The sequence below is a fragment of the Halomonas sp. TG39a genome, assembly GCF_000744395.1.
Classification (GTDB): domain Bacteria; phylum Pseudomonadota; class Gammaproteobacteria; order Pseudomonadales; family Halomonadaceae; genus Vreelandella; species Vreelandella ventosae_B.
In genome coordinates this window covers 1,038,089-1,095,759 of sequence record NZ_JQLV01000001.1, presented here as the reverse complement: position 1 = coordinate 1,095,759, position 57,671 = coordinate 1,038,089, and the positions used below count along the sequence as shown (strand labels likewise).

Genomic DNA, 57,671 nt, shown 5'->3' with positions numbered 1-57,671 from the left:
TACTCAGAGGCGGAGTAAACCGAAGCGCCCGCCTCAGAGACCATCACTTTGCTTAAGCGGTGTTTGGGGGCCAGTGCTTTGAGCAGTTCACCCGCCAGCTTATCGGTTTCCCTACTGGCGGTGCCGTTGCCCACCGCAATCAGCTCGACGCCATGCTGTTTGGCCAGCTTGGCTAGCACGGCCAGTGACTCATCCCAGCGATTTTGCGGCGCGTGCGGGTAAATCGTGGTGTGATCGACAAACTGCCCAGTGGCATCGATGACCGCGACTTTACAGCCGGTACGCTGGCCGGGGTCGATGGCCAGAGTGACTTTCTGACCCGCCGGTGCCGCCAGCAGCAGGTCTTTCAAGTTGGCGGCAAACACTTCAATCGCGGTTAATTCGGCCTGCTCGCGTAGACGCCCCAGCAGCTCGGTTTCCAGGGCGGTGTAGAGCTTTACCCGCCATGTCCAGCGCACCACTTCGGCCAACCATTTATCCGCCGGGCGGCCCTGATCACTGATACCAAACTGCTTGGCAATCGTGACTTGAGCGGGATGAACGGGAGCCTCCTCTTCGCCGGGCAGCCGGATTGACAGGCTTAACACCCCTTCATTGCGCGCACGGAACATGGCCAGGGCACGGTGTGACGGCGCTTTGGCGAGTTTTTCATCGTGCTCAAAGTAGTCGGAGAACTTGGCGCCCTCCTGCTGCTTGCCTTCCAGCACCCGGGCGCTTAGTTCGCCCTCTTGCCATAGTCGTTCACGCAGTTGGCCAATGAGCTCGGGATCTTCGGCGAAGCGCTCCATCAAAATCTGCTTTGCGCCATCCAGGGCGGCCTTGGCATCTTCAATGGCGGGAATATCGCCCTCTGCTGGGCGTAAATAGCTCGCCGCTTCGCTGTCAGGATCAAGGGATGGATCGGCCAGCAGCGCATCCGCCAACGGCTCAAGCCCTGCTTCGCGGGCGATTTGTGCTTTGGTGCGGCGCTTTTTCTTAAACGGCAGGTATAGATCTTCCAGCCGCTGCTTGGTCTCGGCGGCGTCAATACTCGCTTTAAGCGGGCCGTCTAGCTTGCCTTGCTCGTCGATGGCGGCCAGTACGGCGGCTCGGCGCTCTTCCAACTCACGCAGGTAGCGCAGGCGCTCATCGAGCTGGCGCAGCTGGATATCGTCCAACGCGCCGGTGACTTCTTTACGGTAGCGGGCAATGAACGGCACGGTGGCGCCACCATCCAGCAGCTCCACCGTAGCCGATACTTGCTCGGGACGTACGCCAAGCTCAGTGGCTAGGCGGGAAATAATACGCTGATTGACATCCATAAATTGCAACTAACTCATGCAGCATTTTTAAGTGTCCACAAGGTATCACAAACCCGCCACGGCTGGCATAGCTTGAGGCATTAGCGGCGCCACCCGTGGTCGTCCCAAAACGGCCGACGTGATTCACGCTGAACCGCTTCGCGACTAATGCCAATATCTTTAAGCATATCGTCGCTTAAATGACGCAAGGTCTCACGCTCACGACGCAGTTGCTGCCAGCGATAGAGCCTTTCTCGCCAGGTGACTCTCGGTTGCCGTTTCTCAATCGACTGGCACTGTTGGTTTTGCAAGCAGTGTAACGAGCGCTCCATTTCAACCTCCCTTCGCCGCTAGATACGGCGGCATGAATAAGTGTTGAAGGAAGTATTGAACAGCGCCTACAATCAATCCAACGAATACTCTTTATAAACAACATCAGAAATATTGATACCCATGGCCACACTACCCACCATCGATCACGAGCTGCTGCGTACCTTTGTTGCCATAGTTGACCAAGGCGGCTTCACCCGCGCCGCTCAGACGGTGAACCGCACCCAATCGGCCGTGAGTATGCAGATCAAGCGGCTTGAAGAGGACGTTATTCAGCGTCCGCTGTTTGTGCGCCAGAGCAAGCCGCTGCAACTGACCAGCGAAGGCCACACGCTGCTTGGCTATGCGCGTAAAATTTTATCGCTGCAGGGAGAGGCGCTAACGCTTCTGCGCCAACCCGATATGGTGGGCCGCGTACGCTTGGGCGTACCAGATGACTATGTAATGCGCTTTCTGCCCGGCATTCTGAAAACCTTTTCCCAGGCCTGGCCGTTGGTGGATGTGGATGTCCACTGCGCCCCCTCGTCAGTGCTTTCCCAGCAGCCGCAAGGAAGCCTGGATCTGATTATTATGACGCGGGAGATAGGCGATGAGATTGGCACCATCTTAAGGCGTGAGGCGACCGTGTGGGTATCGGCGGAGAGTCACTGCACCCATTTACAGACACCGGTACCGCTTGCCCTGTTTGAAGCCCCCTGCTTTTGTCGCCGCCATGCCTGCAACGCGCTTGACCGCGCAGACCGGGCTTATCGAATTGCTTACAGCAGCCCCAGCCTGGCAACGCTGCAAGCCGTTGTTGGGGCGGGGCTGGCTGTGTCTGCCTGGATGCGCAGTCTAGTTACCCCCGATATGCAGATATTGGGGGTAAAAGAGGGGTTTCCCGAATTACCCGAATCATCCATCGTGCTACTGCGCACCGCCTCCACCCAGTCACCGATCATCGATAGCTTGGCAGAGCATATTGTTGAAGGGTTTAGGCTTTAATTGGCTGAGATGAGTCGCTTGCCGCCTGCTGGTATAGGCAGGTACGATCAAGCTGTGAAAGGCTGGTCAGCCCTAGCAGGGCCATATTGCGTTCAATTTCACGCTGCAAAAGATCGGCGACATGCTCTACTCCGGCCTGCCCCGCGCAGGCGGCTGCGTAGTTGAAGGGCCGCCCGACAAAGACAAAGTCAGCCCCCAGCGCTAGCGCCTTGATAACATCGCTGCCACGTCGGAAGCCGCTGTCGATCATAATTGGAATATCACTGACCCGGCGCTTAATTTCTGGCAAGACTTCGAGCGGCGAGATGGTGCAATCCAACTGGCGGGCGCCGTGATTGGAAAGGATAATGCCATCGACACCCGCTTGATGTGCACGAACGGCATCTTCCGGGTTGAGTATTCCTTTGACGATCAAGGTATCGGGCCAAAGGCGCCGCACCAGATCGAGATAGCCCCAGTCAAAATGACGCCGCCCCGAAAAATCCCGCGCGGCTTGGCGAGATATGACGGGGGCACCCCGTTCGGCATAATTGTTCTCAAAGTGTGGCATGCCATGCTTACGCAGGGTGCGCAGGAAGGTATTAATCAGCCAGTCTGGGCGCATCAATCCATCAAACGCTAAACGCAGGCTTGGTTCCAGCGGGGAGGCAAACCCCGAGCGGCGAAAATTATCAGGATTGGGCGGTACCGGGTAATCAAGCGTTACTACCAGCTTCTTGAAGCCAGCCCGCTGAATACGTGCCAGCAGCGCTTCGATACCTTCCGGGGTTCCCGGCAAATACGCCTGGAACCAGTCGGCGCCCTCCACTTTGGCCACCTCTTCCATGGGTATCAGCGACGAACCGCTCATAATCATCGGTAGGTTACGCTCAGCCGCTGCCCGCGCCAGCACTAAGTCACCCCGGTAAGCCGAGAGCGCACTGATGCCCATAGGGGCGATGCCGAAAGGTACCGCGTAGCGTTTGCCATAAAGCTCGGTGTGCAGATCAATTTGCGCAACGTTAACAAACGCTTTGGGCAAAAATCGGTACTCATCAAAGGCGCTCAGATTAGCGCGCTGGGTTCGCCCATCCTCGGCGACATGGTCGATATAGCCAAAAATCGGCCTGGGCAGTTTGCGCCGCGCCAGTCTCTCAACATCGTGCAGGTTATGGATGCTGGCGAGTTTTTTTTGAGTACTCAGTCGTTGAAACCATCCTTTCACACAGCGCTCCTAATCATTGTTTTATATCGCTCCAGTTAACAGGCTCACCCATTCAAGCCGGCATGAAGCGCAGGGCCACTCCGTTATTACACCAGCGCAGGCCGGTGGGGTCAGGGCCATCTTCAAATACATGGCCTTGATGACCGCCGCAGCGGGCGCAGTGGTATTCGATGCGAGGCCAAACCAATTTGAAATCCAGCTCTGTCAGCATATGTCCTTCTACATGCTCAAAAAAGCTTGGCCAACCAGTGCCAGAATCATATTTCATTTCACTGGTGAAAAGTAATAGGTCACAACCAGCGCAATGGTATTCGCCCTCTCCCCACTCTTTATCCAAGGGGCTAGAGAAGGCAGGTTCAGTCCCGTGCTTACGGAGCACATTAAAGGCCTCATCAGAGAGCCGTTCGCGCCACTCAGCTTCACTCAGATCCAGTGTTTCCAATCCAGGGGCAGCCTCAAGGTCTAAGCGTGGAAAGCCAAACGAAAAACCGGGAATTGCCCCTACTACGCTGGTGAGTCCTGCTAGGCCTAAAAATTGACGTCTTTTCATGGTGTTGCTCCCGTCGTAATTGGCAAGGAAAATAGCCAATAAAAAAATGGGACAGCGCCTGAGCACTGTCCCATTCTGACTTCCATCGCTTCTAACGCCTTTGTCGCCCCTGCATTCGATTCCTTACATCAGCGTGCATCTTTATATCCGCTAACGTTTAGCCTAGCTGAGGGCCCGCCTTGATGATTGCTTCGTTGACGCCTTCAAACTTCTTGAAGTTATCGACGAATTTGGTCGCCAGCTCTTTTAGATGGCGGTCATAGGCATCACGGTCTTGCCAGGTCTCGCGCGGGTCGAGCAGGCTAGAGTCGACGCCCGGCACAGCGAGCGGTACTTGCAGGTTTAGGCCGTCGATATGCTTGGTGTCGATGTCGCGCAGAACACCGGATTGAATCGCACTGATGATGGCACGGGTGGTGGGGATGGAGAAGCGTGCACCACCTTCGCCGTAGGCACCGCCGGTCCAGCCGGTATTGACCAGATAGACCTGGGCATCTTTCTTCTCAACGCGCTTAATCAGCAGGTCAGCGTACTCACGGGCAGGACGCGGGAAGAACGGTGCGCCGAAGCAGGTGGAGAACGTGGCCGCCAGGCCTTCAGAGGAGCCCATTTCGGTAGAGCCCACTTTGGCGGTGTAGCCAGACAGGAAGTGGTATGCCGCGGCTTCTTTGGAAAGAATCGACACCGGGGGCAGTACGCCGGACATATCGCAGGTCAGGAACACGATGGCATTCGGCTCGCTGGCCAGGTTTTCCGCTACGCGTTTTTCAACGTGCTCTAGCGGGTAAGCGGCGCGGGAGTTCTGGGTCAGGCTGTCGTCGGCGTAGTCAGGCTCGCGGCGGTCATCCAACACCACGTTTTCCAGCACGGTACCAAACTTGATGGCGTTCCAGATAACCGGCTCGTTTTTCTCGGAGAGGTCGATGCACTTGGCATAGCAGCCTCCTTCCATATTGAAGACGATGCCGTCACCCCACGCGTGCTCGTCGTCACCGATCAAGAAGCGCGCCTGATCCGCCGAGAGTGTCGTTTTACCAGTACCGGAGAGGCCGAAGAACAGGCAGGTTTCGCCATCTTCACCGACGTTAGCCGAGCAGTGCATGGGGAGTACGTCTGCGGCCGGTAGCAGGAAGTTCTGCACCGAGAACATAGCTTTTTTCATTTCACCGGCGTAGCGCATACCCGCGATCAGCACTTTTTTGTCGGCGAAGTTGATAATCACGCAGCCGTCAGAGTTAGTGCCATCGCGCGATGGGTCACACTCAAAGCCTGGGGCGTTAACAATCGTCCACTCGTCTTTAACCGCTGTGTTGTAAGCCTGGGGGCGAACAAACATGGTACGGCCAAACTGATTTTGCCAAGCGGTTTCGGTGGTAACACGTACCGGCAGGTAGTGAGCGGAATCGCTGCCAACGTGCAGCTCAGCAACAAAATGCTCTTGGCTGGCCAGGTACTCATTGACCCGATCCCACAAGGCGTTGAACTTACCTGCGTCGAAGGGCTGGTTCACATTGCCCCAGTCGATTTGGCTGCTGGTGGAGGGCTCGTCGACGATATAACGATCTTTCGGTGAACGGCCGGTACGTACGCCGGTCTTGACTACCAAGGCACCGTTGGCTGAGAGGCGGCCTTCGCCACGTGCCACCGCACGCTCGATTAGTTCGGCGCTGCTGAGATTAACGTGGGTTTGGGGAGCGGCTTGAGTCGTGGTCATGTCGATTCCTGGGCTTCTCTCGAGTTACCGGGCGTCACCGACGCCTTAAAGTCATCCCAGCCACTACAAAACCGGCTGGGCGCGCTGAAGTTCGGCGCATTATGGCAAAAAGAAAGCCCCCAGGAAACGGGGGCGAAGATCAAATATCTTGTAGTTAAACTACTACAAAGGCACTACATTTTGTGTTGCGGCGCAGTAATAATTCAAACAGCCGTTTGCAAGAAATTGCAAATTCATTGAATCCACTGGCCCTCCTAGCACTGCTGGGAACTGCCCTACCCCGCGACCTCGACTACATACTTAGTGAATCGTGGGCGATGGCGCTTCGGGGTCGTCCAACAAAGTTTCAATATCCGCTGCTGTGTAGTGATATTTCGTGTGGCAAAAGTGGCATTGGGTATCGATAGCACCCTGTTCGTGGAGAATATCGCGCAGTTCATCCTTGCCTAGAGAGTGCAGCGCGTAGCTCATACGTTCCCGAGAGCAGGTGCAGCCAAAGCGCAGGGCTTTGGGCTCAAAAACACGCACGGTCTCTTCGTGGTAGAGGCGATGCAGTACTTCGCGTTGCTCAAGACCCAGCAACTCTTCTGTTTTGATCGTATCGGCTAGCTGTACGCTGCGATCCCAGGCATCGACATCCTGGTTTTGTGACTCTTCTGGCAGCCGCTGTAGCAGTAACCCACCCGCGCGCTTCTCATCGGCCGCTAACCACAGGCGGGTTGGCAACTGCTCGGATTGGCTGAAATAGGCTTCCAGGCAGCCACCCAGTGACGCTTGGTCCAGCGCCACGATGCCTTGATAGCGATTACCTTCGCGGGGATCAAGGGTAATCACGATCTGGCCTTCGCCCACCAGCTCGCGGAAGCTGGCACGCTCACTAGGCAGCGCGGCGTCTTCTGCTATGCGGGCAATCGCGCGCAGTTCGCCACCGGGATTGGATTCGGCCATCAGCAATGAAAGAACGCCGCGCCCGCGCACTTCGATACTCAGCGTGCCATCTAACTTAACCGTGTCGGTGAGCAGCGCCACGGCGGCTAACAGCTCGCCCAGCAGCTCATTGACCGCCGGAGGGTAGGCGTGGCGATCCAACACTTCGTGATAGGCGGCAGCCAGGGTGACGATCTCGCCGCGGACATTGGTGTGATCGAACATAAAACGTTGAATTTGATCGGACATAATTTGGCAACCTAAGGTTTAACTAGTTTATTAGTGGCTAAGGGCTACTTGGCTCAGGGTTATCGCAGTTGACAATCCGCGCTCCTCAGTGCCGAGGGCAGGTTTACGCGAGGGCGCTGTGAACCCATCCATGGGCGCTACTTTTGACATCCTTGTCAAAAGACCCTCGCTTCAACCTGCTCTCGGATCCCGTTATGGGGGAGTAATTAAAGGGAGTCACTCACCTACGATAGTCTCGTTACTCACCCTGATGGCGCTGGAAGCGCTGGATATCGCGGCGCTGCTTTTTGTCGGGGCGCTTGAGCGGGTGCTGCATCGCTTCGTTAGTGAGGCGTCTTGCTTCGGCCTCTTTAGCACGACGCTGCGCGCTCTCTGCGGTTTCCGCATAGAGCGTGCGCGCTTCTGGTGCCCCGCGGCGTTGATCCGAAAGCGATAAGACCTCTACCTCCAATATCTCCCAGCCCTGGGGCACGCGAATAAGTGCACCGATTTCCACCTGCTTGCTGGTTTTAGCGCGGCCACCGTCGTAATTCACTTTCCCGCCCTCAATGGCTTTTTTAGCCAGTGCGCGGGTCTTAAAAAATCGTGCGGCCCACAGCCATTTATCCAAGCGTACGCTGTCGCTCATGAACGCTCTCCTTGCGTTGCTGAAAACTGATGTGGCAGTTGCTCGGGAAACAGATGCGCAAAGCGGTCTAGGGCAATAAATTCCTGTAACTCTTTTTCAGGCCGCTGGCTGTCTGGCTGTTTAATGCCCAGTAGATGCTTAATCCCAAACTCACGAGCGCTCTCTAACACGCGGGCGTTATCATCGATAAACAGCGTACGCGCGGGATCAAAGGCCTCAATTTCCTGCAGGGCAAACCAGAATGCTTGTTCCTCTTTGGCAGCCCCCACGTCCTCGGAAGAGACGATAGCGTCCAGGTAGCCTTCTAGGCCGGTGAGGGGTAGCTTCAGGGCAAGACTGGCGCGATCGGCGTTAGTGGCGAGCACTACCCGCGGGTGGGCCTGTTTTAGCCATTTGAGAAAATCCAGCGCGTCGCTGCGCAGGCCTATCAAGTGTTGGACTTCGCGCTTCAGAGCGACGATATCCACACCCAGCTCGCGGCTCCAGTACGCCAGGCTGTACCAGTTCAAGGTGCCCTGCTCGCCGATAATACGTGCACGCAGGGCTTCTTGAGAGGCTTCATCCAGTTGGTGCAACTCACGGTAGCGCCGCGGCAGATGCTCCAGCCAAAAGTGGCTGTCGAAGTGTAAATCCAGCAGCGTGCCGTCCATGTCTAAGAGGACGGTGTCTATCTCGCGCCAATCAATCATTGCCGCTCCAGTCACGTTAGGAGTAAGCGTGCTATTGTAGCGTAACCGCCTTTTACCAGCCATGGAGGCCCACTGTTATGTCGACGTTCCCGCCAACGCACAACCCCTTCAATCACCCCGACGATGCCAACATTAACCGCTCCGGGTACCAGCAAAAGCCACAGATTTTGGCGCGCAAGCGCGTTGCCGAAAGTCGCTTATTCCAGATTGAGTCATTGGATTTGCGCTTTTCTAATGGCGAGGAGCGCCAATTTGAGCGCTTAACCGGCGCTGATCGCGGTGCGGTGATGATGGTGGCGATGCCCGATCCCGACCATGTGCTGCTGATCCGGGAATATGCCGCAGGGTTTGAAGATTATGTGCTGACCCTTCCAAAGGGATTGGTCGACCCCGGTGAAGATATTATCACCGCAGCCAACCGCGAACTGATGGAAGAGTGTGGCGTTGGCGCTCACCGCATTGAACCGCTGGTCGAGCTTTCGCTGGCGCCCAACTATATGCGCCACCGTATGCAGGTACTCCTCGCCACCGACCTGTACCCCAAGCGCCTGCCAGGGGATGAGCCAGAGCCGTTGATTGTGGAAACCCACGCCATTGAGGAGCTCCCCGCCCTACTACTGCGCGAAGATTTTCACGAAGCCCGCGCTATCGCCGCGCTCTATATCGCCCGGGATAGGTTGCGGGAAGAGAAACGCAATAGCGCGACGGATTTGCTTTGATTGGGTGGTGAAGCGTGAGAAGAAAGGAGTGAATAGTGCGCGGAGTAGCAAGCCGCCCAGAGGCCTTGCCACCCCAACCCCGGCACCGCTTCGCGCTGCTTCCGCGGGTGCGCTGACGCTTACGCCGCGCTACGAAAACCCACTCACGATTCACCCCTCACCCCTCACCCCTCACCCCTCCCCCCTCACATCAATGGTTCTTCAATGCGATCCAGCGCCGTTGACGGTGGCTGTCTAAGCCTGCTTCCAGCAAGACCATTGAGCGCAGGGCGTCGTCGACGCTGACCGGTAGCGGTGCTTTATCGCGGATAGCAGCGGTGATGCCTTGATAATACGCCAGATAATCGCCCGGCAGGGTAGGAAGCTCACGGCGCGTTAGCGGCGCGTTTTCGCCCTCTCCTTCGCGCAGTGTCAGGGTGCCATTTTGGGTATCTTCGCCCCATTGGGATGTCGGCACTTCGCCTGCTTTTAAGCGATCCTCTTGAGGGTCTAAGCCGTATTTTATGAAGCTGCCTTGGGTGCCATTAATCCGAAAGCGTGGCGTCGGTTCCGCCACCAGCGTGCCCGCCGCCAAGGTAACGCGAAAGCTTTCGTAGTCGAGCAGCGCGAGGAAGTCATCGTCGGCCTTGGCGCCATCCCGCAGTGCGCCAAGCTCCAGCAGGATTGCGTGGGGCATGCCAAACAGTTCGCAGGCTTGATCCAGAAGGTGTGGGCCCAGGTCGTACCAGATACCACCACCGGGGGTGGCTTTCTCGCGCCAGCGGTCGCGAACTTCCGGGCGAAAGCGGTCAAAATGGGATTCAAAATTCACCAGCCGACCTAATGTTCCCGCCGCCAGCAGATCTTTAACGGTCAAGAAATCGCTATCCCAGCGGCGATTATGGAACACCGACAGCAGACACTCTTTGTCATCTGCTAACTTTTTGAGCAGTTTGCCTTCTGAAAGCGTGACCGTAAACGGCTTATCAACCACGACGTGCTTGCCCGCCGTTAGGGCCGCTTTAGCGAGCGAAAAATGAGTATCGTTGGGCGTGGGAATTACGATCAGATCAATATCGCTACGCTTACAGAGGTCCAGCGCTTGGCTCTCAACCTCAACATTGGGAAGAGACGCCTCTACCTTGGCCGCATTGCTTGACGACACTGCCACCAAATCCAGGCCTTCCGTGGCCTGGATCAGCGGTGCGTGGAAGGTTTGGCTAGCGAAACCGTAGCCCACTAACCCAACGTTAATAATCGCCTTCATTTGATTCCTTACTCGGATTGTTGCGAATGTCGATTGCGTGTATCAGCTGTGAGTATCAATCGAGCTTGCTTAGATCCCGAACCGCCCCTTTGTCGGCGGAGGTCGCCAATAGGGCATAGGCTTTAAGCGCTGGAGTAATCTTGCGGGGGCGCTGTTCAACTGGCTTCCAGGCTGTGACACCTTTGGCGTCCATCGCTTCGCGGCGAGCCGCTAGCTCAGCGTCGGTCAGTTTGACGTTGATCGCCCGGTTGGGGATATCGATACGGATCAGGTCGCCCTGCTCAATCAAACCAATCGCGCCACCCGCCGCGGCCTCCGGGGAGACATGGCCAATGGAGAGCCCTGAGGTGCCCCCCGAGAAGCGTCCATCGGTCAGCAGCGCGCAGGCCTTGCCTAGCCCTTTGGATTTTAGGTAAGAGGTCGGGTAGAGCATTTCCTGCATACCGGGGCCGCCTTTGGGGCCTTCGTAGCGAATCACTACCACATCGCCCTCTTTGACTTTATCCGCCAGCACATCGGCAACGGCCTGATCCTGGGACTCCACCACATGGGCGGGGCCTTCAAACACCAGGATTGAGTCATCGACACCGGCGGTTTTGACCACACAGCCATCCAGCGCGATATTGCCGTAGAGCACCGCCAAGCCGCCCTGCTGTGAGAAAGCGTGTTCAAGGTCACGAATACAGCCGGTAGCGCGGTCGCCATCCAGACTCGGCCAGCGAGCACTTTGGGAAAACGCCGTTTGGGTGGGAATGCCACCCGGCCCGGCTTTAAAGAACTCAACCACTTCAGCGCTTGGCGAGCGCATGATATCCCACTCATCCAGCGCGGCTTTGAGGCTATCGCCGTACACGGTGGGTACCGACGTATCCAGCACCCCGGCACGATCCAGCTCGCCTAGAATGGCCATGATACCACCGGCCCGGTGAACGTCTTCGATGTGATACTTCTGGGTATTGGGCGCCACTTTACATAGCTGAGGCACTTCACGGGAGAGGCGGTCTATATCCGACATGGTAAAGTCCACCTCGGCTTCCTGGGCCGCCGCCAGGAAGTGCAGGATGGTATTGGTCGAGCCGCCCATGGCGATATCCAGGGTCATGGCATTTTTAAACGCTGCCTTGGAGGCAATGGCACGGGGCAGCAGGTGCGCCTCGTCGCCTTCGTAGTAGCGCTTGGCCAGCTCGACAATGCGATGCCCCGCGGTTTCAAACAAGCGGCGGCGATCCGAGTGAGTGGCCAGCACCGTGCCGTTGCCCGGCAGCGCCAAGCCCAGCGCTTCAGTCAGGCAGTTCATTGAGTTGGCGGTAAACATACCCGAACAGCTGCCGCAGGTGGGGCAGGCGCTGCGCTCTACTTCCGCCAAAGTCTCATCGTCTACGCTGTCGTCAGCGGCCATGACCATGGCATCGACGAGATCCAGCCCATGGTTAAGCAGCTTGGTTTTACCCGCTTCCATGGGGCCGCCGGAAACAAAGACAACCGGAATATTGAGGCGCAGAGCCGCCATCAGCATCCCAGGAGTGATTTTGTCGCAGTTGGAAATACAAACCAGCGCATCGGCGCAGTGGGCGTTGCACATATACTCGACACTGTCAGCGATCAGATCACGGCTGGGCAGTGAGTAGAGCATGCCGTCGTGGCCCATGGCGATGCCGTCGTCCACCGCGATGGTATTAAACTCTTTGGCAACACCACCGGCTTTCTCAATCTCTCGCGCCACCAGCTGGCCCATATCTTTTAAGTGAACATGGCCCGGCACAAACTGGGTAAAGGAGTTGGCGACCGCAATAATCGGTTTTTGAAAGTCGCCGTCCTGCATACCCGTGGCACGCCACAGGGCGCGGGCACCGGCCATATTGCGGCCAGCGGTGGTGGTACGTGAGCGATACTCTGGCATGGCGTCCTCTACTGTCTACTTTTTACTGTCTATTATTTATCAGACCACAGCATAAAAGGGCGTGGGCTGGTGTTAATCCAACGGCCTTAGATTGTGGCATGGGTGCTGCGTAGAGACTAGATGCAGAGGCGAGATGCAGAGAGTAGGGCAAAGACGAGATTTAGCGCCCTCCATGGCGCCGAAGAGTTAAAACGTTTCCCACGCCTCTTCCGTTGGTTGTGCCTGGGCAGTGCGTTGCGGAGAGCTGTGCTGAGGTGCGGCTAGTGCTTGGGGAGCTGGTGCTGATAATGGAGTAGGTGTAAGTTTAAGCAAGCGCTCGCGGGCGGTCTCGCTGCTCTCATCTGCTGCGCCCTCTAAGCGGAAGGCGGCAATCACATTAGCCAGTTCCAGGGCTTCCTGGGTGAGGTTCTGGGCGGCGCTGGAAATCGACTGTACCTTGGAGGCGTTCTGTTGGGTAACGTGATCCATTTCCGAGACGGCGGTATTTATTTGCGCGATACCGCTGCTCTGTTCATCGGACGCGGTGCTGATCTCTTCCATAATATCACTGACTTTCATCACCTGAGTAACGACCTGCTCAATCGCGGCTTCGGCCTCTCTCACAGCCTGGGCGCCGCCGTTAATCTCCTCGGAGGAGGCGTCGATTAAGCGGCGAATTTCGCCTGCGGCATCGGCACTTCGCCCGGCTAAGTTACGCACTTCGTTAGCCACTACCGCAAAGCCACGCCCCTGCTCGCCGGCCCTTGCGGCTTCCACCGAGGCATTCAGCGCCAAAATATTGGTTTGAAAAGCGATGCCGTCAATCACACTAATGATATCGGTCATTTTATTGGCGCTAGCAGCAATGCGCTCCATACGCTCAACCAGCGCCTGCATGCGCTCGCCAGTTTCCCGGCTGGTCGTCGCATTTTGCATGGCCAACTGATTGGCCTGGCGGGCGTTTTCAGTGTTTTGCTGCACGGTTGCGGTCATTTGATCCATGCTCGAAGCGGTTTGCTGCAGCGAGGACGCCTGCTGCTCGGTGCGCGACGCCAGGTCTTCATTCTGCTGTTTGATGTGTTCGGACGCAGGTGTCACCACATCGACTTTGTTGCCCACCTCGGTAATCAGCCCCGACAAGCTGGCACGCATGGTTTCCAGCGAACTCAGCAACTCGCCTAACTCGTCATTACGCTTTAAAGTCACTCGGTTGGCGAGGTTACCCGCAGCGATTTGGAACGTTACCCGGCGCGCCTCGTTGAGCGATTTAATCAGCGATTTAAGGACTGCCATGCTGAGGCCGACCATTAATATGATACCTAGCAGGAGAACACCTAACTGGCCGTATAAGAGCCCTTGCTGTTGCTGCTCGGCGTTTTCCATCAAGGTTTGAGCGGCCGCTCGCTCCTGGTCCACCAATACATTGATAGTGGCACTAATACTCTCAGAGGTAGGTTGCACGGTGTCATTAAAGGCTTCAAAAGCGGCAAAGCCGTTGCCATCACGGATAGCGGTTAGGGTGGTATCGGCACTTTCGTTAAAGGTGGTGAGGTGCGCTGTTAGCCCTTCCTGCACACTGCTTGTTTCGCGTTGCGCGCTATAGCCTTGCCATGACGCTTCAATAGCGGTGCTCATGGTGGCTAGTTGTGTATCCAGCACATCGAGATCTGCACGCCGCGGGTTACGCACCGCAGGCTCTAACACCTGGATCACTTGGCTAACGCGCTGACCAATCTGCTGAAGATCGGTGATGCCTTCAAGACCGGTTTGATTGAGCGTTCGCAGCCGTTCAGCGGAACTGGTTAAGCCATAAACCCCTGCTGCCCCCGCCATTACCAATAAGATAATAGACGCCAACACCATGCCGATTAGCTTGGCCTGGATACTGCTGAAACTAAAACGTTGCGCCCAACCCCGCAGCCCCGTGCGGCGTAACGCACCATAATGAAGCTTAAAGCCACGTATTTTGCCCTGTTGCATTGCAGTGTACACGCGCTCAGCCCGGGCAACGGCCTTAGCCGAGGCTTTGCGCCGGATAGAGGTATAGCCCACAACACGCTCACCATCGAGCAGCGGTGCAATGGTGGTATGTATCCAATACGCCTCTCCACTTTTACGGCGATTTTTGATCAGTCCTTGCCAGCTTTTACCGGCTTCAATGGTTGACCATAGATTTTGAAAAACGCCTGTTGGCATTGTCGGGTGGCGGAACAAGCTATGGGCTTCGCCCATTATCTCTTCCAGCGAATAACCGCTCACCTCCACAAAGGTCTGGTTGACGTAGGTGATTCTGCCCTGAAGATCCGAGCGTGAGATCAACACTTCGTCATCGGCTAGCTCATAAACAGCGGATGCTGCTTGTTCGGCATTTTGCATTTAGAACCCCTACTTTTTATTGAAGGCTTGCGCCATCTTTAGGCTTAGCGGTTCCCTAACACTAAGCCTTTTCAATTAGAGGTGATGCATGAAATATGCCACCGCAAAGGGTGGCATATGATTAAAACGAATAAAGGCAAATCAATCACCTAACCGCGTTGCCTGGGGTACTAGAATTCTTCCCATTGGTCGGCGCGTGGTTGCGTTGCGGGTGGCTTAGCGCCACGCTGCTCGGCAGGCCCGGGCAAACTTTGGGCTGCTTTGCTGAGGGCTTGGTTGGCGCGCTGTAACTTCGCTCGCGCCTCTTTGATGCTCTCATCTTGGGCACCTTCCAAACGGAACGCATCAACCACGTTGGCGAGTTCATAGGCTTCAAGGGAGAGGTTGTCGGCTGACGCCGCAATCGACTGCACTTTAGAGGCATTCTGCTGGGTGACAAGATCCATTTCGGCAATCGCCGAGTTAATTTGCCCTATCCCGCTGCTCTGCTCACTGGAAGCCGTGCTAATCGATTCCATCAGCTCACTGACCCGGCTGACCTGCTTAGAGACCTCTTCAATTGCCCGCTCCGCCTGCTCCACCGCACTGCGGCCACCGCTGACTTCCTGGGTGGTGCTATCAATCATCTTACGGATTTCCTGGGCGGCATCCGCGCTACGACCAGCTAGATTGCGCACTTCACTGGCGACAACCGCAAAGCCGCGGCCGTGTTCGCCCGCGCGCGCAGCTTCAACCGACGCATTCAGCGCCAGGATATTGGTTTGGAAGGCAATACCGTCGATCACGCTGATCATCTCGGTCATCTTTTCAGCACTCTGGGCGATACGCTGCATGCGCTCCACCAGCTTTTGCATTTGCTGACCGGTCTCCCGAGTACTTGCCGCATTTTGCACCGCCAGGTCGGTAGCCTGACGGGCATTCTCAGTATTCTGCTGAACCGTCGAGGTCATCTCCTCCATACTCGAGGCGGTCTGCTGAAGCGACGATGCCTGCTGCTCGGTACGCGAAGAGAGCTCTTCGTTTTCAGCAGCTATCTGCTGAATTGCCGGAGTGACCACAGAGACACGATTCTCTACATCACCCACGATGCTGGAAAGGCTAAAACGCATGGTGTCCAAGGAGTAAAGCAGCTCGCCCAGTTCATCGTTGGTTTGACGCCGCTCACGGGCGGCCAGGTTACCCGCGGCAATTTGGAAAGTGATATAGCGCGCGCCGGACAAACTGCGAAACACCGACTTCAGAATCATCACGCTTAGGCCGATCATGACTAAAAAGCCCACTGCCAGTAGCACCAATTGCGCTATTAGCAGCTGTTGACGCCCGCCTTGCGCGTTGGCGACCAACGCTTCGGCATCGGCGCGCACCTTTTCGACCAGCGTGCTGTTCATCTCACGTAGTGATTCAGTCGTCGGCACCACTGTGTCATTAAAGGCTTCAAAGGCCGCAAACCCATTGCCCACTTGAATCGCTTCAAGGGTTGTTTGCACCCCGTTTATCCAGGTAGCCAACGTACTGTCAAAGACCTGGGCGGACTCATCCGTCACCGCATCACCCGCGTAGTAATCCGCCCACAGCGTTTGCATGGCTTCGGTGTATTGGCCTATGTCTGCGTTGACGGCATCCAGGTCAGCGCGGCGGGGGCTGCGCACTGCAGGCTCAAGCGTCTCAAGCGTTTGGCCAATATGGCGTTCGATATGCTGCAACGAGGCGACATCACCCAATCCGGAGCGATTAATGGTTTCTAGCCGTTCACCGGAGATCATCACCGCGTATACGCCTAATCCACCCGAAAGGCAGAGCAGCAGCAGCGATGCCACGACCATGCTGGTGAGCTTGGCTTTCAAGCTAGAGAACTGAAAGCGCGACAGCATACCTGTCAAGCCTTTACGCCGCAGTGTGCCTTGAGCCAGCTTATAATGGCGGGACTTGCCCTTTTCGCGAATGTCGGCGTAGACTTTTTCTGCCCGGGCAACGGCTTTACCGGCAGCTTTGCGGCGCACAGAAGTGTAGCCAACGATACGCTCACCGTCCCGCAGTGGCGCGACCGTAGCATGCACCCAGTAGTGATCGCCGTTTTTACGTCGGTTTTTGACTACGCCTTGCCACGTTGTCCCCGCTTGAATCGTTTTCCAGAAGTCTGCATACGCGGCTTCAGGCATATCTGGATGACGAAGAAGGTTGTGAGGAGAGCCGATTAGCTCTTCACGGCTATAGCCACTGACCTCAACGAAGGTGGGATTGGCATAAGTGACATTGCCTTTTAGATCCGAGCGGGAGATCAATACCGCCTCTTCGCTCAGGACATACTCGCGTTGCGTCACAGGCTGGTTATTGCGCATCAGTTCTCCAAGAATTAGATATTCTTAATTTTTATTCAATCATACGCTATTATCGCTAGGGTTCTTGTCAGCAAACCAGTGAACAAATGTAAAAAAAGCGCCTTACTTTGGTAAGACGCTTAATAAAAGGGCAAATAGCCTCTGCAAGGAATTAAATAAACGTTCTATCAGCGGCCAAACACCACATTGGCCACATCACGGTAGCGTTTCGCAAAGTGCACCGTCATGCCCTCTTTTAGGTAGTCGGGCAGCTCTTGATAATCGCGTTTATTGGCATCGGGCAGAATTAATTCAAAAATATCGCTGCGCCTTGCGGCAATCACTTTCTCGCGGATCCCCCCCACGGGTAGCACCTGGCCGGTTAGGGTTAACTCGCCGGTCATTGCCAGTGGCCGATCGATCGCATGGTGCTTGGCCAGCGAGAGCAGTGCGGTGGTCATGGTGACACCAGCCGAGGGGCCATCTTTGGGCGTGGCGCCTTCGGGCACATGCAAATGCACAAACGCCGAGTCAAAGAAGTCTGCATCGGCGCCATACTCCTGTAGATGACCTAAAGTATAGCTGTAAGCGATGTTAGCGGACTCCTGCATCACTTCGCCGAGCTTGCCGGTGAGCTTAAAGCCACGATCCAGCGAGTGTACTTTGCCCGCTTCGATGGGCAGCGTCGCCCCTCCCATGGAGGTCCACGCCAGACCGGTCACCACCCCTTCGCCGGTAAGCACCTTTTCCTTACGGAAAATCGGCGCACCTAAGAACTCCTCAAGATTTTTAACCGATATCTTGACCGTCTCGCCCTCTTCTTCGAGCAGTTTAACGGCCGATTTACGCACAATGCGGTGCAGCTGTTTCTCCAACTGGCGTACGCCGGCTTCCCGGGCGTAGCCTTCAATTACCTGCTTTAAGGCCGCATCGGACAAGCTGATGCGTTTTTTCGTCAGATTGTCGCGCTTGAGCAGTTTCGGCCATAGGTGGTTCTTAGCTATCGCCAGTTTTTCTTCGGCGATATAGCCGGAAAGACGTATCTGCTCCATGCGATCCAGCAGTGGCCCAGGAATCGAGTCCAGGGTGTTGGCGGTGCATATGAACAGCACCTTGGAGAGATCCATGCGCACGTCGAGGTAGTGATCAAGAAAGTCGACGTTTTGCTCAGGGTCGAGCACCTCCAGCAGTGCCGAGGCGGGGTCGCCCTGGAAGGACTGCCCTAGCTTGTCGATCTCATCCAACATGATAACGGGGTTTTCGACCTCGACCTCTTTAAAGGCCTGCACCAATTTGCCGGGCATAGCGCCCACATAGGTACGCCGATGGCCTTTGATTTCCGCTTCATCGCGCATGCCGCCCACCGAGAAGCGGTAGAACTGGCGCCCCAGGGCTTCGGCGATCGAACGCCCGATGGAGGTTTTACCTACCCCCGGCGGGCCGACCAACAGCACAATCGAGCCGCCTACGTCGCCTTTAAAAGTGCCCTCGGCCAGAAATTCGATGATGCGCTCTTTAACGTCTTTCAAGCCGTCGTGGTCACGATCCAGCACTTGGCGGGCGTGGGGTAGGTCCAACTGATCTTGGCTGGTCACCCCCCAGGGCAGTGAGGTGAGCCAATCCAGGTAGTTGCGCGTGGTGCCGTACTCCGGCGAACCGGTCTCCAGCACGCTGAGTTTGTTGAGCTCATCGTCAATGCGCGATTGCACGCGCTCGGGCACGACCAGCGATTCAAGACGCGCTCTAAAGGTATCCACATCGTTTTCGCGATCATCTTTGGAGATACCCAGTTCACGCTGGATGACCTTGAGCTGCTCACGCAGGAAAAACTCGCGCTGGCGATCCTGCATTTGCGCGTTGACCTGCTCGCTGATCTCGCCCTGCAGCAGCGCCACATCGATCTCTTTGCGCAGCAGCGGCAGCACTTTCTGCATCCGCTCTTCCACCGACAGGGTGGCCAGCACATCCTGCAGTTCGGGGCCTTTGGCGGAGGTGATCGCGGCGGCAAAATCGGTCAACGGCCCCGGCTGATGGGGGCTGAAGCGGTTGAGGTAGTGTTTGAGCTCTTCCCCATACAGCGGATTAATCGGCAGCAGTTCCTTAATGCCGTTGATAATCGCCATGGCGTAGGCGCGGGTCTCTTCATTCTCCGCGTCAACCGGCTCTTTCGGATAAGTGACTTCGACGAGATAAGGCGGCTCTTTAGACAACCAACGGGTAATCTTAAAGCGCTGAAGACCTTGGGCGATAAACTGAATTTGATCATCTTCGCCCTTGAGTTTATGCACTTTGACCGCGGTACCGATTTCGGGGAAACCTTCGTGGTCAAGAGAGGTAACGCCCTGTTCACCCACAAAGGCAACGCCTAGGGTGTGGTGCGGCGTGTTGCCCACGCGGCGCATGGTCTCTTCCCAGCGCTCACGATTGACCACCAGGGGTTGCACCTGGGCAGGGAAGAAAGGTCGATTATGGATAGGCAAGAGATAAATACGTTCAGGCAGCATTTCGCTGGCGGGCACGAGGGAGTTTACTCGTTCGCCGTCAGAGCGAAAATCTTCACTGCCCTTCTCATCAGCCGTCGTTGAGGATGACTGTTCATCATCAGTTTGCCAGTCAAGGTGTTCATTATCACGTTCGTAATCCTGGTCGCTCATGCATCCTCCAATGAACCGGTACTGGCGGTGAGAACCGCCTAGCGTTGTCCATGGAATGCGGGCAGTGCAGCTAAACTTCAACCCTTGGGGAGTAGAACAGCCTGCTTAACAGCGCTACCTGCGAGCGTAGGTAAGCGTTGCTTTTAAATTATTGAGGCCAAAGCTCGGGCATTGGGCGACCATTGATTCGCCATACGCCGCGTACCACATCAAATTGCAGCTCACGGGTGCCGAGCGGCAGCCCTAACCATAGCGCAGCGACGGTAGGCGCATCGTGCCAGGTGAAATCGCCATCAATACGCTCCAACCACTTCGCCTGCTCTTTCTTATTATCCAGATTAACCACACTCAGCTCATCCAACTGGCGGGCATCAAAAAACAGTGCGCCATCCGCATCCAGGCGAATACCTAGCAGCGGACTGTCGATGGCAACGGTCATCACATCTAAACGCGGCGAGTCGCTAAGCACTTTGCGCAAATCCGGCTCAAGGCGTGCCAGCAAGCCTTCGGCCATGGGTAGGCTAGCGTCTCCCCAAGCGGCTTCCTGCCGCAAACGGCGAATCACGTGGCGTACCGCATCGGCATTCAGGCGGGAGAGTTCCATCTCTATGCGGCCATTAAGTAGCGGCATGTCCGGCGCTTCAGAAGGCACCATCACATCACCTACCTCTAAGTCACCTTTGATACGCAGCTCGCTCTCATCCAGCACCATATGACTATTCAGGTCGAGGGGCGAAAGTTGGATATCGTAGGAGGGGTAGCTCAGCGTCATTGTTTCAATATGCAGGTGATCGCGCTGAGCAAAGTGGTAGGCACCGTCGGTATAGGTGTAGCGGCTTTCCAACGCCGTGGGGCCTAGCGCTAGCTGGGCCATGCCATCGGTGAGGGTGAGTTGGTCAAACAGCGCGCGTAGCCGCCAATCGCCAAACACGCCTTCCAGGCGTAGCCGACCGCCGCGAACGGCTAAGTCGCGGCCATTTTGTTGAATAACGAAGGGAGCAAGCGCCAGGCGCAGCTCGCTATGACCGCTCAGGGTGTGGTAACGCCCTTGCCAGCGCGGCACAGAGGGGGCAGTGACTTCGCCCAAGGCTTGCTGCAACACAGTATCCAGGCGCGGTAACACAGTGCCTTCGACATCTGTGGTTAAGATACCGTGACGCGCATTATAGGTCAGCTCAAGACGCCAGGGGCGACCCAATAGCGGTGAAAGAATCAGCCTACCTTGGGAGCTTAGCCAGCCCTGATGACTCTCAGTACGATTGACGCGCCACTCTCCCCGCGCCTCCAAATCTTCGAGCGCTTGGCGCAGGCTGCGCTCAAAAAGCACGCTGGAGAGGAGCTGCGCTGCCATCCACACCACCGCGATAATTGCCAGTGTGGGGACAATCAGACGTTCCTTGCGCATGCTACCTCCTTGAAGCCAACGCCTTGCAGTCAATGCACTCGAAAAAAGTTATCAACCGCTCCTGATCTCTATTTACCACTTACCACTTACCAAGTTTAGTGAAGCCAGAACCACAGGTGCATAGTACTCCAGGCGTAGGCCCCGGCCATCACATCATCGATCATAATACCAAAACCGCCCGCTACGCGGCGGTCTGCCCAGCGTATCGGCCAGGGTTTAAAGACATCGAAGATGCGAAATACCACAAACCCCCATAGCGCAGCTTCCCACGAAAAAGGCACCGCCGCCATGGTCAGCCAGTAACCCACAAACTCGTCCCAAACGATGCCAGAGTGATCGTGGACACCTAGATCGTGAGATGTTTTATCGCACAGCCAAACGCCAATAACAAAGGTGACAAAACAAATACTCAGGTACCACCCCAGGGGCAGTTCCGCCATCATCCAGTAGAACGGAATGGCTGCCAGGGTGCCAAAGGTACCGGGTGCCCAAGGCACAGCGCCGCTGCCTAAGCCAAAGGCAAAAAAATGTGTTGGACGGCGCCAGACACTTTTAGGTGCACGATTCATGGCGCTTCCCCACTAAAATGCTGCCAGCCGGCGTAGCTGCTTAGGTCACTCTGGTCAGAGGCCCTCACGCCGAGCGATTCGCAACAGTGACCAATGACGGTCAGCGTCAAGCCTAATGGCGCAAGGCGCTGCTGCGCCGTGGCTACATCGTTAGCACGCAATGTCACTAGCAGCTCATAATCATCGCCGCCGGAAAGCGCCGCCTGTAAAGCAGCCTCCCGACCTAGCGTGCTTTCCAGCTCATCAGCTAATGGCAGCGCGTCTAACGCGATGACGGCCCCTACTTGCGAAGCCTCGCGAAGATGGGCTAGATCCGCCAGCAGGCCGTCGGAAATATCCAGCGCCGCGGTGGCTAGGCCACGTAGCGCCAAGCCCGCGGCTAAGCGCGGCTGCGGCAACAGATAGCGACTTAGCAGCGGATGCGCTACATCACGCTCGCCCCGCTGCCAAAGCACCAGCCCGCCTGCCCCGCCGCCCAATGCGCCGGTGACGGCGATCAGGTCACCCGCCCGGGCACCGCCACGGGTCAAGGCTTCACCCACTGGGACTTCGCCCATCACGGTGACGCCGATGGAGAGCGCACCAGAAGTGACATCCCCCCCCACCAGCGTTGTGTCGTGCTGCTGGTTGAGGGAATGAAAGCCACGCGCATAGTCTGCCAGCCAAGCATGGACAGCTTCATCATCGGCAAATTGACGCTGATCCAGGGTCAACGCCATTAAGCACCAGCGTGAAGTCGCCCCCATGGCGGCCAAATCGCTCAGCGCAACGGCCAAGGCACGGTGGCCCACCGCAAATGCCGGGGCTTCGCGGGGAAAGTGTACATTCACCACCGAGGTATCAACGCTTACGGCCAGCTGTTGACCTGCTGGCGGTACCAGTAGCGTGGCATCGTCTCCACATCCTAGTGTGACGCCATTTGACGCGGTCGACGCCTCCTGCGACGACATAAAGTAGCGTCGAATCAAATCAAATTCGGCAAGCACAAAGGCCCCTTAAACGCATTGTCATACCGCTCGCGTTCAGAGACGACGAGCGGTGACCTCGGCACTACGCAAGCGAATAGCCAGCTTGTCGAGAATACCGTTCACGTATTTATGGCCGTCGGTGGCGCCAAATGACTTAGCCAGCTCAACGCCTTCGTTAATCACTACACGATAGGGTACTTCCATGCGCCGGGAAAGCTCGTAAGCGCCCAATCGCAGAATTGCCAACTCGACCGCATCAAGATCTTCCAGGCGGCGGTCTAACAGGGGAGAGATTTCACGGTCCAGTTCCACCTTAAAACGTACGGTATTATGGAGCAGCTCGTGAAACAGTGCCTTGTCGGCAATCTCCATCACCTTGACCCAGTTTTCATGATCTTCCAGATCATCATCAGCCACCTGGCTACGAAACTCGGCTTCAATAGTGGTGATGGATTTACCCGTCATGTGCCACTGATAAAGCCCCTGCACGGTTAACTCACGCGCTGCGTGGCGGCCCTGCTGAGCGGCAGAAGGTTTACGCTCGCTCATTGGTTATCTCCTAACGGCAGCGCGCGCAGCAGAGAGACCATTTCCATGGCCGCCATGGCCGCTTCGGTGCCTTTGTTACCGGCTTTGGTGCCCGCACGCTCAATCGCCTGTTCGATGTTTTCAACGGTTAATACGCCGTTAGCCACCGGGGTATCAAACTCAAGCTGCAAGTGATTGATCGCCGTATTGCAGCCGCCCGCCACATACTCAAAGTGAGGCGTTCCACCGCGAATGACTGCGCCCAGGGCAATTACTGCATCGGGTTTCATCACCTTTAGCACGCGCTTCACCGCCAACGGCAGTTCCCAGGCACCTGGCACGTGAACAATATGAATGTGCTCGGCGTCTACGCCGTGGCGGGTCAAGCTGTCGACGGCGCCTTCCACCAGGCTATCCACCACGTGATGGTTAAAACGGCCGACCACAATGACATAGTGGCCATCGACGTCAACAAAGGTACCTTCAACTTGAGTGAGGGAGTGCATCAATTTATTCCTGCTAAATTAGTCTTGCTGAGAAGTTGGCTCGTACGCCGTGTCGTTAGGACCCAGTCGCTCGACGACTTCAAGGTCAAAGCCGGACAGCGCGGAGAACTTCCACGGTGAACTAAGTAAGCGCATTTTACCCACGCCTAAATAGCGCAGAATCTGCGAACCGGTGCCGATGGTTAAGTAGTTACCGGCGCCGTCGGAATCGCTAGTACGCGGCTGACGCACACGATCCAAAAAGATATCCAACTGATCTTTTAAATCCTGATGAGGGCGGCCGTCATCAATCAGCACAAACACACCCGGCGCGGCACCGGCAATCTCTTCCAGCGCCCGATGAGCATCCCAACGGCACTGCTCGTCTTTCATCAAGCCCATCACGTCGCGTAGCGTATCGCTAAGATGCACGCGCACCGTGGTGGCTTGCTCAGGCGTGGGCTGGCCGTTCACCAATGCCAGGTGATGGGCGCCCTGTATACGATCACGGAAAACGTGCAACGTCAGCTCGCCATGGGAGGTCATCACCGTTGACGCTTCTAGATGGTCGATGGTCTGCTCATTGACGATGCGGTAGTGAATCAAATCCGCAATGGTGCCAATTTTAATACCGTGCTCATGAGCAAAGGCTTCGAGTTCCGGGCGGCGCGCCATGCTGCCATCATCATTCATGACTTCGCAGATCACACCGCTGGGGTCACAGCCTGCCAGAGCCGCCAAGTCACACGCCGCTTCGGTATGCCCGGCACGACGCAGCACACCGCCCGGTTCTGCCATCAGCGGAAAGATATGGCCCGGCTGCACGATATCCGACGGCTTGGCATGGGGCGCCGCCGCTGCCTGTACTGTGCGCGCTCGATCCGCCGCGGAAATACCGGTCGTGACCCCTTCGGTTGCCTCAATCGAAAGCGTAAATTTGGTACCAAAACCGGAGCCGTTATCACGCACCATCAATGGCAAATTAAGCTGCTCACAACGGGCACGGGTCATTGGCATACAGATCAAGCCACGGGCGAAACGGGCCATAAAGTTGATATGTTCGGCCTGCACTTTTTCGGCGGCCATGATGATATCACCTTCATTTTCGCGATCCTCATCGTCCATGAGAATCACCATTTTGCCCTGGCGAATATCTTCAACCAGCTCGGCGATAGGGGCTAAGCCTCTAGAGGTGGGGTGCGCCATGGAATCTCCAGTCAATGTTTTCATGAACAGTTGTCACGAACGGTTCTCATGAGCGGTTGTCATTAACAATTATCACAAACAATTGCCGTGAGCAGTTGTCGCAAAGAAAACGTCCCGCGAAAAATTAGTCATGATTTTGCGCGTCAGGGTACCTTGCTCTCGTTCAATGCGCTAGTCGCCTGAGGAGAGGCGATAATGCGCCAATCACGCCCCACCGCTCGCATATCATGAATGGTTAAACGCCGCTGGTCGGCCATACGCGAGAGCCCTGGCAGCGCAAAAAGCGGCCGTGCTTCGCCACCTAACAGCGTGGGGGCGACAAACAGCTGCAGTTCATCGACCAGCGCCGCGTCAAGCATAGCGCCTGCCAGCGTCGCACCGGTTTCCACCAGCAGTTCGTTAACCTGCTCATTTTCTGCTAACCACTGCAGCATTGCCACTAGATCGATACGACCATCGCTCCCAGCGGGCACTATCTGAACTTCCGCACCCGCTTGGATTAGCCGTTCGCGCTTCTCCTCCGCGTGCTCTGGCGTGGTGATCACTAGCGTCCGCCCTGGTTCGCTTAAACAGGCCGCCGCCAGGGGTAAGCGCAAGTGGGTATCTAAAATCACCCGCAGAGGCTGGCGGCGAACCACGTCGTCAACATTATCGAGGTGCAGCTGCTCTTTGCGTAGCGTTAGCCGTGAGTCGTCCATAATAAGCGACTCCACACCGCTCAATATGGCGCTGGAGCGCGCCCGCAGCCGCTGCACCTGTGTTCGCGCTTCGGGCCCGGTAATCCACTGGGACTCCCCGGATCCCATGGCGGTACGGCCGTCTAAACTCATCGCCATTTTCAGGCGCACAAAGGGACGCTGTTGGGTCATGCGAGCAATAAAGCCGGGGTTTAACCCGCGCGCTTCACTCTCAAGCAAGCCCACAGCAACCTCGACACCGCCCTCTTCAAGCATGCGAATGCCGCGACCGCTCACCTGGGGGTTAGGATCCACCATCGCGATCACTACCCGTGACACGCTGGCCTCCTTCAATGCTACCGCACAGGGCCCGGTGCGCCCGGTGTGGGAACAGGGCTCCAGAGTCACGTAGGCGGTCGCCCCCTGGGCCCGCTCACCGGCGGCATTTAAAGCGTGGATTTCGGCATGGGGTTCACCGGCACACCGATGAAAGCCTTCACCGACAATCTGCTCATCACGCACAATCACACAGCCGACCCGCGGGTTCGGATCAGTAGTGTATAAGCCCTTTTGCGCCAGTTGCAGCGCCCGCGCCATATAGCGGTGGTCGGCGTGGCTAAAATCGCTGCTCATTTTGACGGTCCGCTCTTGTTTGAGGGCTCTTGGGAAAGCCGATCAATCTCAGCGCGAAATTCATCCAGATCCTGGAACTTGCGATACACCGAGGCAAAGCGGATATAAGCCACGTGATCAAGGGTTTTAAGCGCTTGCATGACCGACTCACCGATATCCCGGGCGTTGATCTCACGATCGCCCCGAGCGCGCAGCGTTTGACGAATGCGCTCCACCGCCGCTTCAATGGCTTCAGCACTGACCGGGCGTTTTTCCAGTGCGCGCAGCATGCCTGCCCGCAATTTGGCTTCGTTAAAGCTCTCCCGTGAGTCGTCAGACTTCACCACTCGCGGCATGACCAATTCAGCGGTTTCGTAGGTGGTAAAGCGCTCTTGGCAGCTCGCACACTGGCGGCGACGGCGCACCTGGTCGCCATCGGCTACCAGCCGCGAATCGGTCACTCGAGTATCGTTTGCACCACAAAAAGGGCAATGCATGGCGGTCAACCTGTTGTCAGCTCGTGTCGGCGTGCCCCACGAGTTAGCGTGTTATAACCTGTCAATGTGTGTGCTATTAATGGCGTTTCGCAGTAGCAACTGCCACAAGCTAATATATCTTAGCGTTTAAACGCGGTATCAACCTCGTATTGTAACGATTTGGCACACAAGCTGCAGCGTTTGTGGCAGATTGTTTATCAGGAGTCACCCATGCCCCCCTTTGAGCAGACCGTTCACGCCTATCTCAGCCACCTTTACGGGCCCCGTGCAGGCGAAGTGCAGCGCCGTTTAAACCAGCGCCTGGCACATTTCCAGTCGCTTGCCCCATTTTCACCCAACGCCGTGGAAGCCAACGCTAATAACGCACCTTCCTGGAGCGAAAAGGACCAGTGGGTGATCAGCTATGGGGACTCGATTATTGAAGAGGGCGAGCCACCGCTGGCAGTGCTTAGCGATTTTCTTCAAGCCCGGCTGGGCGATCGCATCAGCGGCGTGCACGTTTTGCCTTTCTTTCCTTGGAGCAGCGACGACGGTTTTTCGGTGATCCACTATCGGGAAGTGAACACCGATCTCGGCGACTGGTCGCATATCCGCGAGCTGGCCAGCCATTATCACTTAATGGCCGACCTGGTGCTCAACCACGTTTCAAGGGAGTCTCTCTGGTTTGTCGATTACCTGAGCGGCAGCCTGCCGGGGCGCGACTACTTTATCGAGGTCGACCCGGATACCGATGTCTCCCAGGTGGTGCGACCACGCAGCAGCCCACTGCTAGTCCCTATTTCCACCCGGCGCGGCACTCGCTATCTGTGGGCGACATTCTCCGAAGACCAGCTTGATCTAAACTTTGAAAACCCGGATGTGCTGCTCGAGTTCGTGGGTATTTTGCTGTTCTACCTGGAGCAAGGCACGCGGATTGTGCGTCTGGATGCGGTGGCCTTTCTGTGGAAGAAATTGGGTACCGCCTGCATTCATCTGCCGGAAACCCACACCGTGGTGCGGCTGCTGCGGGCGATTGTGGATCACGTGGCGCCAGGCACTCTGCTGATTACCGAAACCAATGTGCCCCACCAGGAAAACATCAGTTATTTTGGCTTAGATCGTCTTGCGGAAGGAGAGCCCGACGAAGCCCATATGGTGTATCAATTTGCCCTTCCTCCCCTGCTGTTGCATACCCTCACCCGTGGTGAAGCGAGCACCCTGCAAACTTGGCTTGCCAGCCTTCCCGTCCTGCCTGACCACTGCACCTACCTCAACTTTACCGCCAGTCACGACGGAATCGGCGTGCGCCCACTGGAAGGCTTGCTGCCCGATCACGAGCGCGATGCACTGCTGGAGCTGATGCACAAATTCGGCGGCTTTGTCAGCATGCGCAGTAACCCGGATGGCAGCGATACGCCCTATGAGATCAATATCACCTGGTTTGAAGCCATGCGCGGCACCCGCCGTGGTCCCGACCCATGGCAGATTGCGCGCTTTCTATGCAGCCAGGCGATTATGTTGAGTTTGCAGGGCATACCCGCGCTGTATATTCACACCCTGACAGGCACCCTCAATGACGTGGAAGGCGTTGAGCGCAGCGGGCGCCTGCGCTCGATCAACCGTCGGCGCTGGCAGCGCAGCGAGCTTGACCTCCTACTCGATAGCCCGTCGACGCCCACTCACGATGTTTTCCACGCCTTAAACCGGCTATTAGACCAGCGCCGCAAGGAGCCCTGCTTTCACCCCAATGCCGCTCAACGGGTTGTGGTCTCAGCACCGGAACTGTTGGCAGTAGAGCGCGGCCCGCTCCACGATGGTCGCCGGCTGCTAGCGCTGTATAACGTCACCGACCTACCGCTTCCTTTAGAGAATATGGGTGAGGCAGTTACCCAGGCACTTGAAAAACACGCCTGGCAAGCGCTGGATCCTGCTAACCCCTGGAGCGCCGAAGGTTCGCTGCCGCCTTACGCCGTACGCTGGTTAGTGGCTGATCGTTAATACCGTCGAGAAGCCTAAAGCTTCAAAAACCGCCAATTGCGACATATCGCCCCAGGTATAAAACACCTAATCCCTAAATAATGTCGTGCTGCGACAATGCCCGCACAGCTTTATTCTAGGGGTTATTTTTTCTTATGTTGCAACAGAGTGTTGCCCTGGGCCCAATGGGCTTTAGTATCCACCAGCTCTTGATTGGCTTGGCTTTTTTATTGGCGCTGCTTGCCGGTGCGCTGCTGGGGCGCCGTCATGGGGTGTCTGTTAGCGATACGCTATTCACTCTGCTGTTTGTCGCTTTTATAGGCGCCCGCCTGGTCTTCGTGGTGCGTTACTGGGGCGAGTATGACGGCCTGCTTTCCCGCCTGGATATTCGCGATGGCGGTTTTGATATTGTTGGCGGTATCGTTATCGGCCTTGCGTATGCCAGTTGGGTTTTATGGCGCTCACCACACCAGCGGTTTCCGCTGACTGGCGCACTATTGGCTGGCGGCCTTGTGTGGGGGCTGGCTGCGGGTAGCGCTACCCTAATAGAGCACCAATCTCGCCCGTTACCGGATATCGCGCTGACTACCCACGCAGGTGAGTCCATCGATCTACCGCAAATGTCGCGACAAAACCAACAACCTATGGTGGTAAACCTATGGGCCAGTTGGTGCCCGCCGTGCATCCGCGAAATGCCGGTTTTTGAACAGGCCCAAACTAATGAAACAGACATCACCTTCGTATTCGTGAATCAAGGGGAGTCAGCTGCCCATATTGAGGCGTTTATGAGTGAACACGACTTCTCGCTGGACAACATATGGCTTGACCCCCGCAATGCGGTTGGCCAAGCCACCGGGGCTCACGCCATGCCAACCACGCTTTTTTATGATGCGGATGGAAACCTAGTCAATACGCACTTTGGCGAGCTTTCCAGCGCTACTTTGCGGCGTGGGTTAGAACGTTTGCGCTGACCTGCTCTCTTATCAAGCGCCTTCTGCTACTTTTTTCACCCCATTTTTTTAACGCCATATCATTAAAACAGGACGTTGTAATGCAATTAACCCGAAACACCATTAGCGGCTTTTTGTTACTGGCAGGATTGGTAGGCACCTCTGCGAGCGCTGCCGACGAGCTCCCCGCCCCTATCCAGGCGCTTGCCAACCAAGGCTTGGAGATTCATGGCCAATTCGATGCCCCCGGCGGGTTGCGCGGCTATGGCGCCAGCGTGCAGGGCCAGGACATGGCGATTTATCTGACGCCAGATGGCGAGCACGCCGTAGTGGGTACGTTAATGGATAGCGAGGGCAATGACCTTACCGAAGCGCAGTTGGATGAGCATGTACGTGCACCGCTAGAGGCACAAACCTGGCAACTATTAAGCGAAAGCCACTGGGTTCAAGATGGCGACGTTGATGCTCCCCGGGTGATTTACACCTTTACAGATGCCAACTGCCCCTACTGCCGTCAAATGTGGCAAGACGTTCGCCCCTGGGTGGAAGCAGGTGAAGTGCAGCTACGTCATATTATGGTAGGTATCTTAGCGCCCGACAGCCCTGGAAAAGCAGCCGCCATACTCGGAGCCGATGACCCGGCAGCGACGCTGCATGCCCATGAAAGTGGCCAGCAAGAAATCGAAGCCAGCGCCCAACCAAGGGAAATTGAAGAGCAGGTGTATGCCAATAACCAGCTGTTCGAGGAGTTAGGGCTGTATGCCACGCCCACCTCGGTTTTTCAGCGTGAAACAGAGAATGGCAGCGTACGCCTTGACCGCATTCAGGGCATGCCCAGTGATGAGCGGCTGATCGACATGATGGGCAGCGAAGCGCCATAGAGGGTTGCAGGAGGCCGCTAAAGCGGCCTCCTCAATGCTACATTCGTCTCCCTAGCTTACTCCTCGGAAAGGTTTTCAAACCGCGGCATGCCGACGTTCCAGGGTTTAATGTCGCCCTTCTCCCCGAAGTTGTCGTGGTCACCGAGTACGTGGCCGTCGTGTTCGCGGGTTTGCCCGTACAGTGAGCGGTTATGGAAGGTCGGGCCGAAGCGCTCGGCTGTCTCGGCGACATCGCCCGTGTAGCGGGGGTCTTGGGGGCGCTCTTGGCTGCTTATGAAGTAAGCAATATCCCAGGTGTCTTGAGCGCTGAGCGACCGCGGCTGACCAAGCGGCATGTTTTGGTAAATAAAGCCCGCCATGGTTTCTACTCGTGCGATTCCCGCCCCCCAATTATTAGAGCCGTCGCCCCAGGGGGCTGGAAATACGTATTCGCCGTTTTCATAGTGACCCGAGCCATCTTCCTGATGACATACCGAACAGTTTTCCTGGTAAGCCGCTTCGCCTCTAGCGTAGTCGGGCTCTTCAGTTGGCTCATCCGGCGCGGGGAAGCCACGCCCATAGATCGGTTTGTCTGGATACATCGGCGCACCGGTGGCCAGCCACTGATGGTAGGCGCTTAGCGCCAGCATTTCATCGCTGCCATACTCCGGTGGCACGCCGTTCATGGAGTAAGCAAAGCAGCCTGCGATACGCTCTTCCAGGTTATTTACATGCTGGTTTTTACCCCGGAAGTCCGGCAGCGTGATGGCCGCCGCCCACACCGGCGCGCTGAACGGCACCCGCCCTTCACCCAAATGACAGCTTGAGCAGTTCATGTCATTGAACACGTTCTCTCCACGCAACTGCTGCGTATTGGTGAATAGATCGTGCCCGTAGCGGATGACTTTTTTCAGCTCCGGATGAAGTTCGGAATTCTCAAGGTCTTCCATGGTGGGGGGCTCGTGGACAAGCATATTCAGCGCGGCATCTGGGCGCTCTTCTGGCTGGGCAAAAACCGTGGCTGCATAAAGGGCACCGAACGCAAGCGAGCAGCCGGTCAGTGCTATAACGAGGGGGCGACGACAGGTAATCATTGTGCTGTCTCCTGCTCTTCTGAACCGGGTTGCGTGGCATACCAGGCAGACACCGCCTGAATGTCGTTATCGCTCATGCGTTTGGCAATGGCCCCCATGAGATTCTGCGGGTCGTTGCTGCGTGTCTCGTTTTTCCACGCCGTCAACTGAGCGCTGATATAGCCAGCATGCTGGCTGGCGACACCTGGGAAGGTACTGCCAACGCCCGTACCACCAGGCCCGTGGCAGCTTTGGCAGGAAACAATATAGGCGTTCCAATCGCCACGTTCGGCAAGCTGTTGACCACGCGCCAGCAGAGCTTCGTCGGCCTCATCGCCGCCTTGCCCCGGCGTTAGCGGCATTTGGCTATAGTATTCGGCTACATCGGCTATTTGCTGGTCATCGAGCATATTGGCAAATGTCACCATGGTCGCATTTTGACGCTGCCCGGCTTTAAAGTCGTGTAACTGCTTGGCGATATAGTCGGCATTCAGCCCAGCTAAGCGCGGCCATGACTCACCATTGGGCACATTCATACCGCTGCCATCGGCCTGGTGACAGGCTGTGCAGGTAGCCGCTGCTGCCTGGCCTCGCTCTGCGTCACCCTGCTGCGCCAGTGCACCTCCAGCGGCTAAGCCAATCCCCATCAGCAGGCCAAACCTGCTTAAGCATTTTTTATTCATCTCGGTTCCTCCCTTGCATTATCGTTGTTAGCTACCCGCCACTGGCACCACCAGGCAGGCGGTAAAACCACCTTCTGCTGGGCTGGAAAACGTCACTTCGCCACCGAAGCGTTCGGCGATAGCGGCCACAATGGCTAGCCCCAGCCCACTGCCCTGCTGTTTACTGGCGCGCCAAAATCGTTGCGTTAATTGTTCAAGCGTCGCGCCATCAACACCTGGGCCTTGGTCGCTAACGCTAAAGGTAAGGTGACGCTCCCCTGGCCCCCACTGCGCATTAAAGGTAACTTCGGCATCGGCGGGCCCATGGCTAATAGCGTTATCGAGCAAATTACGCAGCGCGGTGATGGCCAGTTCGCGGGGCATCGCAAGGGCGACATCAGGCCAGTGGGGCGGGACTATAAATCGCGCTGATTTGTCGTGTTGGCTATCCGCCAGGGCGTGCTCGGCCACGTCCGCAACGCGGCTAGCCTCGCCATCGTCAAAGCGCACACGCCCCTCTACGCGGGCCAACGTGAGCAGCTGGTCAAGGGTTGAGCTCAACCGCACCACACCTTCTTCAGCATAGTTGAGCGATGTTATTGCAGCCTGCCCTTCGACCCGACGGGCCACTTGCAGGTGGGTTTTGATTGCAGTAAGCGGTGTGCGCAGTTCGTGGGCGGCATCGTTGGTAAAGCGCTGCTCGCGGATAATGGTTTGCTGTACGCGCGCCAAGAGGGCATTGAGGGTCTCAATCAGCGGCCGTATCTCTTTGGGTAAGCCGTAGGTAGCGACCGGGGCCAGCGCATCAGGGTGGCGATTGGCCAGCGATTCGCGCAGCCGTGTTAGCGGTGCTAAGCCACGCCAAACCCCCAGCCAGAGCGCAAACATGCTGCCTACCAGCGCTACGATAAAGGGCACCACGGTCATGCGTATAACGCCGCTGAGCAGCATATCGCGCTCATCCATACGGTCAGCGGTGGTAATCACGATGCCAGCGCGCTCGTAGGTAAACACCCGCCAAGTCACGTCGCCTGCCTGACGATAAGTGTGGCCGCCCTCTCCCGGGGCGAGAATAGCGTCCATATCGGCATGGGTACGCGCCATGATCTCACCTTGGGGCGAGTGCACTTGGCAGGCCAGCCCCTCAATGGGTGGAATAGACAGCACCGGGTGCTCGGCGTCTTCCCATACGTCAAACGGCAGCTGCAGGACTAACCCGGCCACCATTCTTGCCGACTGCGCTAAGCGCTGATCCAGGGTGTCTACAAACTTCTCTTCCAGGTCGCGCATCAGCCACGCCGCTGCCACCCCCCAGAGCAGTGCCAGCGTTAATCCCAGAGTCAGCAGCAAGCGCGCACGTAAACTCATAACTGCCCCTTGTAGGGCGTACCAGCCGCATGTACCGATTCGGGTTTGCCCAACCGATAGCCAAGTCCTCGCACTGTCTCGATCACGCCGCTACCCAGCTTGCGGCGCAGGTGGTGGATATGCACATTCAGCGCATTGCTCTCCACATCGTCGTTCATACCGTAAAGGCTATCTTTGAGCTGGTCGGCGGAAAGGACGCTGCGTGGCGATTGCAGGAAGGTTTCAAGCAGCACCAGTTCCCGGCGAGACAGCATAATCAGCTGTTCATCGACGTAGACCTCCCTAGCCGTTGGATCTAAGCAGAGGGCGCCGTGGGCAATCAGACCGCTGCTGCGCCCTGCTACTCGGCGTAACAAGGCGTGCAAACGCGCTACCAGCTCATCTAAATCGAAGGGTTTTACCAAATAGTCGTCAGCGCCGCCCTGCAGTCCATCCACCCGGTCACGCACCGCATCCCTGGCGGTTAACACCAGCACGGGAACGTCGTTGCCCTGCTCACGCCATTCGGCCAGCAATTGAAGACCATCGCCATCGGGCAATCCGCGATCAAGAATGACCACATCACTGGCCACCGTTCGCATCGCCTGACGGGCGGCGTTCACCGTGGAGACGTGATCGACCACAAAATCGTAGGTCATTAATCCAGCGCGAATACCCGAAGCAACCAGCGGGTCATCTTCAATCAACAAGACGTGCATAGCGGTTTCCTATTTATTACCCATCAGCATGGCTGATGGGTATTAACCCAGCGTTAAGACAAATAAAAACGCCCTTGCTGTGAAGGCAAGAGCGTGGGCATGGCAATCGCCGAATAAGGACGAATGGCTAGGCGAGACGCTTAGCAGCAAACCACCCCAACACCATGGTCACCAGCATGGCCAATAGCGGTAAGGAAAGACCGCCGATGGAGGCTATCGCTGGCCCTGGGCAGTAGCCGGAAAGTCCCCAGCCAATGCCAAACAGGGCCGCGCCCCCTAACAACTTTGCGTCTAACTCTCGTTTGGTCGGTAACTGAAAGACGCCACCCAACAGTGGAGCAGTACGCTTGAATACCAGCCGATAGCCGATAAAGGTGGTGACGACGGCCCCACCCAATACGAACATCAGCGTTGGATCCCAGGCACCCGCTACGTCTAGAAACCCCACTACTCGCGCGGGGTCGGTCATACCTGAAACAGCCAAACCGATGCCGAAAAGTAGTCCCGCCGCATAGCCTGCCGCCGTTTTCATCCAACTGCTCTTGTTTGACTGACTCATTGAACTATTCATTGAACGCCACCTAAACCTAGCAAGTGGCGCGAGATATAAACGGTCACTAGCCCCGTCACTAAAAACATACCGGTGGCCGCCATCGAGCGTGGCGCCAAGCGCGCCAGCCCGCATACGCCATGGCCGCTGGTACAGCCACTGCCCAGCCCCGTGCCTACGCCCACTAACAGCCCAGCCACTAGCATTAACCCTACGCCTCCCACCGGTGCGCCAATCACCTCGCCAGGACTACCGGCAACGTTGCCCAAACCACCACCAAACGCCATAAGCAAAAGCGGGCCGCTAATCAGCCCTAACAGAAAAGCCACTCGCCAAGCGCTATCGCCCTTAGGGCGTTGGGTTATCAAGTTGCCCACGATGCCACTGATACCCGCGATACGCCCCAGCGTTGCCATCAGCCAGGTAGCGGAAAGCCCGATCAACACACCCCCAACCAGCCCTTGTAAGCCTGCTGTCCAATCCACTGGTCACTCCTCAACTCGCACTTAAACCGTTAGAAAAAATTAATCGGCACTTTGAGATAGACGGTGCCGTTCTCTTCCGCCGGAGGCAGCTCCCCCGCACGCATATTGACCTGCACAGAGGGAATAATGAGCTTCGGCATGCCTAAGGTGGCGTCGCGCTCTGTGCGCATCTTCACGAACTCGTCTTCGCTGACACCTTCATGAACATGGACATTCTCACTGCGCTGTTCCGCAACGCTGGTTTCATGCTCAAAGGTATCGCGGCCGGGGGCTTTATAGTCGTGGCATAAGAACAGCCGCGTCTGCTCGGGAAGCGCCAGCACTTTTTGAATAGAGTGATACAAGGTGCGCGCATCACCACCGGGAAAGTCACACCGCGCGGTACCATAATCCGGCATAAACAGCGTATCGCCTACAAAAGCGGCATCGCCCATTACGTAGGTTAAACAAGCAGGCGTATGCCCTGGGGTATGCAGCACACGGCCTTGTATTTGGCCAATCGTGAACGTATCGCCTTCTTCAAACAGCGCATCAAATTGGCTGCCATCCCGAGCGAACTCACTGCCCGCATTGAACGCCTTACCGAATATCTCCTGCACCTTCACTATGTTGGCGCCAATGCCGGTTTTACCGCCTAACTGCTCATGCAGGTATGGCGCAGCCGAGAGGTGGTCGGCATGCACATGGGTCTCCAAAATCCAGACAACATCGAGATCGTGTTCGCGAATAAAGGCGATGATGTTGTCAGCGGATCGCACGTCCGTATGCCCAGCGGCATAATCAAAGTCGAGTACCGAATCTATAATTGCGCAGGCACGGCTATCGGGATCTTGAACGACATAGCTAAAAGTGTTCGTGGGCTCATCAAAAAAGTGCGTAACGATTGGGCGTTGCATCGCTGCCTCCCATGGGTGGAAATGTCTTTCTCATACTGTAGGGACAGCATAGTTCATTTTTCGTTCTATATTTAGATCATTTTAGAATAAAAAGGTGCTACTATCCGCAATATAGCGTTGATGCAAAAAGCACCTCCACCAAATATTTCGCTAAGGTCTGTCCTGTTTAGGCCGATAGTGAACGAATAGGGAACGGGTTCCTTACCTCATTACAACAACTAGGAAGAACATGACTCACTTAACAACCACACAAAAACTCTGGGGAACGCTGGGTATTATCTGGGTTGCCATGCTGCTCCTGGTTGGCTGGCTGGCCTGGGAGAACCGCCAGACAATCGAGAATGAACGCCGCGACAGCATTCAGTACGTGGTAGAAAGCGTGCAAAGCCAAATTGAAGCCCTGCAAGAGCGGGTCGCCGCCGGTGAGCTAAGCCTGGAAGAAGCGCAACAGCGGGCCATCGATAATATGTCCACCGTTAGCTTTGGGGCTGGCGAGTATATTTTCTCTTTCAACGATGACTTGCTCGTCATTTCTCACCCCAGCCGCGAAGCCGGCACAGATATGACCGACTATCTAGACGCCAGCGGCATGGCGCTCTATCCGGAATTACTACGAGTTGCCCAAGCAGGCGGTGGTCACGTTAACTACTACTCCACCCGCGCGGGTGGCGATGAGCAGCTGCCGAAAACCAGTTACGTCGCGCACCTTCCCGAGTGGGGTTGGTCACTGGCGACAGGCGTTTATGTCGATGATATTAACGCTGCCTTTATTGACGGTTTGATTCGCTCGATCGTGATACTGCTGATCATTGGCCTACCGGTAACGCTGCTAATGGGCTGGGTTATTCGTGATGTCGCACGCAGACTGGGGGGCGACCCACGCTATGCAGCCAGCGTTGTACGCCATATTGCTGACGGAGATTTGACCCAAACCACGCAGCTTTCGGCGAAGGATCAGCAGAGCTTACTTTTTAATATCAATCGTATGCGTGAAACCCTGGCCGCAACCATTGGCGACATTCACCAAGGGGCAGATCAGGTGAATAGTGGTGTAGAGCAAATTGTGGGCGTTAACGAAGAGCTTTCCACACGTACCGAACAGCAGGCGGCTTCGTTGGCTGAAACGGCCTCTAGCATGGAACAGCTTACCGCCACGGTTAAGCAAAATGCCGAACACACGGATCATGCGCGTACGCTTGCCACCCGAGCGGCCGACAGCGCACAGCGCGGCAGTGACTCTATGTCGACGGTGATCACCACTATGGCGACGATTAACGAAAGCGCCACCCAAATGAGCAGCATCGTTAACACCATTGACGGCATCGCCTTCCAAACCAATATCTTGGCACTGAACGCCTCGGTGGAAGCGGCACGCGCAGGCGAGCAAGGGCGCGGCTTTGCCGTCGTTGCCAATGAAGTTCGCCAACTAGCCAGCCGTTCGGCCTCCGCTGCGCAAGAGATCAAAACCTTGATCGAAGCGTCGGATAGCAAAGTGGTGGAAGGCAGCCGCCAAGTGCGTGACACCGGCGATGTGATCAATGGCATGGTTGATGACATCAAACAGCTCAGCACAATCGTTCAGGAAATTTCTGCCGCCACCACGGAGCAGAGCAGCGGCATTGAGCAGGTCAACCTAGCAGTAACGCAAATGGATCAAATGACCCAGCAAAATGCCAGCCTGGTGCAAGAGAGTAACCACGCCACCCAAGCGCTTGCACAGCTCAGTGCCCAGCTGCGCCAACTGGTCGCCCACTTCCGCATTAACCAGAACGCGGACCATGTTCAGGCTAACTTGCCCGCCTCCTCTCCGGCACCTCGGGCAACCCATCAGCATAGTGATTTTTAGTGCCTGTTATCACTAGCGAAACGCTATAGAGCTATGCTGCCGCGGCAAGCGAAATTGCCGCGGCAGCATTTGCTTTAAATTTCGCTAAGGTATTAGCGCCCTAAGCCGATAGAAAACTACGTTGCTTACTTACATCGGCTAGGATAAACATGACACGCTTAACGACGACACAGAAACTCTGGGGAACACTGGGCATTATCTGGGTTGCCATGCTGCTGCTAGTAGGCTGGTTGGCTCTGGAGAATCGCCAGACGATTGAGAACGAACGCCGCGACAGCATCCAATACGTAGTGGAAAGCGTGCATGGCCAGCTTGAAGCCCTGCAAGAACGGGTAGCCGCCGGTGAGCTTAGCCTTGAAGAAGCTCAGCAGCGCGCCATCGATAATATGTCCAGCGTCAGCTTTGGCGGCGGTGAGTATATTTTCTCCTTTGATGACGACCTGAGAATTGTTTCCCACCCCAACCGTCCCCGCGGTGAAGATATGAGCGCCTACCAGGATGCCAGCGGGATGGATCTCTACGCCGCTTTTCGAGAGGCAGCTCAGGCCGGTGGCGGGCACGTTGACTACTATTCCCGCCGTATCACTGGCGATGAGCAGGTACCGAAAATCAGTTATGTTGCCTACCTTCCGGAGTGGCAGTGGTCACTCGCGGCGGGCGTTTATGTCGACGATATTAATGAAGCCTTTATTGCCGGTTTGATTCGTTCGGTCATCATACTGCTGATCATTGGCCTTCCGGTAACGCTGCTGATGGGCTGGGTTATTCGTGATGTCGCGCGCAGGTTGGGGGGCGACCCACGTTATGCAGCCAGCGTAGTACGCCATATTGCTGACGGTGACTTGACCCAAACCACCCAGCTTTCGCCGAAGGATCAGCAGAGCTTACTGTTCGATATCAACCGCATGCGCGAAACCCTGGCCAATACCATTGGCGATATTCACCACGGCGCCAATCAGGTCAACAGCGGCGTAGAGCAGATCGTCGGGGTAAACGAAGAACTATCCACGCGTACCGAAGAGCAGGCTGCTTCATTGGCCGAAACAGCCTCCAGCATGGAGCAGCTCACCGCCACGGTTAAGCAAAATGCCGAACACGCCGATCATGCGCGTACGCTTGCTACCCGCACTGCGGACAGCGCCCAGCGCGGCAGTGACTCTATGTCCACGGTGATTACCACCATGGCGACGATTAACGAAAGCGCCACCCAGATGAGCAGTATCGTTAACACCATTGATGGCATTGCCTTTCAAACCAATATTTTAGCGCTTAACGCCTCGGTGGAAGCTGCACGCGCCGGTGAACAAGGGCGCGGCTTTGCTGTTGTCGCCAATGAGGTTCGCCAACTCGCCAGCCGTTCGGCGGCTGCCGCCCAAGAGATCAAAACCTTGATCGAAGCGTCGGATAGCAAAGTGATGGAAGGCAGCCGTCAAGTGCGTGATACCGGCGATGTGATCAATAGCATGGTCGATGACATCAAGCAGCTCAGCACACTGGTTCAGGAGATTTCTGCGGCCACCATTGAGCAGAGCAGCGGTATTGAGCAGGTCAACCAGGCGGTAACCCAAATGGATCAAATGACCCAGCAAAATTCCAGCCTGGTACAAGAGAGCAACCACGCCACCCAGGCGCTTGCACAGCTCAGCGATCAGCTGCGCCAACTGGTCGCACACTTCCGCATTAACCAGAAGAGCGCGGGGCATGCACAGGCAAGCTTACCCGCCGCCTCTTCTGCCAAGCGGGCGGCTCATCAACACAGTGATTTTTAGCACTAGCGAAAGCTAAGTATTGAAAATCATGGGCTAAAAAACCGAACGCTAAAAGACTGCTCTAAGTACAAGGCCAGCTACCTTAAGGTAGCTGGCCTTTTTAATGGATGAACGGTTTTTAAGAAATGATGACTTAAACACCTGGGCCGTTAAACCTTACCCTGGTTATCCAGTTCTACCGCCTCGTGCATCCGCGTGAGCAGATCCGGCACTGCGGCCTGCACCCGGTTCCAACTAGGAATAAAGGGGCGCTCTCGCGGGTTATCCATAAACAGATTGCCGGCTTCGAGTAGGTTGCTGGCAAACAGCTCTACTGCCTGCTCTTCACTGTGGCGGTCAAGGCTCAGCCCGTTCATGGTGGCATCGTGATCGTAGGCTTCAATCAAATCCAGCGCAAAGCGGTAATAGGTGGCTTTAAGGGTGCGGAAATCTTCGCTGCTAAAGGTAATGCCCTGGGTGGCTAGTTTACGGTAGAGCGCTTTTGAGATATCCAGGCTCATGCGGTTTAAGCCGCCGTTGGGGTCCTCTTCGCTAACCGGTTGATGCTTGTGGTCGTAGGCATCGGCAATATCGACCTGGCAAAGCTGGCGCAGAGAGTAATTACGCTGCAACTCCGACAATACGCCAATCTCCAACCCCCAGTCCGCTGGCATACGGATTCCTTCAAGCACTTCGCTACGCATCGCAAACTCTCCCGACAACGGATAACGAAAGCTATCCAGGTAATCGAGATAAGGCATTGGCCCACAGACGGTTTTCAGCGCCCGCAGTAACGGCGTGACTAACAGTCGAGAGACGCGACCGTTCAGTTTGCCCTCGGCAATGCGCGGGTAATAGCCTTTGCAGAAACTGTAGTTAAAATTGGGGTGGGCAACCGGATACATTAAGCGTGCCAGTAGCCCCCGCTCGTAGGTCAGAATATCGCAGTCGTGCAACCCCACTACCTTCGAACGCCCAGACGACAACATATAACCGGCGCAGTACCATACGTTGCGCCCCTTGCCGGGCTCCAGCGAGCCTAGCCCGTGCTCTTCCAACTCTGCGTCCAGGGCGCGCAGCCGTGGGCCATCGTTCCATAAAATGCGCGTATGCAGGGGAAGGCGAGAGAAGAAATCGCGAGCGTACAAAAACTGCTCCCGATCGGCGCGGTCCAGGCCGATGACAATTTCATTGAGATACGGGACTTTAACCAACTCATCGACAATCGCCGACAGTGCAGGCCCTTCCAGCTCCGAAAACAGCGACGGCAGAATCAGCCCCATGGGGCGTCGTCGAGCAAACTGGCACAGCTCTTGTTCAAGCGCTTCTACCGAGCGCCGGGTAAGATTGTGAAAGTCGGTAATAATTCCGTTTTGATGAAAGTCACTCATGCACTTACCTCCCTGAATTCAAAGAACTGTACTCAAAGAACAAGATTCCAAGAACACAGCCGCATCTTTCTCCGCCGTCGCTAAACGGCGGTCGTCTCGCCCCCACCAGTAGTCCACCCCCTCGGCCCAGCCGGTCGGCCCTGTTGCCTCGGTGCGATAGAGCGAAGCGTTGCGGGGCTCTACAGCTAAATCGTGGCAACCTCGGATCACGACGGCTTGATCGACTGCTTCGAGCATAGTGATATCGTTCGGCCCGTCTCCTAACCCTAGTGAAAGAGGCGTTCGACCTCTTAACGCCGTAAAGCGCTTAACCAGCCACTCGACGGCATTACCCTTATCGGCGGAGAGCCCCATGACATGCCAAAAGCGCCCGCCTTGAGTCAGCTGTAGCCCATCCCCTTCTAAAGCGGCGCGAAATGCCTCCAAAGCTGCTTCGGAGTCCTGCCACAGCAGCGGCTCACTGCCTTCCCGCTGTCTTGCATCGCGGGCGCGAACTGCGTCAAGCCCAGTAAGCTCCATCACCTCAGGTACACTCAACTCCCCCATGCGAGTGAAACGAATATCCAGACGTTCGCGCCATACCTTCAATCGGGCACGAATAAAGCCAACATCCACACCAGGATGCTTGATAACAACGCCATCGCGGCCACTTCCTGGACGGTCTAAGCGCGCATGGCACCAGCCTGGCGGCAAACCAATCACTGCTCCATTTTCAGCAATAAACGGCGTTGCTGTAAGGCCTAGGGCTTCGCGCAGGGGAATCAGTTCGGCGCGGGTTTTACTGGTCACCGGAATGACCGGCACCCCCATCTGCTTTAAACGGGCAAGCCAGGGGGCCGCAGGGCTGAAGTCATAACTGTGATGGTCGAGCAGCGACCCATCGAGATCGGTCACTACTAGCCGAGGCTGCAGAGCGGGATCAATCGAAGAGATTGACGCTGCCGAAGGCGTTGATGCGGAGAGACGAGCGGATTCAGGCATGGCACTACCTCTTTTCGGCCTTAACGCATTATTTAGGCATTATGTCTAGAACACCTGATGTGAGCGATGACCAGCTATTAATTGGCTATCAAGAACATAGCAATTTATAAGCCAAAACAGAGAAGTTCCGACTCAGCAGAGGGTTACAGAACGTCTTACGGAATAAATAAATCGGAATATCTGTTAGCACCAAAAAGAGGCAAACAAAGCGCACCAAAAAAGTGCATGAAACAGATCGGTGCGCTTTAGTGCTGTTTCCTATCAAAAAAGGCGCATTAGAACTAACTAAGATGAAAATAAAGTTATAAAAAAGTGTCACAGTGCTTGGCAACGACGCATAAATAGCTATACTGAAATTGTACCCACTGGTGGTCTTGTACACCCCTCACCTGATACCAGTGGGCTGCAGTGAGCCAAGCCCTTTAATGCCCGCCCTTCCCCCGGCGGGCTTTTTTTATGGGCCACTGTCATAGAGGGGTGCGTCGGCTGGAGGTCGATTTAGCTCCAGACCACTGGGCTTCTAGTGTTATGACGCCCTCCCTTCGAATAGCGTCTACATTAACCGTTACTCGACGTGAATAACCACCTCAACCCGCCGGTTACGCGCACGCCCTTCCGCTGTGGCATTGCTTTCCAATGGTTTTGTGGCCGCCAGGCCTACGGCGCGTAGCCGCTCAGCATCTACTCCGGCGGCTTCAAGTGCTTCCACAATGGCAATGGCTCGAGCGCTAGACAATGCCCAGTTAGACGAGAACTCATCAGTGCTAATGGTCTGGCTATCCGAGTGCCCCTCAACCCATACTTCGCCTTCATAGCGCTGAATAGTTTCCAATAAACTGCCCACTAGTGACGATCCGTCAGTGGTTAGCTCAGCCGTTGCTGAAGGAAACAGCAGTTGGTCCTGCACGCGAAGACTAATCCCCTCGGCCACCCGGGAGACTTCAACCCCCTCAAGGTCGGGCAGGTAGGTAGACTCTTCTACGCGTTCTGAAAGCGCCTGGTTTAGCGCAAGTGCCCCCGAGACCGACTCATCACTCACTGCTTGCACATTCACCGGAGGGCGATCAGTCAACACCACCATGTAGTCAGCTAAGGGCGATGTAAAATCATCGCTGCCCGCGGGCATCAGCAGCTTTGGCAGAGTGATCGCAGGTTCGGCGAGGGGCGGTGGCGCTGCCAAAAGCGGCGGAACACCGAAGCTTGTTCTACGCCGCGGGAAATCCGTTAACTTGGGCAGCCCAGCCACGCCGAGTGCCGCACTAACGGCCACAGGGCTTAACCCTGCCCCGTGCCACCGAGCAACGCTGGCACGCTCATCGCTTACCTGGGCCAACGACTCGGGCAGGGGGACTTCCAAAGCGGGTACTGATGTGTAGGCGTATTCGCTCGCGCTATCTTTCTGAGTATCCTCCTGGTTCCACTGAGGAATTACCGGCCCAGCGGCAGCGATAATGACCACAAATAGCGCTACCAGCAGCGTCATAATATCGAGGTAACTAATCATCCATCCGCTACCGCTATCGCTTTCATGGTAAGCCGACATTAGCGAATCATGGCGCGGACCGCTGCGGTGATCTTCAAGCATTATTATCATCGCTCATTCAAGTTTTTAACCTCGTGGCCGATCTAGCTAAGTGAGTCAAATTAGGTGAGTCGAATTAGGCATGGCAAACTAAGATGCCATATTACGCATGGCTAACAGTCTATCAAAAGCCGTTTTGTAGCAAAAAAGGAACCCGCAGGTGCGCACCCGTCCCAGATTATCTCCATTGCCCTATTTTATACGCCCTGTCAGTTTGGGGCTGGCAAGCTTAATGCTCAGCGGCTGCTTTTATGCCAATACCTCCCAAGCGCCGATTGCCACCACTTATCCCTATAGCGAACAGCAGCGTATGCAGGCCGCCCATCACTGGGATGTACTGGCCCGCCACGAAGCTACCAGCATTTTGAAGCGTGAGCGTGTTCGCAATCGCGATTTACACATCAGCGAACCCGACAGTGAAGCACTGCATGCTTATAGCGGCGGCGAATTTGGCCGCGGCTTTCGCGCCCTACTGACCAGCGAACTGGTGTCCAGAGGTGCCAACCTCACCACCGTTCCCACTGCGAACAGCGCCAACATCACGTTTAATGTCGAGGTCGTCGAACACCGCGATCGCGGCTTTATACGCCCCCCCGTCGGTGCTTTTACCGCCCTCACCGCGGGCATCGCTGTAGCCACCATTCCGTATAACCAGTGGGCCGAACCTGCACTGGGGTTAATCCCCGCGGGTATGCTCGCCGATACCACCAGCGGTAGCTGGACGAATACGGGCAACGAAGAGATCATCGTGACCACGCAGATTATCGACGGCGAGCGAATTCTCTACTCTTCGTCCAACATTTACTACATTAATGCCGGTGATCGTCGTCAATATGCGCCAAACCGCGTGCCCCAGGCACCTACCACCCCTTCCGTTCCGCTTACTGATACGTGGTAATTTCATGCTGATGACACTTTTCGCTACACGGCGCACTCGCTCTATTAGCCATACCACCCGAGCGGTGACCATTGGCATGACGCTACTGTTAATGGCTGGCTGCGGTGCGCTGGGCAATGCTAACAACATGCCCGCCGAACCGGAACCCGATCTTTCGGAATTGGTTCATACTGCTGCCGAGCAGATGGTTGCCAGCAATCCAGAGCTAACGCGCTATAGTCCCATGATTGCCGCTACCTTTGTCAGCATCGATAATTTAAGCCAATCCTCCACGCTGGGGCGTATGAGCTCAGAAATTATGGCCTCAGCGCTATCCCGCCAGGGCATGCAGGTGCGCGAAGTTAAAATGCGCGACAGCATGTTTATTGAAGAGAGCGTGGGCGAGCTAATTCTTTCACGGCAAGTTCAGCGCTTAACCGCCCAACACAACGCCCGATCAATATTGATGGGCACCTACGCGCAAGGCCAAGACTACGTCTATGTGAGTGCTCGGGTGGTGCGGGCAGGGGATGCCATGGTGCTCGGCAGCGCCGATTTCCGCTTACCGCTCAATAACAACACCCGCAGTTTGTTAGAGGGCCAGGGGGGTTGGTGATTATTGTATAGAAGAGAGTAACGACATGGTTGCCACTAGATCATTACTCTCTAGCTCACCTACCGCTGACTGTAGCGCTAAGCTATCTAGTGCGTATTCACCAATGACGTCAACATATTGAATGCGTTGATCATAGAGGCTAGCGCGGGCATCAAGCACATCTACTAAATCGCGTAGGCCAAACTGCTCTCCGCGCTCGGCGGCGTTTAGAAACAATTGGCTTGAAGCAATAGCCTGCTTGACGGCTTCAATTCGACGCACATGCCCTTTGAGTGAGCGTAACCGTTGACGCACTTCCTGCATCGCAAGATTACGCTGATTATCAAACGCAGCTTTATTAGCGTCGATGCGATTTTCCCCCTGCCTAACGCTTGCGGTCGTATAGCCGCCACGATAGATGGGCATGCTCACTTCAATACTGGCGCGGTAGTCCTCGCTTTCACGTAGCTGGTCATCGCTTTGTCGATCTGAATAGCTCAAATTTAAATTAATCTCTGGGTAATAGCCCGCCCGACGAACATTAGCATTTTCTTCTGCAATGCGCAGCTCTTGACCCGCCAACAAAACATTCAGGTTCCGCCCGGCTTGCATTACCCAGTCCTCCTGCTCTCCCCATTCACTTTGCAATGTAATGTCAGTTAGCTCGCCAACGGCTAGGCCATGGAACTCGGGCAGCGTGCCGGTTAAACGCTCTAGAGTGCTGAGAGCATTATCCAGTTCATTTTCTGCTTGAACGGCGTCTGATATTGCTTGATCTAAGCGTGACTGCGCTTCCAGTAAATTTATCCGGTCACCAATACCAAGATCAAATGCTCGCTGAGCTTGGCGAACTTGCAAATCTAGTGAAGTCTGCTGCGTTTCTAGTAAGCCGAGACGCAGGGAGGCTAGATAAGCTTGCACATAGGCTTCACTGACCTGGAGCGCTAGATCGCGCTCGACTACCGCTAGCTGTAAGACAGCGGCGCTGACCTGGGCATTGGCAACGCCAACACCCCGCCAGCGTTCTAAGCTAAATAGGGGCTGCTGCAATTGTAGCTGCCACAAGGTTTCATCAATTTCCCCAGGCCGCTGAGCACGTTGATCGAGACCAAAGTCATCGGGCGAAGTTTGAATATTGGTCGAGTCTTGCCATAAGTACGAACCGGTAGCGCTGACTTGGGGCATCAACTGTGAACGCGCCATAGGAATTTCTTCACGCGTGGCCTCTAATTCGTAACGTTGACGCAAAAGGTCGGCATCATTTTCAAGTGCACGGGCAAATAGTTCTGGCAAGGATGGCAGGGCCACAGGAAATGTGGAATGTGATTCAAGCGCCGCCAGCTCTGCTGCGGGGGCATTGCCCGCTCGTAATTCCTGTTGCGCATAAATCGACGGAGATAAAATACTCAACGCAATCACAATAGCCGCTAGGCGTAGCGACCTCCACTGCATGGCGCTTACCGTTATTGTATCGAGAGATATTTTTGGCATTAGTCCTCCCGCAGGGCCCGCGCCAGCATGTCGGTAATTGGTTTGGCAATATAGCTTGCGAATGTTCTCTCACCGGTACGAAGCATCACTTCTGCGGGCATACCTGAAAGCAGTTGCATCTGTTCATTCATTTGCGTGTAACCCTGTTCTGTTACACGTATTCGGGTACGGTAATAATGTTGCCCTGTAGCTTCATCTTCAAAGCTGTCCGCACTCACGTGAATGACCTCACCATCAATCACATCGGTTAGCCGTTGATTGAAAGCGCTAAAGCGAATTTCAGCAAACTGACCAATATGAATATTGTCGATATCGCGCGTTGGGATGCGGGCTTCTACTACAAAACCGTCATTAGAGGGCACGATATCCATAATGGTATCGCCCGCACGGATAACAGCACCGACGGTATGAATTTGGCGGCCCACCACAATCCCCGAGACAGGAGCCGTAACGATGGCTCGCTCTACCTGATCACTCAGTGAAATAATGCGCTCTTCTGCCTCAGCAATTTGTGCTTGCGCTTCGCGCAACTGCTCGCCAACCTCTTTCTGAAACTCTTGCTGCTGAATCTCGCGCTGCATACGATTTTCGCTTATTTGTGATCGCAACTGGGCGATATTAGCGCGAAACTCGGCGTTATCGCCTTCGTACTGAAGCACCTGCCGCTCTAATTCACGCAAGCGCTGGCTATCTCCTAAGCCCTCCCGATAAAGGGAACGAAAGGCACCTGCCTCGGTATTTAATGAGCTGTTACGGCTGGTGTTAACGCTAATCCGCTGCTCCAAGCCGACAATCTGTTCACGCATTTGCACAATCTGCTCATCCAATGCTTCTAAAGTGCTTTTAAGCGACTGGCGACGTGCGGTAAATAGACTCTGCTGTACAGCAACCACTTGCTGAACACGCATGTTATCAGTGTCTTGAAGATCGTCAGGTATTACCATGGCCTCCGCCCCTTGCTGCTCGGCGAGCAGGCGGGCTTCCATGGCTCGATTAATCAAATATTGGGAACGGGCAATGGCTAGTTGAGAGCTGGCTTGAGTATCACTCAACACTATTAAGGTGTCTCCTACCGCAACTTGGTCACCATCTTCGACCAGCAACTGCTCAACAATACCGCCTTCCAAGTGCTGCACGGTGCGCTTGAATGACTCGATCGAGACACTGCCCGGCGCAACAACCGCAATCGCTAGGGAAGCGGTGGCGGCCCATAGAACAAAGCCGCCCAAGGCAAAGATGAGAATCGCAAAGCCCAGCTTACGGTAGCCTTTATCACTGATGGGTAGTGATTCGCAGGCCTCGCCGTCAATTGTCAAAGGGCGATTGGGGGTGATATCGATCTCGGAGGTGGGAGGGTTACGTTTCTCGTCGCTCATGCTATTTCTCCTCAGTGCCACGGCCACCCGAGATGGCTGAGAGGCGCGCTGTCCCTTGCTGGCTTACTTGCCCGCGCGGTTTTTTAGCAAACTGAGCGATAATTTGGTCACGTGGCCCAAACATGCTTATTTGCCCCTCTTTCATCACAAGGAGTTTGTCCATACTTTTCAAAACACTGGTGCGATGGCTTATAACAAAAAGCGTCGCTCCCTCGGCTTTAAGCTGGGCGATAGCCATCGCCAATGCCCGTTCGCCAGCATCATCTAAGTTTGCATTGGGCTCGTCTAGCACCACCAATACCGGGTTGTCATACAGAGCGCGCGCTAACCCAACCCGCTGGCGCTGGCCTCCCGAGAGACCACCACTCGTGGAAGAAATCACCGTGTCGTAACCGTTGGGTAATTCCAAAATCATTTTATGCACGTCGGCTTTTTTCGCCGCATCAACCACCTTTTTGGGGTCGAGATTGCCAAAACGAGCAATATTTTCACTAATGGTGCCGTCAAACAGCTCAATGTCTTGAGGTAAGTAGCCAATATAGGGACCAATTTCATCTCGGTTGTATTGAGTGATCACCCCGCCATCTAGACGTACGTCACCCACTTGGGTTGGCCATATACCCAATAGCACTCGCGCTAGCGTCGACTTACCCGCGGCACTAGGGCCGATAATGCCAACGTGTTCCCCCTTAGCGACTCGAAACTCAATGCCGCGGATGGTTGCCATACGCGTACCAGGCGGTGCAGCGGCGACCCCTTCAAGTGCAACTTCACCTCTTGGTGCAGGCAGCGACATCTTACGCTGCTCATCCGGTATTTGAGTCATCAGTTCATTTAACCGCTCATAGGCACCGCGCGCGCCTACAAAACCTTTCCAGCCACCGATCATTTGGTCGATCGGCGCAAGCGCACGGCCCATCAAGATAGAACCGGCAATCATCATGCCGGGGGTCATTTCCCCCCTTAGCACCAGTAGCGCACCCAAGCCTAAAATTAAAGATTGAAAGAACAGGCGCATAACTTTGGAGGTATTGGTTAGCGCTCCAGCGCGATCACTCGCCTGGGACTGCTTGGACAAAAACTCATGGTGACGCTTCGACCAGCGCCCCATAATGCCCGGCAACATGCCCATGGCATGCAGCACCTCGGCATTGCGCAGATTAGAGTTGGCAAGATTTTGCGCCTGAATATGTTCGCTATTGGCTTCTGCCAATAGCCTTTTGGTCGACTTCTCGTTGGCAATCGCTAGTGTTAGCAAAATCAACCCAGCACAGGTAGCAAATACCCCAAGCCAAGGGTGAAATAGAAAGAGTACGCCGAGATAAACAGGCACCCAAGGGGCATCAAAAAAAGCAAACAGGCCATTCCCGGTTAGAAACTGGCGCAAGCTGGTCAAGTCACTGAGAGGTTGTGCGCTTTGACTGCCCTGAACCACCAAGCTACGGCGGAACATCGCGCTATAAAGCCGCTCGTTAATACTGGTGTCTAACCGATTGCCAACGCGCACCAATATGCGTGAGCGCACCAGCTCTAACCCTCCCATGATCATAAAAAAGAACACGACGACAAGGGTAAGCATTAATAACGTGTCTAGACTTTGGGTGGTGAGCACACGGTCATACACTTGCAGCATGTACATTGGCGGCACAAGCATCAGTAAGTTAACAAACATACTGAAAAAACCCACCGAAAAAAATGAACCTTTACAATCTTTTAATGCACGCTGCAAATCGGTTTTTTCTTGTTGTTTTGCCATGGCGAGCCTCCCTTAAATCAATAAGACGCTAAGCACGTAACAATATGTTACACACATTAACAGAAACGCCTCTACAGAGTGTAGAGGCGTTAGTGATAAAGGGTATTTTTGGTATTTAAGTACTAGTTTCGTTACTCATAAACCGGCAGCCGCGCGCAAACTTCGGCTACTTTATCTAACACCTGGGCTTCGATGGCGCTGGTGTCTTCGCCTTTGGCCAGTACATCGAGAATGTCACAGATCCAGCCAGCTAGCTCGGTACACTCCTGCTCACTGAAGCCGCGCGTGGTCACTGCCGGCGTGCCAATGCGCAGGCCGGAGGTGACAAACGGGCTTTGCGGGTCATTAGGCACGGCATTCTTGTTGACGGTGATGTGGGCACGCCCCAGTGCAGCATCGGCATCCTTACCGGTTACGCCCTGTTTGATCAGCGAGAGCAGGAAGAGGTGGTCTTCGGTGCCGCCGGAAACAATGTCGTAACCGCGATCGATAAACACCTTAGCCATAGCCTTGGCGTTTTTAACCACCTGCTGCTGGTAGGTTTTAAACTCCGGCGCCATGGCTTCTTTGAAGCAGATAGCTTTAGCCGCGATAACATGCATCAACGGGCCGCCCTGACCACCGGGGAAAACCGCTGATTGCAGCTTTTTCTCAATCTCAGCGTCGTTTTCTGCCGAGAGAATCACACCGCTGCGGGGGCCGCGTAGGGTTTTGTGGGTGGTGGAGGTAACCACGTGGGCATAGGGCAAGGGACTGGGGTAGACGCCCGCCGCGACCAAACCAGATACATGGGCCATATCAACAAGTAAGTAAGCGCCCACTTCATCGGCGATTTCACGGAACTTGGCCCAATCAATAATTTGCGAGTAGGCAGAAAAACCAGCGATGATCATTTTGGGCTTATGTTCACGAGCAAGCTGAGCCACCTGGTCGTAATCGATCAGTTCTTGATCGTTCAAACCGTACTGAATGGCGTTATAGTGCTTACCCGAAAAGTTGGGCTTGGCTCCGTGGGTCAGGTGGCCGCCCGCGTCCAGACTCATACCCAAAATGGTATCGCCGGGCTTGACCAGCGCCTGGAATACCGCGCTGTTAGCCTGTGACCCGGAGTGCGGCTGAACGTTAACATAGGTAGCGCCGAACAGCTTTTTGGCGTAATCAATGGCCAGGTTTTCAGCAATATCGACGAACTCGCAGCCGCCGTAGTAGCGCTTTCCGGGGTAGCCTTCGGCGTACTTATTAGTCAGTTGGCTGCCCTGGGCTTCGAGTACGCGGGGGCTAGCATAGTTTTCGGAAGCGATCAGTTCGATGTGGGCTTCCTGGCGTGCCACTTCTTTCTGCATGGCATCAAACAGCACATCATCAAATCCGGCAATTGTCATATCGCGGCTGAACATCGGCGGGAACCTCGTAACGAGAAAGGGTCATCATGGAAGAAGCGAGGACGCTATCATAACGCAGCCTGACGCGACTTTCATCGCATCCGCGTCAGGTCGTACATGAACGTGCTTCATGTTGTTCTGTTCACTAAATGCTGACCAAATGGATAACTAGGCTGCCTTATCTCGCAATCCTTCAATGTCACCGCGTGCGTCCCTGCGGATGTCATTGAGCAGAGCAAAGCAGTTTCATCCCCCGATCATTTGCATTTTCCTTCGCCCTAAAAAATACTGTATATTTATACAATATTTTAAAATCAGGATGCCGACGATGCCGGGCCAGTCAGCTCACTTTATCTCCGCCTTGCCGTTAACTTCCCAGCCACTGCCTTACTTAACCTTTTTGGGCCGCGCTGGCTTCAGCGGTTTTCCTTCGCCTGCGCAGGATTACGAGCCATGCACGCTGGATCTCAATACAAGGCTGGTTAAAAACCCCACCGCGACCTTTTATGTCACTGCCACCGGCGACAGCATGGAAGGTTGGGGGATTTTTGAGGGCGATCTGCTGATTGTTGATCGCAGTATTGAACCGCGCCTAGGACATATTTTGATCGCTATGCTGGAGGGCGAGGCATTAATTAAACGCTACGCGCTTTATCGGGGCTCACCCCATCTATGTTCGAGCCACCCAAACTACCCGCCGCTGCTTCTTGAAGGCAGCGACTGCCAGCTATGGGGCGTGGTACGCGCGGTGGTGCATGAGTACTTACGTTGAACAAGCTACTGACGTTGACTGAGGGGTGGCGATGATCGGATTAGTCGATGCCAACAACTTTTATGTCAGCTGCGAGCGGGTTTTTCAGCCCAAGCTGGAAGGTAGACCTGTCGGCGTGATGTCAAACAACGACGGCTGTGTAATCGCCCGCTCAACGGAGTTGAAAGCGCTGGATATCCCTATGGGAACGCCAGCTTTCAAGCTTGAAGGACTGCGTCAGCGCGGCGATATTCACCTGCTGTCATCTAACTACGAGCTCTACGGCGATATGTCGGCACGGCTGGCCCAACTGCTACGCGATGCCTGCCCTGCGGTCGCGCCCTATTCAATCGATGAGATGTTCGTCTACTTGGAAGGTTTCACCACAGCACAATGTGCGGCGCTAGGGCAACGCCTGCGCCAGCTTATTCGCCGCCACTTGGGTCTGCCGGTGTGTGTGGGGCTGGCACCCACTCATACGCTCGCCAAACTGGCCAATCATCTTGCCAAGCAAGACCCTCGCTACCAAGGCGTTTGCTTGCTCAATGGGCAGGATCACACCACTGAGGCATTGCTCAAACGTACGGCGGTAGGCAGCGTATGGGGCGTCGGCCATCGGCTTGCCGAGCGTTTAGCGATTGGCGGCGTGACTACTGCTTGGGACTTGCGTGAAAGCGACGAAAAGCAGCTGCGCAAGGGCTTCTCGGTGGTACTGGCACGTACCGCGCTCGAGCTGCGCGGCACGCCTTGTATGGAGATGAACGCGCTGGAGCAACCGCGCCAACGCATTATGACCTCGCGCTCCTTCGGCCAACCCACCGGCGTTTTTGCAGAAGTACATAATGCCCTGCGCCGCCACGCCCAGCGCAGCGCTGAAAAACTGCGCGAACAGCAGAGTCTGGCCCGTGCGGTAATGGTGTTTCTGCATACCAACCGCCACCGCCGCGACCAGTTGCAGTATTTCCCGCAGGCGCTAATCCCCCTGCCCTCACCTAGCGACGACACCCGAGTGATCCTTGACGCCGTTCGCCAAGGGCTTGAGCAGATTTATCGTCCTCGCTACCGGTTTATGAAGGCTGGCGTGATGCTGCTGGATTTGGTGGACGCTGAGCAGCATCAACTTTCGTTGCTACATCCGCCCACACGGAATCGTCATCCGTTTTTGATGGCAACGGTGGATCAGATTAACCAGCGCATGGGGCAAGGCACGATCAGCTTTGGCATGACGAACGCACCTGCCGCCTGGCAGTTACGCTGCGCCCATCGCTCAGACCGCTATACCACGCGCTGGGATGAGCTGATGAAAGTGGGCACTCACCCCGGCGCTACCCAAGCGTGTACTTCGCGAACAGAACCGCTACCCTAAGGCGTCAATTGCGTAGGAAACGCTGTTTTTATGACCCTCTCTCGGCCAGATAAAGAGTACGCCCCAGCCCCTGGCCTAGCGCAGCGCTGGGCTAGTCGCTATGTACAGGGCTATTTACGCCGCCACCCGGCACTTGATTCCCCTGACCCGCAGGCCCTGAAGCGCGCACGGCGCTGGATCATCGCCTGGGCAGCGCTCGCTGGTTTGATTTCCGGCACGCTGATTGGCAGCGCCGAATGGTGGATGCGTGAGTTTGCCACTAGCCCCTGGGAAGCCATGAGCCTTAGAGAGCAACTTCCCTACTGGGCCGGCTATCTGGCCGTTGCAGGCTGTGTTACCGCGCTGGAAATCGGCTTTTTATACTGGAATGCGCTGCGCGGTGTGGCGAATATTACCCGTTTGGCGGGCTTACGTTACGGTCAAACAGACGCGTTGGAACCCGATATTCAGCTGACCGTTCACGGCGTTTCCCGGTCGGCATTGGAGTACCCCAGCCCTGGTAGTCTTATTTATGGCGTAGACCCCCACGCCTACCTGCATGGCTGGAAGCTAACACTTAGAGCGCTACTTTATCGCTTAAAAATCAGCTTAAGCAGCTTTCTACTGCGTTTACTGCTGCGTCGGTTATTGGGACGACTGACGCTGCGCGGCTTTCTACCCGTATTAACCGGCCCGCTATACGCCGTGTGGAACGCCTGGATTGCGGCACGGATTATTCAAGAAGCTTATCTGCAGGCGCGAGGCCCCGCCCTGGTTAAGCACTTGATGGAAACACTGACGGACAGCGACGCACACACCCGCCGTCTGGTAGCCCAGGGGGTCGGCGAGCTTATTATGCGCAACCAGCACCCTCATCCCAACTTGGTGCTGCTGTTGGCTCGCCTGCTGAATAGCCTGCCTGAAAAACCTCCGGCGATTGACATTGATTGGCCAACTGCTCTACAGGGCTATGCGCAACTGACGGGCGAGTCACGTAAAACATTGCTGAATACGCTGACCCAGGTGACGCTACTTAGCGGCACCTATCGAGGTTCACGCAAGCGATTTTTAACAGAGGTGTTTGCGACCTGCCAAACGCCGCTGTGCAGCGATGAGGTAAAAGCTCAGCAGCAGCGTTTGTTATCGGGACAGGTGCCGTAACGTATTACGCTGCCCTCAGCGCGTGACGCAGCCGTGGGCTGAGGGTTTCGCCAATCGCTGCCATGACGACTAGAATCACCAGCAGCCAGGGCCAGTGAGCGGCAAATGAAACCTGATAGATCCCCAGCGCGTCGACGAAAATCACCACAATCCCCAACGGGCTAACGTAGCGCACCATGGTCAGCCATAGCGCATAAGGCAAGGGGGCAAGCCCTAGCTCGTCACGGAAAGTGCTACTTTTCAGCACAAACCCAGCCAACACCACCGTGCCCAAGCCACCCAGCGGCATCATCCAGCGTGAGGTTAAATAATCCAGCCAATCAAAGAAATGCTTACCGCCCAGTGTCCAGTCCGCGCCCAGGTTAAACGACAGCATCGCCAGTGTGCTAATCAACCACAGCACAATACCGGTGCCCCAGGCGGCTGCCGGACGCGAGATACCTTTGTTGTCGCACAGCCAGGAAACCGTGGCTTCGACCATAGAGATCGAAGAGGTCAGCGCTGCCATAGAGAGCATCAGGAAGAAGAGAATGCCAAACAGGGTGCCCAGCGGCATCGCCTGGAAAGCCAGCGGCAGGCTCATAAAAATTAGCCCAGGGCCTTCGCCGGGGTTCATACCGTTAGCAAAAATCACCGGGAAGATCGCCAGCCCCGCCATCAAGGCAACGACGGTATCCGCTACTGCCACACTGACCGTGGTGCGGCCAATTGAGGCGTCTTTGGGTAAGTAGCTGCCGTAGGTCAGAATCGCCCCGGAGGCCAGCGAGAGAGTAAAAAATGCATGGCCCAGCGCTGCTAGCATGCCCTCGCTAGAGAGGCTTCCCGCATTGAACGAAAACAGGAAGTTCACCGCTGCGCCAAAACCACCTGAGAAAATGCCAAAACCGATCAGCACGACCAGCATGATCACCAGCCCCGGCATCATCCAACTAACGCTTTTCTCGATACCCTTTTGCACGCCCTTGCCCACAATCAGCATAGTAACCAGCGTAACGAGAGTGCTCCAGAAACCGAGGTTCAGCGGGTTGGCGTTATTGGCCCCAAACACGGCGGCCATCTCATCCACGCTGGTGCCCGCGAGGCCACCAGTCAGCATCTTCCATAGGTACGAGAACGACCATCCCGCTACCACCACGTAAAACGACAGAATCATAAAGCCGCACAGCATGGCCATCCAGCCAACCAGCGACCACGCCGACGATCGGCCAGACTCGTTGACCACACGGCGAATGGCGTCCACCGGACTGCCGCGGCCACGCCGTCCAAAGGCGATTTCTGCCATCATTACCGGCACACCGACAGCAAAGATGCACGCTAGATAAACCAATACGAAGGCGCCGCCGCCGAACTCCCCGGTCATGTAGGGGAATTTCCAAATATTGCCCAGCCCCACCGCGGAACCGGTGGCTGCCAACATAAAGCCCCAGCGGCCTAGCCACTGAGTGCGAGGTTGCCTAGAAGAGGTCATTTGCCCAGTTATCCTGTCTGAAAAAGGCGCCTATCCTAGAGGATTTCGTGGGCAATGCCCACTGGACCCCAGTTCCTAGGTGTAGACGCTAGCTTTGGCAGCGGCATCCAAACGCTGGGCAGTTTGGTCTACCTTACGCAAGCAGGCCAGCAGCACCGCGCCGAGGGTCACAAAGCCGCCCGCAAGCCAAAGCCCAACGCCATAATGGCCAGAGGCTTCCGCCAACATACCGGTTAACGCCGGGGCGCATATTTGAGCGGCACCGTATGCCAGCGTCATCTGCCCCATTAACCGCGCAGGGCTTGAAGGATAGAGCCTGCCTGCCATGGTCAGCACCAGACTGACGCAGCCAAGAAAGGTGCCACCGTAGAGCACAGCGCTTAACAGCACCACCGCGGCATTGGCGGTAATAGCCGGCAGCACTATGCCCACCACTTGAATCGCCATGGCGATAATCAGCGCCCCTAGGTAGCCCACCCGACGAGCAACTAAATCCCATAGCATGACCGCAGGTGCGGCGGCCAAACCGGCCAAGGCGAACGTCCAGTTGCCCATGCCCGCCAGCAACGGTTCACGCTCCACGATGGCGACTAAGAAAGTAGCGCTGATCACATAGCCGTAACCGGCACAGAAGTAAGCGGCCAGCATCCAGCGCATAAAGGTGCGGGTGGGCGGCATAACTGGCTTACTACTGGCTGCGTTCGCTCCCACTAGCGGTTTTGCCGGGCGCGGCAGCCACCGCCAGGCAGGCACGAGCAGCGCGGCACCCAGCAAGCTAAAGCCCCACCACTGGGTCTGCCAGCTAAACGACAGCTGCAGCATCATTTCCACCGCGACCGCCGCAACAATCATGCCTAAGCCCACACCGGCAAAATGAATACCCAGCTCGCCACGTTGGCGATGTTGGATTAACCAGTGAAGAATCAGCCCTGACGCTAATAGCATGGAAGCGCTGCTTGAAAGACCGGCCAGAAAGCGTAACCCTGCCCAAACCCAGAAGTGATCGGTAAGCGCCATACCCGCAGTCGTGATTACCGCCAGGATTAACCCACAGCGAAATAGCGTGTCTTTAATATAAACAGTGTGAATAGAGGCGGCCAGCACTGCCCCCAGCATATAGCCCGCGTAGTTAAGTGCGGCCAGCCAGCCGCCATCGGCATCGCCCATCCAGGTCTGCTGCTGCATGACCGGTAGCAATGGGGTATAGGCAAAGCGCGCGATGCCAACACATAATATTTGGCTAAAAACGCCCGCCAGCAGCACTTTGAAGCGCTGGGCACCTAGCGTTGCAACGGTCATGGGGCGGCTCCTGAACGGCTCTTTAACGACGACTTAGCGAGCGTTATATTAATTAGCGTGCGTATTTTATCGTCATAGTAAGGCCTTTCGGGCAGCGGGTCATGACCACCTAAGTCGAGGGGCTAGGTTAAAAAGGTCTAGCTCGCATCAACCTCCATGCTTAAAAGCAAAAACGATAGCGTTTTGCCATGCCCGTCCAAATTGAGCGCGCCATTAACACCACCCTGCAGCACATCATCAATCACGAAGTTCATGCCCGCCAAATTGGGCAAAGGGTAGCGTCGCACTCGGCTGGCACCGCGATGAGCAAACAGCGCCAGCACACGCTCTTCGGTTACCTGCTCCAGCAAGGTGGCGTAGTGGTTTGGGTCATAGGCAAACAGTGCCACGTTAAGCCGCTCACCTTTGTCACCAGCACGGGCATGGGCGA

General features: G+C 55.8%; 50 protein-coding genes (2 of these 50 running past the window's edge). 12 read left to right on the top strand and 38 right to left on the bottom strand.

Going from position 1 to position 57,671, the window contains the following annotated elements; all coding sequences use genetic code 11:
* A protein-coding gene (locus tag U738_RS04825) for a Tex family protein (RefSeq protein ID WP_035577867.1) crosses the window boundary here: on the bottom strand, positions 1–1,301 show its 5' portion. Its footprint begins 1,054 nt before the window's first position; only the first 1,301 of its 2,355 coding nucleotides appear in the window; its start codon is at positions 1,299–1,301; the stop codon falls past the left edge of the window.
* An 80-nt stretch (positions 1,302–1,381) separates the two neighbouring features.
* Positions 1,382–1,612, bottom strand: coding sequence for a DUF1127 domain-containing protein (locus U738_RS04820; protein WP_050713691.1), 231 nt, complete (start codon positions 1,610–1,612; stop codon positions 1,382–1,384).
* A 121-nt stretch (positions 1,613–1,733) separates the two neighbouring features.
* Here U738_RS04820 and U738_RS04815 point away from each other — a divergent pair, with 121 nt between their 5' ends.
* Positions 1,734–2,594: a LysR substrate-binding domain-containing protein gene (locus U738_RS04815; protein WP_035577865.1), complete on the top strand. Its 861-nt coding sequence runs from the start codon at positions 1,734–1,736 to the stop codon at positions 2,592–2,594.
* Here U738_RS04815 and U738_RS04810 read toward each other — a convergent pair.
* The 6 genes from U738_RS04810 to yrfG all read right to left on the bottom strand — a co-directional run bounded on the left by U738_RS04810 (position 2,584) and on the right by yrfG (position 8,555).
* Positions 2,584–3,798: an alpha-hydroxy acid oxidase gene (locus tag U738_RS04810; protein ID WP_035577863.1), complete on the bottom strand. Its 1,215-nt coding sequence runs from the start codon at positions 3,796–3,798 to the stop codon at positions 2,584–2,586. The genes U738_RS04815 and U738_RS04810 overlap by 11 nt on opposite strands.
* A 52-nt stretch (positions 3,799–3,850) precedes the next feature.
* Positions 3,851–4,348, bottom strand: coding sequence for a peptide-methionine (R)-S-oxide reductase MsrB (gene msrB / locus U738_RS04805; RefSeq protein WP_035577861.1), 498 nt, complete (start codon positions 4,346–4,348; stop codon positions 3,851–3,853).
* 157 nt (positions 4,349–4,505) lie between these two features.
* Positions 4,506–6,062, bottom strand: coding sequence for a phosphoenolpyruvate carboxykinase (locus tag U738_RS04800; protein WP_035577858.1), 1,557 nt, complete (start codon positions 6,060–6,062; stop codon positions 4,506–4,508).
* A 300-nt stretch (positions 6,063–6,362) separates the two neighbouring features.
* On the bottom strand, positions 6,363–7,238 hold the full coding sequence (gene hslO / locus U738_RS04795; RefSeq protein ID WP_035577856.1) for an Hsp33 family molecular chaperone HslO: 876 nt from the start codon (positions 7,236–7,238) through the stop codon (positions 6,363–6,365).
* Positions 7,239–7,476: 238 nt separating this feature from the next.
* Positions 7,477–7,866 carry an RNA-binding S4 domain-containing protein gene (locus tag U738_RS04790; RefSeq protein WP_035577854.1) on the bottom strand — a complete coding sequence of 130 codons (390 nt, stop codon included), beginning with the start codon at positions 7,864–7,866 and terminating at the stop codon, positions 7,477–7,479.
* Positions 7,863–8,555, bottom strand: coding sequence for a GMP/IMP nucleotidase (gene yrfG, locus U738_RS04785; RefSeq protein WP_035577851.1), 693 nt, complete (start codon positions 8,553–8,555; stop codon positions 7,863–7,865). Before yrfG ends, U738_RS04790 begins: the two co-directional genes overlap by 4 nt.
* Positions 8,556–8,632: 77 nt before the next feature.
* Between yrfG and nudE the strand changes: the two genes are divergently transcribed.
* Positions 8,633–9,274 carry an ADP compounds hydrolase NudE gene (nudE, locus tag U738_RS04780; protein ID WP_231896730.1) on the top strand — a complete coding sequence of 214 codons (642 nt, stop codon included), beginning with the start codon at positions 8,633–8,635 and terminating at the stop codon, positions 9,272–9,274.
* 190 nt (positions 9,275–9,464) lie between these two features.
* On the opposite strand, the gene U738_RS04775 is transcribed toward nudE, so the two are convergent.
* From U738_RS04775 to nrdR, 13 genes are all read right to left on the bottom strand, one after another.
* Positions 9,465–10,520: an oxidoreductase gene (locus U738_RS04775; protein ID WP_035577849.1), complete on the bottom strand. Its 1,056-nt coding sequence runs from the start codon at positions 10,518–10,520 to the stop codon at positions 9,465–9,467.
* A gap of 55 nt (positions 10,521–10,575) precedes the next feature.
* Positions 10,576–12,420 (bottom strand): dihydroxy-acid dehydratase, encoded by a 1,845-nt coding sequence (gene ilvD, locus U738_RS04770; RefSeq protein ID WP_035577847.1) that lies wholly within the window; start codon positions 12,418–12,420, stop codon positions 10,576–10,578.
* 186 nt (positions 12,421–12,606) lie between these two features.
* On the bottom strand, positions 12,607–14,775 hold the full coding sequence (locus U738_RS04765; RefSeq protein WP_035577844.1) for a methyl-accepting chemotaxis protein: 2,169 nt from the start codon (positions 14,773–14,775) through the stop codon (positions 12,607–12,609).
* A gap of 170 nt (positions 14,776–14,945) precedes the next feature.
* Positions 14,946–17,114, bottom strand: coding sequence for a methyl-accepting chemotaxis protein (locus tag U738_RS04760; RefSeq protein WP_035577842.1), 2,169 nt, complete (start codon positions 17,112–17,114; stop codon positions 14,946–14,948).
* A gap of 167 nt (positions 17,115–17,281) precedes the next feature.
* Positions 17,282–19,747, bottom strand: coding sequence for an endopeptidase La (lon, locus tag U738_RS04755; protein ID WP_035577841.1), 2,466 nt, complete (start codon positions 19,745–19,747; stop codon positions 17,282–17,284).
* A 148-nt stretch (positions 19,748–19,895) separates the two neighbouring features.
* Positions 19,896–21,152 carry a DUF945 family protein gene (locus tag U738_RS04750; protein ID WP_035577840.1) on the bottom strand — a complete coding sequence of 419 codons (1,257 nt, stop codon included), beginning with the start codon at positions 21,150–21,152 and terminating at the stop codon, positions 19,896–19,898.
* Between the two features lie 95 nt (positions 21,153–21,247).
* A complete protein-coding gene (locus U738_RS04745; RefSeq protein ID WP_022519723.1) occupies positions 21,248–21,721 on the bottom strand; it encodes a phosphatidylglycerophosphatase A family protein in 474 nt (157 codons plus the stop codon).
* Positions 21,718–22,707: a thiamine-phosphate kinase gene (thiL, locus tag U738_RS04740; RefSeq protein ID WP_035577838.1), complete on the bottom strand. Its 990-nt coding sequence runs from the start codon at positions 22,705–22,707 to the stop codon at positions 21,718–21,720. Before thiL ends, U738_RS04745 begins: the two co-directional genes overlap by 4 nt.
* Positions 22,708–22,743: 36 nt before the next feature.
* Positions 22,744–23,238 (bottom strand): transcription antitermination factor NusB, encoded by a 495-nt coding sequence (gene nusB, locus U738_RS04735; protein WP_035577836.1) that lies wholly within the window; start codon positions 23,236–23,238, stop codon positions 22,744–22,746.
* Positions 23,235–23,723, bottom strand: coding sequence for a 6,7-dimethyl-8-ribityllumazine synthase (ribH, locus tag U738_RS04730; RefSeq protein ID WP_035577834.1), 489 nt, complete (start codon positions 23,721–23,723; stop codon positions 23,235–23,237). The genes nusB and ribH overlap by 4 nt, the downstream gene beginning before the upstream one ends.
* Before the next feature lie 18 nt (positions 23,724–23,741).
* A complete protein-coding gene (ribBA, locus tag U738_RS04725) occupies positions 23,742–24,908 on the bottom strand; it encodes a bifunctional 3,4-dihydroxy-2-butanone-4-phosphate synthase/GTP cyclohydrolase II (RefSeq protein ID WP_035577832.1) in 1,167 nt (388 codons plus the stop codon).
* A 143-nt stretch (positions 24,909–25,051) separates the two neighbouring features.
* The gene (ribD, locus tag U738_RS04720) at positions 25,052–26,218 is read right to left on the bottom strand and encodes a bifunctional diaminohydroxyphosphoribosylaminopyrimidine deaminase/5-amino-6-(5-phosphoribosylamino)uracil reductase RibD (RefSeq protein WP_035577829.1); all 1,167 of its coding nucleotides are present in this window, start codon (positions 26,216–26,218) and stop codon (positions 25,052–25,054) included.
* Complete coding sequence (gene nrdR, locus U738_RS04715) at positions 26,215–26,694, bottom strand: transcriptional regulator NrdR (protein ID WP_035577827.1); 480 nt, start codon at positions 26,692–26,694, stop codon at positions 26,215–26,217. Before nrdR ends, ribD begins: the two co-directional genes overlap by 4 nt.
* A gap of 210 nt (positions 26,695–26,904) precedes the next feature.
* Between nrdR and U738_RS04710 the strand changes: the two genes are divergently transcribed.
* The 3 genes from U738_RS04710 to dsbG all read left to right on the top strand — a co-directional run bounded on the left by U738_RS04710 (position 26,905) and on the right by dsbG (position 30,481).
* Positions 26,905–28,671 carry a sugar phosphorylase gene (locus U738_RS04710; protein ID WP_035577825.1) on the top strand — a complete coding sequence of 589 codons (1,767 nt, stop codon included), beginning with the start codon at positions 26,905–26,907 and terminating at the stop codon, positions 28,669–28,671.
* 134 nt (positions 28,672–28,805) lie between these two features.
* Positions 28,806–29,621: a TlpA disulfide reductase family protein gene (locus U738_RS04705; RefSeq protein ID WP_035577823.1), complete on the top strand. Its 816-nt coding sequence runs from the start codon at positions 28,806–28,808 to the stop codon at positions 29,619–29,621.
* A gap of 80 nt (positions 29,622–29,701) precedes the next feature.
* Positions 29,702–30,481, top strand: a complete 780-nt coding sequence (dsbG, locus tag U738_RS04700) for a thiol:disulfide interchange protein DsbG (protein ID WP_035577821.1) — start codon at positions 29,702–29,704, stop codon at positions 30,479–30,481.
* Between the two features lie 56 nt (positions 30,482–30,537).
* Here dsbG and U738_RS04695 read toward each other — a convergent pair whose 3' ends face one another.
* From U738_RS04695 to U738_RS04665, 7 genes are all read right to left on the bottom strand, one after another.
* Positions 30,538–31,554, bottom strand: a complete 1,017-nt coding sequence (locus U738_RS04695) for a c-type cytochrome (RefSeq protein ID WP_035577820.1) — start codon at positions 31,552–31,554, stop codon at positions 30,538–30,540.
* Complete coding sequence (locus U738_RS04690; RefSeq protein WP_035577818.1) at positions 31,551–32,216, bottom strand: c-type cytochrome; 666 nt, start codon at positions 32,214–32,216, stop codon at positions 31,551–31,553. The genes U738_RS04695 and U738_RS04690 overlap by 4 nt, the downstream gene beginning before the upstream one ends.
* A gap of 27 nt (positions 32,217–32,243) precedes the next feature.
* Positions 32,244–33,563 (bottom strand): ATP-binding protein, encoded by a 1,320-nt coding sequence (locus U738_RS04685; RefSeq protein ID WP_035577816.1) that lies wholly within the window; start codon positions 33,561–33,563, stop codon positions 32,244–32,246.
* A complete protein-coding gene (locus U738_RS04680; protein ID WP_035577814.1) occupies positions 33,560–34,261 on the bottom strand; it encodes a response regulator in 702 nt (233 codons plus the stop codon). The genes U738_RS04685 and U738_RS04680 overlap by 4 nt, the downstream gene beginning before the upstream one ends.
* 127 nt (positions 34,262–34,388) lie before the next feature.
* Positions 34,389–34,793: a DUF6691 family protein gene (locus tag U738_RS04675; RefSeq protein WP_027959643.1), complete on the bottom strand. Its 405-nt coding sequence runs from the start codon at positions 34,791–34,793 to the stop codon at positions 34,389–34,391.
* A gap of 35 nt (positions 34,794–34,828) precedes the next feature.
* On the bottom strand, positions 34,829–35,296 hold the full coding sequence (locus tag U738_RS04670) for a YeeE/YedE family protein (RefSeq protein WP_035577811.1): 468 nt from the start codon (positions 35,294–35,296) through the stop codon (positions 34,829–34,831).
* Between the two features lie 29 nt (positions 35,297–35,325).
* Complete coding sequence (locus U738_RS04665; RefSeq protein WP_035577809.1) at positions 35,326–36,192, bottom strand: MBL fold metallo-hydrolase; 867 nt, start codon at positions 36,190–36,192, stop codon at positions 35,326–35,328.
* Positions 36,193–36,421: 229 nt separating this feature from the next.
* Between U738_RS04665 and U738_RS04660 the strand changes: the two genes are divergently transcribed.
* Positions 36,422–38,038, top strand: coding sequence for a methyl-accepting chemotaxis protein (locus tag U738_RS04660; RefSeq protein ID WP_035577808.1), 1,617 nt, complete (start codon positions 36,422–36,424; stop codon positions 38,036–38,038).
* A gap of 149 nt (positions 38,039–38,187) precedes the next feature.
* Positions 38,188–39,807 carry a methyl-accepting chemotaxis protein gene (locus tag U738_RS04655; protein WP_035577805.1) on the top strand — a complete coding sequence of 540 codons (1,620 nt, stop codon included), beginning with the start codon at positions 38,188–38,190 and terminating at the stop codon, positions 39,805–39,807.
* 149 nt (positions 39,808–39,956) lie between these two features.
* Here the strand turns inward: U738_RS04655 and U738_RS04650 are convergent, their stop codons facing one another.
* From U738_RS04650 to U738_RS04640, 3 genes are all read right to left on the bottom strand, one after another.
* Positions 39,957–41,177: a glycosyl transferase gene (locus U738_RS04650; RefSeq protein WP_035577802.1), complete on the bottom strand. Its 1,221-nt coding sequence runs from the start codon at positions 41,175–41,177 to the stop codon at positions 39,957–39,959.
* A gap of 18 nt (positions 41,178–41,195) precedes the next feature.
* Entirely contained in the window at positions 41,196–42,158 is a 963-nt protein-coding gene (locus U738_RS04645) for an HAD-IIB family hydrolase (protein ID WP_035577799.1), read from the bottom strand.
* 565 nt (positions 42,159–42,723) lie between these two features.
* Complete coding sequence (locus U738_RS04640; RefSeq protein ID WP_035577796.1) at positions 42,724–43,743, bottom strand: OmpA family protein; 1,020 nt, start codon at positions 43,741–43,743, stop codon at positions 42,724–42,726.
* Positions 43,744–43,972: 229 nt separating this feature from the next.
* Here U738_RS04640 and U738_RS04635 point away from each other — a divergent pair, with 229 nt between their 5' ends.
* Both U738_RS04635 and U738_RS04630 read left to right on the top strand, forming a co-directional pair.
* Complete coding sequence (locus U738_RS04635) at positions 43,973–44,638, top strand: hypothetical protein (protein WP_440870507.1); 666 nt, start codon at positions 43,973–43,975, stop codon at positions 44,636–44,638.
* 4 nt (positions 44,639–44,642) lie between these two features.
* On the top strand, positions 44,643–45,233 hold the full coding sequence (locus tag U738_RS04630; RefSeq protein ID WP_035577793.1) for a FlgO family outer membrane protein: 591 nt from the start codon (positions 44,643–44,645) through the stop codon (positions 45,231–45,233).
* On the opposite strand, the gene U738_RS04625 is transcribed toward U738_RS04630, so the two are convergent.
* From U738_RS04625 to glyA, 4 genes are all read right to left on the bottom strand, one after another.
* Complete coding sequence (locus U738_RS04625) at positions 45,234–46,703, bottom strand: TolC family outer membrane protein (protein WP_231896733.1); 1,470 nt, start codon at positions 46,701–46,703, stop codon at positions 45,234–45,236. It abuts the gene before it with no gap.
* On the bottom strand, positions 46,703–48,079 hold the full coding sequence (locus U738_RS04620) for an HlyD family type I secretion periplasmic adaptor subunit (RefSeq protein WP_035577789.1): 1,377 nt from the start codon (positions 48,077–48,079) through the stop codon (positions 46,703–46,705). Before U738_RS04620 ends, U738_RS04625 begins: the two co-directional genes overlap by 1 nt.
* A gap of 1 nt (position 48,080) precedes the next feature.
* Positions 48,081–49,835, bottom strand: coding sequence for a type I secretion system permease/ATPase (locus U738_RS04615; RefSeq protein WP_035577787.1), 1,755 nt, complete (start codon positions 49,833–49,835; stop codon positions 48,081–48,083).
* 131 nt (positions 49,836–49,966) lie between these two features.
* The gene (glyA, locus tag U738_RS04610) at positions 49,967–51,232 is read right to left on the bottom strand and encodes a serine hydroxymethyltransferase (RefSeq protein ID WP_035577786.1); all 1,266 of its coding nucleotides are present in this window, start codon (positions 51,230–51,232) and stop codon (positions 49,967–49,969) included.
* A gap of 313 nt (positions 51,233–51,545) precedes the next feature.
* Here glyA and U738_RS04605 point away from each other — a divergent pair, with 313 nt between their 5' ends.
* The 3 genes from U738_RS04605 to U738_RS04595 are packed head-to-tail and all read left to right on the top strand — an operon-like array spanning position 51,546 to position 54,474.
* A complete protein-coding gene (locus U738_RS04605; protein ID WP_035577783.1) occupies positions 51,546–51,989 on the top strand; it encodes a LexA family protein in 444 nt (147 codons plus the stop codon).
* Between the two features lie 31 nt (positions 51,990–52,020).
* Positions 52,021–53,334 (top strand): Y-family DNA polymerase, encoded by a 1,314-nt coding sequence (locus U738_RS04600; protein ID WP_035577781.1) that lies wholly within the window; start codon positions 52,021–52,023, stop codon positions 53,332–53,334.
* A gap of 30 nt (positions 53,335–53,364) precedes the next feature.
* A complete protein-coding gene (locus U738_RS04595; RefSeq protein WP_035577779.1) occupies positions 53,365–54,474 on the top strand; it encodes an LBF_2804 family protein in 1,110 nt (369 codons plus the stop codon).
* A 4-nt stretch (positions 54,475–54,478) separates the two neighbouring features.
* Here the strand turns inward: U738_RS04595 and U738_RS04590 are convergent, their stop codons facing one another.
* From U738_RS04590 to U738_RS04580, 3 genes are all read right to left on the bottom strand, one after another.
* Positions 54,479–55,942 (bottom strand): sodium-dependent transporter, encoded by a 1,464-nt coding sequence (locus tag U738_RS04590; RefSeq protein WP_035577777.1) that lies wholly within the window; start codon positions 55,940–55,942, stop codon positions 54,479–54,481.
* A 75-nt stretch (positions 55,943–56,017) separates the two neighbouring features.
* A complete protein-coding gene (locus tag U738_RS04585) occupies positions 56,018–57,241 on the bottom strand; it encodes a YbfB/YjiJ family MFS transporter (protein WP_035577775.1) in 1,224 nt (407 codons plus the stop codon).
* A gap of 137 nt (positions 57,242–57,378) precedes the next feature.
* Positions 57,379–57,671 carry the 3' portion of an AtuA-related protein gene (locus tag U738_RS04580; RefSeq protein ID WP_035577772.1) on the bottom strand. 64 nt of this gene lie beyond the right edge of the window, so 293 of the gene's 357 nt are visible here — the last part of the coding sequence; the start codon falls outside the window, past its right edge; its stop codon occupies positions 57,379–57,381.

What these genes read in the sequence shown, in the direction of transcription:
- U738_RS04820 (WP_050713691.1), bottom strand. Translation starts at nt 1,612, where the DNA reads ATGGAGCGCTCGTTACACTGCTTGCAAAACCAACAGTGCCAGTCGATT.
- U738_RS04815 (WP_035577865.1), top strand. Translation starts at nt 1,734, where the DNA reads ATGGCCACACTACCCACCATCGATCACGAGCTGCTGCGTACCTTTGTT.
- msrB (WP_035577861.1), bottom strand. Translation starts at nt 4,348, where the DNA reads ATGAAAAGACGTCAATTTTTAGGCCTAGCAGGACTCACCAGCGTAGTA.
- U738_RS04800 (WP_035577858.1), bottom strand. Translation starts at nt 6,062, where the DNA reads ATGACCACGACTCAAGCCGCTCCCCAAACCCACGTTAATCTCAGCAGC.
- hslO (WP_035577856.1), bottom strand. Translation starts at nt 7,238, where the DNA reads ATGTCCGATCAAATTCAACGTTTTATGTTCGATCACACCAATGTCCGC.
- U738_RS04790 (WP_035577854.1), bottom strand. Translation starts at nt 7,866, where the DNA reads ATGAGCGACAGCGTACGCTTGGATAAATGGCTGTGGGCCGCACGATTT.
- yrfG (WP_035577851.1), bottom strand. Translation starts at nt 8,555, where the DNA reads ATGATTGATTGGCGCGAGATAGACACCGTCCTCTTAGACATGGACGGC.
- nudE (WP_231896730.1), top strand. Translation starts at nt 8,633, where the DNA reads ATGTCGACGTTCCCGCCAACGCACAACCCCTTCAATCACCCCGACGAT.
- U738_RS04775 (WP_035577849.1), bottom strand. Translation starts at nt 10,520, where the DNA reads ATGAAGGCGATTATTAACGTTGGGTTAGTGGGCTACGGTTTCGCTAGC.
- ilvD (WP_035577847.1), bottom strand. Translation starts at nt 12,420, where the DNA reads ATGCCAGAGTATCGCTCACGTACCACCACCGCTGGCCGCAATATGGCC.
- U738_RS04765 (WP_035577844.1), bottom strand. Translation starts at nt 14,775, where the DNA reads ATGCAAAATGCCGAACAAGCAGCATCCGCTGTTTATGAGCTAGCCGAT.
- U738_RS04760 (WP_035577842.1), bottom strand. Translation starts at nt 17,114, where the DNA reads ATGCGCAATAACCAGCCTGTGACGCAACGCGAGTATGTCCTGAGCGAA.
- lon (WP_035577841.1), bottom strand. Translation starts at nt 19,747, where the DNA reads ATGAGCGACCAGGATTACGAACGTGATAATGAACACCTTGACTGGCAA.
- U738_RS04750 (WP_035577840.1), bottom strand. Translation starts at nt 21,152, where the DNA reads ATGCGCAAGGAACGTCTGATTGTCCCCACACTGGCAATTATCGCGGTG.
- U738_RS04745 (WP_022519723.1), bottom strand. Translation starts at nt 21,721, where the DNA reads ATGAATCGTGCACCTAAAAGTGTCTGGCGCCGTCCAACACATTTTTTT.
- nusB (WP_035577836.1), bottom strand. Translation starts at nt 23,238, where the DNA reads ATGAGCGAGCGTAAACCTTCTGCCGCTCAGCAGGGCCGCCACGCAGCG.
- ribH (WP_035577834.1), bottom strand. Translation starts at nt 23,723, where the DNA reads ATGCACTCCCTCACTCAAGTTGAAGGTACCTTTGTTGACGTCGATGGC.
- ribBA (WP_035577832.1), bottom strand. Translation starts at nt 24,908, where the DNA reads ATGGCGCACCCCACCTCTAGAGGCTTAGCCCCTATCGCCGAGCTGGTT.
- ribD (WP_035577829.1), bottom strand. Translation starts at nt 26,218, where the DNA reads ATGAGCAGCGATTTTAGCCACGCCGACCACCGCTATATGGCGCGGGCG.
- nrdR (WP_035577827.1), bottom strand. Translation starts at nt 26,694, where the DNA reads ATGCATTGCCCTTTTTGTGGTGCAAACGATACTCGAGTGACCGATTCG.
- U738_RS04710 (WP_035577825.1), top strand. Translation starts at nt 26,905, where the DNA reads ATGCCCCCCTTTGAGCAGACCGTTCACGCCTATCTCAGCCACCTTTAC.
- U738_RS04705 (WP_035577823.1), top strand. Translation starts at nt 28,806, where the DNA reads ATGTTGCAACAGAGTGTTGCCCTGGGCCCAATGGGCTTTAGTATCCAC.
- dsbG (WP_035577821.1), top strand. Translation starts at nt 29,702, where the DNA reads ATGCAATTAACCCGAAACACCATTAGCGGCTTTTTGTTACTGGCAGGA.
- U738_RS04695 (WP_035577820.1), bottom strand. Translation starts at nt 31,554, where the DNA reads ATGATTACCTGTCGTCGCCCCCTCGTTATAGCACTGACCGGCTGCTCG.
- U738_RS04690 (WP_035577818.1), bottom strand. Translation starts at nt 32,216, where the DNA reads ATGAATAAAAAATGCTTAAGCAGGTTTGGCCTGCTGATGGGGATTGGC.
- U738_RS04685 (WP_035577816.1), bottom strand. Translation starts at nt 33,563, where the DNA reads ATGAGTTTACGTGCGCGCTTGCTGCTGACTCTGGGATTAACGCTGGCA.
- U738_RS04680 (WP_035577814.1), bottom strand. Translation starts at nt 34,261, where the DNA reads ATGCACGTCTTGTTGATTGAAGATGACCCGCTGGTTGCTTCGGGTATT.
- U738_RS04675 (WP_027959643.1), bottom strand. Translation starts at nt 34,793, where the DNA reads ATGAAAACGGCGGCAGGCTATGCGGCGGGACTACTTTTCGGCATCGGT.
- U738_RS04665 (WP_035577809.1), bottom strand. Translation starts at nt 36,192, where the DNA reads ATGCAACGCCCAATCGTTACGCACTTTTTTGATGAGCCCACGAACACT.
- U738_RS04660 (WP_035577808.1), top strand. Translation starts at nt 36,422, where the DNA reads ATGACTCACTTAACAACCACACAAAAACTCTGGGGAACGCTGGGTATT.
- U738_RS04655 (WP_035577805.1), top strand. Translation starts at nt 38,188, where the DNA reads ATGACACGCTTAACGACGACACAGAAACTCTGGGGAACACTGGGCATT.
- U738_RS04650 (WP_035577802.1), bottom strand. Translation starts at nt 41,177, where the DNA reads ATGAGTGACTTTCATCAAAACGGAATTATTACCGACTTTCACAATCTT.
- U738_RS04645 (WP_035577799.1), bottom strand. Translation starts at nt 42,158, where the DNA reads ATGCCTGAATCCGCTCGTCTCTCCGCATCAACGCCTTCGGCAGCGTCA.
- U738_RS04640 (WP_035577796.1), bottom strand. Translation starts at nt 43,743, where the DNA reads ATGCTTGAAGATCACCGCAGCGGTCCGCGCCATGATTCGCTAATGTCG.
- U738_RS04635 (WP_440870507.1), top strand. Translation starts at nt 43,973, where the DNA reads ATGCTCAGCGGCTGCTTTTATGCCAATACCTCCCAAGCGCCGATTGCC.
- U738_RS04630 (WP_035577793.1), top strand. Translation starts at nt 44,643, where the DNA reads ATGCTGATGACACTTTTCGCTACACGGCGCACTCGCTCTATTAGCCAT.
- U738_RS04625 (WP_231896733.1), bottom strand. Translation starts at nt 46,703, where the DNA reads ATGCCAAAAATATCTCTCGATACAATAACGGTAAGCGCCATGCAGTGG.
- U738_RS04620 (WP_035577789.1), bottom strand. Translation starts at nt 48,079, where the DNA reads ATGAGCGACGAGAAACGTAACCCTCCCACCTCCGAGATCGATATCACC.
- U738_RS04615 (WP_035577787.1), bottom strand. Translation starts at nt 49,835, where the DNA reads ATGGCAAAACAACAAGAAAAAACCGATTTGCAGCGTGCATTAAAAGAT.
- glyA (WP_035577786.1), bottom strand. Translation starts at nt 51,232, where the DNA reads ATGTTCAGCCGCGATATGACAATTGCCGGATTTGATGATGTGCTGTTT.
- U738_RS04605 (WP_035577783.1), top strand. Translation starts at nt 51,546, where the DNA reads ATGCCGGGCCAGTCAGCTCACTTTATCTCCGCCTTGCCGTTAACTTCC.
- U738_RS04600 (WP_035577781.1), top strand. Translation starts at nt 52,021, where the DNA reads ATGATCGGATTAGTCGATGCCAACAACTTTTATGTCAGCTGCGAGCGG.
- U738_RS04595 (WP_035577779.1), top strand. Translation starts at nt 53,365, where the DNA reads ATGACCCTCTCTCGGCCAGATAAAGAGTACGCCCCAGCCCCTGGCCTA.
- U738_RS04590 (WP_035577777.1), bottom strand. Translation starts at nt 55,942, where the DNA reads ATGACCTCTTCTAGGCAACCTCGCACTCAGTGGCTAGGCCGCTGGGGC.
- U738_RS04585 (WP_035577775.1), bottom strand. Translation starts at nt 57,241, where the DNA reads ATGACCGTTGCAACGCTAGGTGCCCAGCGCTTCAAAGTGCTGCTGGCG.